Raw genomic sequence first — 54,757 nt, forward strand, 5'->3', positions numbered from 1 at the left:
GCGCCGATGGTACTGCACCCGGGAGGGTGTGGGAGAGTAGGTCACCGCCGGAACATCATTAAACGGTCGAGGACCCCCAACACAGTTGGGGGTCCTCCCGCATTTAACCCCCAAACCACCACCCACCACACCGGACCCTCCCTCACCTCCGGCCGGAAGATGCGCAACCCTCCCGCACAACCGGCGGCCCAGCCGTCAACCCTCCCTCAGATCGTGACGGAGCATAAGCCGCGGGTAGAGTTGGTGCCCATGGATAACCTCTTCAGCCACGCTGCCTCTGACACCGCGGGGACGCCAGAGCCGGCCGCAGCGGACGGGCTCGACCCCGTCGTCTACACCGTCGCTGTTCCGGGCGCAGTCGCCCGGGCCTTTGTGGGCTTCACAGAACACACGCACCTCTGGTGGCCGCTCGAGGAGCACGGTGTCTTCGGTGCCGGGTCCTACGTGGAATTCGAAGAGAACCTCATCCTGGAGACCTCCGACGACGGCAGGACGGCCATCTGGGGCTCCATCGATGACTGGCAGCCTCCGCTGTCCTTCCACGCCAGCTGGCACCCCGGTTCCTCCGCCGTCTGGTCCACCGAACTTCGGGTCGCGTTCCGGGCAGTGGAGGCCGGCACGGAACTTCGCCTCGTGCACAGCGGGTGGGAGGGTGCCGAGGATCCCGCCGCAACACGCGCGGACTATGCCGCCGGATGGCCGGGAGTGCTGGACCGGTTCGTGCGTTTCATGGGTGGGGCCGACGCCTGAGGTTCCTGGACTACGGCGGGAAGCGCTCCCGCCCAGTTATTGTGCTCACAAGCACCTGCCACCCCGCGGCTTCCCCGGATTAGAGGACTTGCCCGCCGTAATCGCGAGGTGCCGGATCGATCAACTGGGCAGGAACGCGGCAACGAAGGGACAGCCACGGAGCCAGGGCGCCCTGGTCAATCGTCGTGAGGCCAAAAACCTCACCCAGTTCGTGGCCGTCAATGCCGGTCACTGACAAGTCGTAGGGCACGCGGAGTCCGAAGTCTCGGGCGGCAAGAATCGTGCCGATCGCCATCTCATCGGACGCTGCGAACACTGCTGTCGGCCGTTCCACGGAGCCGCCGCTTAGACTGAAGGCCGGAATCGACGAATCGGAGACCGCATGAGCATCATCGATGAGCTCACCTCTGCCCTGGGCCCGGCGAAAGTCGCCCTGGACGGCCCCACGCTGGCTGCCTATGCCGTGGATCAGGCGCCGGTGCTGGACTACCAGCTTCCGCAGGCCGTGGTCCGGGCCGAGTCGATCGACGACGTCCAGGCCACCGTCCGCGCCTGCGCCGCCCACGGGGTCCCGCTGGTGGCCCGCGGCGCCGGGACCGGCGTCTCAGGCGGTGCGCACGCGAGCAAGGGCTGCATCGTGCTGAGCCTGGAACGGATGAACCGCATCCTGGACCTCAGCCCCGATGACGAAACGGCCGTCGTCGAGCCCGGGGTCATCAACGCGGACCTCAACACCGCCGCCGCAGTCCACGGACTCATGTATGCACCCGACCCGGCCAGCTTCAAGCTGTCCACGATCGGCGGCAACGTGGCCACAAACGCCGGCGGCCTGCGCTGCGCCAAGTACGGGGTGACCCGCGACTCGGTGCTGGCGCTCGACGTCGTGCTGGCGGACGGCTCGCTCATCCACACCGGCCACCAGACGTTCAAGGGCGTCGCCGGCTACGACCTCACCGGGCTGTTCGTCGGCTCCGAGGGGACGCTGGGCATCGTGGTCGGAATCACCGTCCGGCTCAAGTACCTCCCGCAGGACGTGCACACGATCGCTGCCTTCTACCCGGACTTCCGCAGCGCCGCGGCAGGTGTCCTCGCCGTGGGAACGGCGCGCGTACAGCCGGCCATCATGGAGCTGCTCGACAGCGGAACCCTGGCCCAGCTCGATGAGGTCCACGGGTCGGACCTCGCCTCCAGGGGACAGTCCCTGCTGCTGATCCAGACCGACGGCTTCGGCGCAGCGGCGGAGGCGGCCGCGATCCGGCCCGTCCTTGTGGCGGGTGGCGCGGTCGTCACGATGGAAGCCAGCGCGGAAGCGGAGCAGCTGGTGGAACTGCGGCGCAACAGCCGCGGTGTGGAGGTCGACGACGAATACCGCGTGGGCGAGGACGTCGCCGTCCCGCGCTCCCGGCTGGTCGATTATGTGGAAGCCCTCGAGACCATGGCGGCCTCGCACCAGGTCAAGCTCAAGGTGGTGGCGCACGCCGGCGACGGCAACCTGCACCCCACCTTTTGGGTAGACCGGGTGGACAAGACCGTGGCCGCGGATGCCATGACGCGGCTCGGGGCCGCTTTGGACGAATCCATCACCGTGGCCCTGGCCATCGGCGGCACCATCACCGGGGAGCACGGGATCGGCCAGTACAAACTGCGCTGGCTCGGGCTGGAACAGAAGGAACCCGTGCGTGAACTGCAGCGCCGGATCAAGGAACTGTTCGACCCGTCCGGCATCCTGAACCCCGGCAAAGCCATCTAGCGCGCGCCGCTTCCGTCTCACCCAACTAGCCCGCAGTTAATGGCGTTCTGAGCGCTGAAAACGGCCTTAACTGCGAGCCAGTTGGGTCGGGGCGCGGTCTAGTCGTCGGAGTCCGGGTATTCGTCGTCGGACGCATCGGCGCCGTAGCGGGATTCCTCCGTTTCGACCTCCAGGATCTTGAGCAGTTCCGTGTCCGGGTTCAGCATGATGGCCGCCTCGTCCCGGCGGTGGCGGAGCTCGGAGTCAATGTAGGACTGCACGGCCTCGGCCAGCGGGATGTGCCGGTTCTCCTTCTCGGACATGTACCAGCGGTGCTCCAGGATCTCGTGCACAGCCTCGGCCGGCTCGAGCTTCCCGGACAGGTCGCGGGGGATGGAACGGACAATCGGTTCGAAGATCTGGCTGACCCACAGGTGGGCGCTATACTCCTCATCCATCCCCGGATTGTTGTCCGCGCGGAAGGTGTCCATGTCGTTGAGTAGCCGGCGGGCCTGGTTTTCCTGGGCGTCCAGACCGGTCAGGCGCAGCAGCCGGCGCTGGTGGTGGCCGGCGTCGACCACCTTGGGCTGGAGCTGGATGGTGGAACCGTTCTGCGTCGTTTTGATCGCGTATTCCTCGACGTCGAACCCCAGCTCGTTGAGCTTGCGGATGCGTGCCGCCACCCGCCAACGTTCGCCGATCTCGAACGATTCCTTCTCGGTCAGCTCGGTCCAGAGACGCCGGTAGCTGTCCATGATGAGTTCGCTCGTGGCCACGGGGTCCACTTTTTCCTCAATGAGGCCGCCGTCGAGCAGGTCCATGAGTTCACCGGCGATGTTGACCCGGGCGATCTCCAGATCGTATTCGCGCTGGCCCGTGGAGAGGTCCGGATACAGCTCGCCGGTCTCGGCGTCCACGAGGTAAGCGGCGAACGCGCCGGCGTCGCGGCGGAACAGCGTGTTCGAGAGCGAGACGTCGCCCCAGTAGAACCCGATCAGGTGCAGCCGCACCAGGAGCAGGGCCTGGGCATCGATCAGGCGCGTGAGGGTGTCCTTGCGCAGCATCTGCGAGAAGAGGGCACGGTACGGCATGGAGAACTTCAGGTGCCGGGTGACCAGCACGGGGTTCAGCGGCCGGCCCTCGGGGGTGGTGCGGCCGGTGATGACGGCGACCGGTTCCACACAGGGGACGTCCAGCCGGGCGAGCTTGCGGAGCATGTGGTACTCGTGGCGGGCCACGTGTTCCGAGGTTTCCTTGATGGCAATGACGGAGCCGCCGAGGTGTGCGAAGCGCACAATGTGGCGGGAAATGCCGCGGGGGAGTGCGGCCAGGAATTCCGCCGGCCAGTCCTCCAGTGCGATGTGCCAGGGAAGGTCCAGGAGCTCCGGCTCGGTGGCTGCGGCGGTGATGCTCAGCGAGCTCGACGCCACGGCCTTGCTGTCATTGGCGCTGGCGGCCTCGAACCTGGGCAGCTTGCCGATCTGACCGTAGTCGGTTGGTTCGTCGTGCCACTGGGCGCTGTTTTCCTCGGTCATGAGCCAATTCTTCCGTACTGAGGGCGGCTGCCCTAACGAACGGGTGCTGCCAGGGATGTTAAAGCCCGACGGCGGCCCTCCAGTAGGGAGGACCGCCGTCGGTCGCGCGGTGGTGCGGTTGGTGGGGCTAGTCGCCCAGGCGCAGGCCCGTCTTGGTGTCGAACAGGTGCACGTGGCCCGACTGCGGGCGGACCCAGATGGACTCACCCTTCATCGGGGGGCGGCGGCCGTCGACGCGGGCAACGATGTCGTGGCTCGTGCCGTCCAGCGTGGTGTGGCCGTAGACGTAGGCGTCGGCGCCGAGTTCCTCGACGACGTCGACCTCGACGTGGAGGCCTTCACCCTGGGCAACCTGCTCAAGGTCCTCCGGCCGGGAGCCGAGGGTAACGGTCTTGCCGCTGGCCTCTTCGAGGACGGTGTGCGGAACCGGGTAGACGGTGCCGCCGAACTGCACGCCGCCGTCGACGACCGGCAGTTCGAGCAGGTTCATCGCAGGGGAGCCGATGAAGCCGGCGACGAAGACGTTCTTCGGCTTGTCGTACAGGTTGCGCGGGGTGTCGACCTGCATCAGCAGCCCGTCCTTCAGCACGGCGACGCGGTCGCCCATGGTCATGGCCTCGACCTGGTCGTGGGTCACGTAAACCGTGGTGACGCCCAGGCGGCGGGTGAGGGACGCGATCTGCGTGCGGGTCTGCACGCGGAGCTTGGCATCAAGGTTGGACAGCGGCTCATCCATGAGGAAGACCTGCGGGTTACGCACGATTGCGCGGCCCATGGCAACACGCTGGCGCTGGCCGCCCGAAAGGGCCTTCGGCTTGCGGTCCAGGTACGGCTCGAGGTCCAGGAGCTTGGCTGCTTCGCGGACACGCTCCGCGCGCTCTTCCTTGCTGACGCCGGCGATCTTCAAGGCGAAGCCCATGTTGTCGGCAACGGTCATGTGCGGGTACAGGGCGTAGTTCTGGAACACCATGGCGATGTCGCGGTCCTTGGGCGGCATGTCGGTGACATCGCGGTCGCCAATGAGGATACGGCCGGAGTTGACGTCCTCAAGACCTGCGAGCATGCGCAGGGAGGTCGACTTTCCACAGCCGGAGGGTCCAACGAGGACCAGAAATTCGCCATCGGCGATTTCGATGTTGAGCTTGTCAACCGCAGGCTTATCCGTGCCCGGGTACAGACGTGTTGCGTTGTCAAATGTAACTGTAGCCACAGTTATCAATCCCTTCACCGGCAGGTACGTGCCGGACGATCCGTAGTGAATGGTCTTATTGTTCAGTTGTTAATTCAGTTGTCAGCACCTGATCGTGCGCATACTCCCCGGCCGAAGCCGAGGAGTATCCAATGATGCCGCACGGTACTTGTGCGCCACATCACAACCAGAGTATGTCAGATATTTGATGAATGGGCCAAAAAGTTACGGATGTCACACGTGATTCGGCTTACAGGGGTCCCGGGATGAGCTAGGGCTCACAGGCCGAGGGTGCGTTTCCGTTCCCGCAGCAGGGCCTCCAGCAGCTCGGCAACGTGCGCCGGGGCTTCGACCCGGAACTGCGCCTGGGTGAAGTCCAGGCCCACCTTCACCCCGAGATCTCCTGGGAGCAGGCTGGCGAGGGCGTCCTCGTCGGTGGTGTCGTCGCCGGCGAAGACGGTCGCCGTGGCACCGGTCGCCTGGCGCAGGAAGGCAATGCCTTCACCCTTCGAGGCGTGGACCACTGAGCTTTCCAGTACACGGTTGCCGCTCTTGAGGAAGACACCGGGTTTGTCCTGCAGAACGGCACGGGCCGCGGCCACGGCGTCCTCTGCGACGTCGTCCGCGGCGAGGCGGGTGTGCAGGACGACGCCGGCAGGCTTGTCCTCCAGCAGGGTACCCGGTGCCACCTCGACGATGCCCTCCAGCTCATGCCGGACCTCGGCGAGCAGCTGCCGGCGGGCGTCGTCGAGTTCCAGCTTCGCGGACCCGGTTCCCATCCAGACTTCGGCGCCGTGGCTTCCGATCAGCAGGGTCTTCTCCGGGGGGAAGGCGACCGCCCGCAGGCTGTCCAGGGCGCGCCCGGAGATGAGGGCCGTCGTCGTTCGCGGAAGTTCGGTGAGCGCGGCGAACGCCGCAGCCGAGCGGGGGAGGGCCCGGGCATCCCCGGCGTGGTCCACGAGGGGCGCCATGGTGCCGTCGAAGTCCATCGCGACCAGCAGGTTCTCGGTCGCGGCGATGCGGCGCAGGGCCTCGAGCAGGTCCGGGGAAAGCGAGAGCGGGGTCTGCCCGGGCGAGAGGTCAGGAGTCATCGCGGATTACCTTTTCTTCGAGCGCGTTCAGGAAGTCGGAGGACCAGCGATCGACGTCGTGGTCCAGGATCTGCTTGCGCATCGAGCGCATCCGGCGCGCGGCCTCTGCCGGCTGCATGTTAACGGCTTTCATGATGGTGTCCTTGAGGCCGTCGATGTCGTGCGGGTTCATCAGTAGGGCCTGCTTGAGCTGGTCTGCGGCACCGGCGAACTCGCTGAGCACCAGGGCGCCGTCGTTGTTGGTCCGGGCCGTGACATACTCCTTGGCCACGAGGTTCATGCCGTCCCGCAGTGCGGTGACGAGCATAACGTCCGCGGCCAGGTACAGCGCCACCATCTCGTCCATCGGGTAGTTGTGGTTCAGGTAGCGGACCGCGGTGTTTTGCAGCGTGTCATAGGTGCCGTTGATGTGGCCGACGGTGCCCTCGACTTCTTCGCGCAGCAGGCGGTAGTGCTCCACCCGTTCCCGGCTGGGGCTGGCGACCTGGATCAGTGCGGCATCCTCCACGGTCACTTTGCCGTCCGCCAGGAGTTCCTCGTAGGCCTTGAGCCGGTGCGGGATGCCTTTGGTGTAATCGAGGCGGTCGACGCCGAGCAGGATCGTCTTAGGGTTGCCGAGGTCCTGGCGGATTTGCCGGGCGCGCTCGATGATTGCAGGATCCCGGGCAAGTTTGCTGATCTGCTGGACGTCAATCGAGATGGGGAACGCCTGGGCGCGGGCGATGTGGGTGGTTTCGCCGTCGTTGCCTTTCACGTGGACTTGCTGCTGCTTGACGCTGGCGCCGAGGAAGCGGCGGGCGGAGCGCATGAAGTTGCCGGCGTCGCTGCTGCGCTGGAATCCGACCAGGTCGGCGCCGAGCAGCCCGTCGATGATGGCGCGGCGCCAGGGCAGCTGCGCGAAGATCTCCGGCGGCGGGAAGGGGATGTGGTTGAAGAACCCGATCTTCAGGTCAGGACGGGCCTCGCGCAGCATCTTGGGGACGAGTTGGAGCTGGTAGTCCTGGACCCAGACAGTGGCGCCGGGGTTGGCGTGGTGGATGACGGCGTCGGCGAACCGGCGGTTGACCTTGCGGTAGGAGTCCCACCAGGTCCGGTGGAACTCCGGCGGGGCAATCACGTCGTGGTAGAGCGGCCAGAGCGTGGCGTTGGAGAAGCCCTCGTAGAAGAATTCGATGTCATGCGTGCTCAGCTGGACCGGGACGAGGTCGATGCCGCCGTGGCTGAAGGGCTGGAGATGCTCATCGGGGGCGCCGTGCCAGCCGACCCACGCGCCGTCGGTCTTGGTCATCATGGGGGCCAGTGCCGTGACGAGGCCGCCGGGGGAGCGGCGCCAGCCGTCCTCGCACCCGGGCTCGTCCGGGGCGCACCGGTCAACTGGCAGGCGGTTGGAGACCACCATGAAGTCATACTGCGCGTCCGGATCGGTGTCGCTGGCGCCGTGCGCGGCTTTGCTGTCGGAATCTCGGTCCGATTCGGCGTGTTCGGTTGCCTGCATTGGTGCCCCCTGGGGTTCGCTCGTGGCTCCCATCCACCCTAGCCCGGCGGAATCTTCTGTGCTATTCGTCCGTTGGGAGGCGGGAGGGAAAGTTGAAAGCGCAACTTCCCAGTTTTCTCCCCTAAAATAATGAATTGCCACGCAGTGGAGACCACCGGCCGATCGACCCGAGGAACCAATGAGCCCCGCCAACGAACCCCGTCAGTCCAAATCAGAGCGAACTGCCGCGGCCCGCGAGAAAGCCCGTGAAATCCGTGAGGCGCAGCTGAAGAAGGAAAAGCGCAACAAGCTGCTGATCGGCTGGGGCATCGTTGCCGCCGTCGTGGCCATCATTGTGGTGGTGGCGCTAGTAGTCACCTCGAACATCCAGAAAAACGCCCCGGTTGCCGACGAGGGCCCCACCCCCGCCAACGGCAACGTCTACGGCGGCGTCACCCTGCTGGCCAACTCCGAGGTGGCGAAGACCGAGCCTGCGACCGTCAGGATCGCTGATCTGCCCTCCGCGCCGGCCACCCCGCCGGCACAGATTACGGCGCCCGGCGCCGACGCTGAGGCGGGCAAGCCGGTCAAGGTGGTCCTCTACATCGACTTCATTTGCCCCGTCTGCAAGAACTTCGAGACGCAGTACAACGAGACCCTCACCAACCTTCGCAACGAAGGCAAGATCAGCGTGGAATACCGTCCGCTGGGCTTCCTCGACACCCGCTCCACCACCAACTACTCCTCCCGCGCGGCCAACGCGGCAGCGTGTGTTGTGAACGAATCGCCGGAGAAGTACGCAGACTTCGTCAATATGCTTTTCGAGAAGCAGCCCGCTGAAGGCAGCGCCGGCATCTCCGATGCGGATCTGAAGAAGATGGCGACCGACCTCGGGGCCAAGAGCATCGACACCTGCGTGGACGGGAAGACCTACCGCCCGTGGGTCAAATACATGACGCAGCAGGCGGCGGCCATCGGTGTGACCGGAACGCCGACCGTCCTGGTTGAGGGCAAGCAGTGGGGCAAGGGCGACAGCGCCCAGACCCCGTTCGAGCAATTCCTTCAGGCCGCCATCGACGCCAAGCAGTAAGCGGCAGCGCCCAACAGTAAAACTGCGGGCCCGGTTCCGGATTCTTCCGGAGCCGGGCCTGTTTTTATCCCCGGGCATCCGTGGGCTAACCTTATCTAGCGCCATGGCGCCTGGCCGCCTGTGGCGGTCCGGCTCCGGCCGGCGCACAGGAATGCCTCCTTAGCTCAGTTGGCCAGAGCACCGCTCTTGTAAAGCGGGGGTCGTCGGTTCGAATCCGACAGGGGGCCCGGGTAAGAAACCGCGCAGTCACTGGAAATTGTCCTGGTGGCGGCGCGGTTTTTTGTTTGCCTTGAAGGTGCTGCCGGACTCGGGCGCCCCCACCTTCGCCCGTCGGATGCGGTCCGGGGGCCCTTTGACACGGACACGCCGCTGACAGTGGGCCCAGGGGCAGGAATCATGTTCAAAAGCGCCCCGGAAGGTAACGGCGCCGTCGGAGCTGCTCCACCCAGACCAGCCTTCTCCAAGGACCGGTCACGCGGCCTGTGGGACGTTAGGCCCTAGTCCACGGAATCCGCACGGCGGAGTCTGGGCGTATGACTGAAACGAATCCGGAAAGGACTCCGGACATCAAATCCACGCAGCTCCAGGAGCAGCCGACGGCGGTGTTGCGGGAGACCGTTCCCATGAAGGAGTTGCGCGAGTTCTTCAGCCGCGCCTACCGCCTGGTGATGAGCGCGGCCGAACAGCAGCACGTCCAGCTGGCGGGGCCGCCCTTCGCCATGTACTGGGGAATGCCGACCGACGTCGTCGACGTCGAGGCGGGCTTTCCCGTGGCGGCGCCCTTCCCCGGCGGCGGGGACAGCGGGGTGACCGCGGGGACGCTCCCGGCTGGCCGGGCGTTTGAGGCGATGCACGTGGGACCGTACGAGACTCTGCCCGAAACGTACGGGGCGATTATGGGGAAGATGCAGGCCGACGGCCTGACGCCTGGGAACGCGATGTGGGAGTACTACCTCAGCGACCCGGCGGCGGAGCCGGACCCTGCCAAGTGGAAGACGCTCATCGTCTGGCCGGTAACCTGAGCGGGCTGCGGGGGGACTGTCCGACGCAAAGTGTCGGATTGGCCACACTATTCTTCAACTGCGTGCATAATGTCCTAAACTGCTTCACTGAGGTGCCTGAAATGGCGCTGCGCAGCAACGAAAGTGAACCCCCAAATGGCTACCGATTACGACGCACCACGCAAGACAGAAGAAGAGTCTCCCGCTGAGTCGCTGGAGGCCCTTCAGGCGTCCCGCGGCGGCGGCGCGCAGACTGCTGTCATCGACGTCGATGAGAACGACACGGCTGAAGGCATCGACCTTCCCGGCGCCGATCTTTCCGGCGAGGAACTGACCGTCATTGTTGTTCCCGAGCAGTCCGACGAATTTACCTGCTCCTCCTGCTTCCTGGTCCGCCACCGGTCCCAGGTGGCCAAGGAAAAGAACGGCATGAAGTACTGCCGCGACTGCGAAGGCTAAGGGGACCTTCCACCGCGCACCACCACTTCATAGCAAGACAGCAAGGCACTGCGAAACGCCGGCTCCCGCAAGGGAACCGGCGTTTCGCCGTTTCGCCGGGACTTCTCCAACCGGCGGGATCCTAAACAGGCGGAAAACGCCGGCGCAACGGTCCTGTGACCGGGCGCGGCGCAGCCTAACGGTTGGGCGCCGATCCGGCAGGCCCCTCGATTCAGCCCCGAAATGCTCCTATTCTGAAGCTATCTCATCTCTTTAGGGGGCCCACATGAAGAAGTTCGGGGTGTGGTTGATAGCTATCCTGATGGCGGTTGGATCCGGGCTTGTGGCGCCCGGTCCCGCATCAGCGGCTCCCTATTGCGGGCTGGGGTGGGGGTCGCTGGTCAAAGCGGAACCGGCGCTGAGCCAAGCCAAGCTGACAAACGTCCGCACCGGCCAGCACTACTGCTTCGACCGCCTGGTCATTGACCTTAACGGGCCCGTCGGCGGCTACACCGTCCGCTACGTGCCGCAGGTGAGCCAGGACGGCTCGGGATTGCCAATCCCGCTACGGGGCCAGGCGTTCCTCCAGGTCACGGTCAACGCCCCGGCCTACGACGACAACGGCAATGCCACCTATAACCCGGCAAACCCGATTGAACTGACCGACGTCAGCGGCTACCAGACGTTCCGGCAGGTGGCGTGGGCCGGCAGCTTCGAGGGGTATTCCAGCCTTGGCCTGGGGGTAAGGGCCCGGTTGCCGTTCCGCGTGTTCACCCTGGAAGGGCCGGACACAGGCTCACGGCTCGTGATCGACGTCGCGCATTTCTGGTGAGGCACGGCGTCCAGGCGCATCGCTAAAGCGAATTAAGGTCCGCCCGGAGCGGGTATTCCCGGCCGTCCAGGACCAGCTGGGCGCAACGGCGGGCTGCCGGATTCAGCACAATCGGGGCCATAAGGTTCACAGTGGTTGCTTGGGGGGAGTGGTTGAGCACCACGAGAACATGAAGGTCCTGGTGCTGTTCCAGTTCCAGGGCCTGCAGTGTGGCCTCGGGAACCGGCGGGGCGTAGCCCGGGACGAACACGGCGGCGTCCGCGAGGAAGAGCCGGACCGGACTGGGCGATCCGGCCTCCAGTGCGTAGAGACCTGCGGCGCCTTCGACGCTGCGCAGCGTGAAGTCCTGGACGTTCTCGAGGCCCGGCATGGGGGCGGTGAACGTCACCGGGGTGTTGGTGACGGGAGCGTCAGCCACAGGCGTGTTCATCGCAGGAAGTCCATCAGCGTGGGCTGCAGGACCCGGGCCGTGGCGGCCAGGGCCACCTGGTAGTTGGTCTCCTGAAGCTTCAGATCCATGATGACGCTGCCGAGATCTGCCTTTTCAATGCCGGTCCGCTGGGCGTCCAAGGCGGCCTCCAATTCTGTGTTGACCTTGCCTGCGCGTTCCAGCTGCGCCTGGCGTGTTCCTACTTCAGCACGTCCGTCGACGATGCTGATAAATCTAGTCTCCACGTCGCTTAGTTGCGACGATGTGGGGGCCGTTCCACCCCTTAGCGAATCGGCAACTGACTTGATGGAGTTGAAGACGGAGTCTGGCCCGCTGCCAAAGATCTTCTGGCCGTCGGCGTCGACACGAACAGTCTGGGTCGCACTAAAGCGACGTTCGACCGGGCTGAGGCCTGCGTCGTTGAAGACGGGGGGCATGGAGTCGCTGAAGGCTTCGGGCTTGTCGGAGTTCCCGGCGAAGATGTTCCGGCCAAGGTGCTTGGTGTTGGCGATCGAGACGAGCTCTGTGTTCAGGGCATCAAGCTCGTTGGCGATGGCGTTTTTGCCGGATTGCGGCAGGGTGCCGTTACCTGCCAGGACAGTGAGGTCCTTGATCTTGTGCATCACGTTGGTGGCCCGTTCCAGCGCGGAATCCGCCGCGGTAAGCCAGGTGTTTCCGTCGTCGATATTACGGCCGTACTGCGCGTTGGCGGCGAGCAGGGAGCGGGTCTCCAGCGCCTTTGCAGTGGCGGCGGGATCGTCCGAGGGGCGGGAGATCTTGTTGAGTGTGGTGGCTTTTTCCTGCAGCTCGGCCAGCCGGGACTGCTGGGTCTGCAGCGTCCGCTGGGCGTTCGCGCTCATGGTCAGGTTTGTTACGCGGTTCAGCATGGGTTTACCTTCCTACCAATCCGGTGCGGTTGATCAGGACGTCAAGGGCTTCGTCGACGGCGGTCATCACGCGGGCAGCGGCCTGGTAGGCGTGCTGGTTGGTGAGCAGGCTGACGTTTTCCTCGTCCAGACTTACCGAGGCCTGGGAGGCACGCCCGGTGAGGGCGGAGGCCTGGGCCGCCGTGGTGAGGGCCTCGTGCTGCTGGGCCCCACGGGACTGCACCCCGATGTTGGTCACGATGCCCGCCCAAAACTTGTCCGGCGAACCGGTTCCGGTGCCGAGCTGCGAGATCTTGTCCGCGATGCTGGTGTCCAGGGCGCCGCCCGCAGAGGCTTTGAGCGCGACGTTGTCGATGTTGGTGGGGCCCGAAATGCTCAGCGCCGCGGGGCCCGTGCCGGTAGTGGTGAAGAAGTCGACGTTTGTGGCGCCGGTACCGGTGACGCCGGACTGGTGGACAGTGTTCACCGCCGTAGCGAGGGCGGTCGCGAAAGCGTTGTAGGACTCGGCTGCCTGGGCAATTGCGCCGCCTTTGTCCGCCGGTGCAAGCACGGAGAGGGAGCCGGCGAGTTCGCCGCCGTCCAGGGCTGCGATGCCGCCGGGGTTGGTCCATTCGACGCGCGGCGCGTCGGTGGCGGCGCTAGCCATGGCCGTTGCGCCTGCCAGCTGCAGGCTCCGCACGGATCCGCCCGTGACGAGGGCGTTGCCGCCGACCAGGACGTCCACGGTGCCGTCGGCCTGTTCGCGGACGGTGCCGCCGGCGAGGCCGGCGATCTGGTCCGTGAGCTTGGCCCGGGCGTCGATCAGTTCGTTTGCCGATCCGCCGGAGGCAAGGGTGGAGCGGATGGTTGTGTTGTAGGAGGCAACCTGGGTGGCTGCCGCGTTGACGGCAGTCACCGCGTCCTGGGCCTGGCCACGGACACTGCTCCATTGCGAGTCGAGGGCCTTGTATCCGGAGGAGATCTTGTCCGTCACGGAGTTGGCGGCGTTCAGCAGCAGTCCCTTGGGCCCGGACTTGTCCGGCTGATTCGCGGCACCCTGCCACGCGGACCAGAAACCCTGCAATGCGGTGGAGATGCCGTTGTCGCCTGGTTCCTGAAGGATGCCTTCGATGCCGTGCAGGGCGGAGGAACGGACACTGGCGTAGCCGGCCTGGGCAGCTGTCGAGCGGACGCCGCCGTCGAGGAAGCTGTTGCCGAGCCGGGAGATCGCGTTCACTGACACGCCCTGGCCGGCTTGCAACAGTCCGCCGCTGAAGAGGCCCCGCGCGGGGGCCGCGAGCGACGACTGTTCGACGCGCTGCCGGGTGTACCCCTCGGTAGCGGCGTTGGCGATGTTCTGCCCGGCCACGTTCATGCCCTGCTGGGCTGCGGTCAGTCCACGGTAGGCGGTGTTCAGGGCGCCGAAGGTGCTCAAGGTCGCTTCCTTAGAATTGCTTGTCGAAGATGCGGGAACCGGCGGATTCCCCGGTCTTGCCGTGCGCGTCGTAGGTGCCGGCTGCCGGCCGCAGGTCGGCCAGCGACTCCTGGGTGGAGCGGACGGCGGTGCGCAGGTACTGCTCGTTGGAGTCGCGCAGTTCCTTGATGAGGGTGGTCTGCCGGGTTAGCGCGGTCAGGTGTGCCGTCAGAATCTCGGCCCAGGCGCCTTCCGGGGCTGCGGCGGCCAACTCTGCCAGGGACGCGTCTGTGGGGAGCCCCCAGGTCTCGGCGACGACGGCCGCTTCAATGGTGCGGGCCAGGCTCGCCTGGGAGAGGTGCCCCAGAACCTGTTCGACTTCCCGGGTACCGTGCGGCAGCCAGCGGGACTTGCCGGCGGTGAGTAGCAGTTGCTCTTCCTCAAGCTTGAAAGTGAGAACGTCCAGGAGTTCACGCTCCCGCCACAGCAGGGCTGAAAGTTCGTGGATGGCCATGTTCCGGACGGCTCCCTCAAAGGTGACTAAAGCGGTGATGCCGGGCGTGCAGTGCATAAGGAGTCGGCTGCAGCCATCAGCAGGGTTCGTAGAAACTATCGGCAGGGGAGCGGGATCCGTTAGAAGGAATACAGCTGACAACAAGCGGAAGTCGTGTGAAAGCGAAGTTGAAAAACTATTTTGCAATTCTCCTTACCTGTGGTTCTCAAAGTGCGATAACTACTCCTGAAGGCCCACGGATGGGCCCTCGCTTACAGTCCCACTCACGGAGGAAACATCATGGGCTTCGTTATTAACAACAACCTCGCGGCAAACAACTCTTACCGCAACCTCAACTCCACCCAGAACGACCTCTCCAAGTCCCTGGAGAAGCTGTCCACCGGCCTGCGCATCAACCGCGCCGGCGATGACGCAGCCGGCCTGTCCATCTCCGAGGGCCTGAAGTCGCAGGTCACCGGCTCGGCCCAGGCGGCCCGCAACGCCCAGGACGGCATCAGCGTAATCCAGACCGCTGAAGGCGCCCTGACCGAGGTTCACTCCATCCTGCAGCGTATGCGTGACCTCGCGGTCCAGGGTGCCAACGACACCAACAACACTGATGCTCGTACCGCCATCAAGACTGAAGCTGACCAGCTCGGGGCGGAACTGTCCCGCATTTCCGAGTCGACCAACTTCGGCGGTATCAACCTCTTCCAGGCTGGAACAACTGCCGGGCCCGCCACGCTGAAGATTCAGGTCGGCGCTGAGGGCGATGCTACTTCGCAGATCACCGTCAAGAACGCGGACCTTAAGACCGCTCTCACCGACGTAGTAACCCTTGTTGGTGGAACAGTGGGCACGGCCGCAGCCGGGTTCACGGTGACAGATGCCACCACGTCACAGACGACCATCGAGAACATCGATAAGGCGATCAAGAACATCTCGACTTCCCGTGCGGACCTGGGTGCTTCCCAGAACCGACTCGAGCACACGATCAAGTCGCTGAACGTTGCCGGCGAAAACCTGCAGGCCGCTCAGTCCCGCATCGCTGACGTCGACATGGCTCAGGAAATGGTCAAGTTCACCAAGGCCAACATCCTGTCCCAGGCCGGCACCGCAATGCTGGCCCAGGCAAACCAGTCCAGCCAGGGCGTTCTTTCGCTCCTGCGCTAAACCGGTTACGGCAGTTCGGTAGTCCGGTAACGAGACTGCCACCCTGATCGGACGAAGACTTAATCCCGATCAAGACACTGCGGAAGGGCCGGACGATGCGAGATATCCATCGTCCGGCCCTTACGCGCAACATCTGAATTTCCGAACACAGGCACCAGCAGTCATTTGCAGCAATGAGAGGCAGCGATGGGAATCTCACTCGACGGACTGGCCAGCGGGCTCGACACCACCGCGCTCATTAGCTCCGTGATGCAGGTTGAGGCCATCCCGCAGACGCTGCTCAAGTACAAGTCACAGGACCTCCAGTCCATGGTGTCGGCCTTGCAGGGGCTCAACAGCAAGGTTGCTGCGCTCGCCACCCAGGCCACCGCTGCGGCCAAGCCCGGCGCCCTGGACCTCAACACCGCAACCACCAGCAGCGACAAGGTCACCGCCACCACCACGGCTGCCGCCAAGGCCGGTTCCATCGACTTCCAGGTCACCAAGCTCGCCCAGACCCAAGTCGCGGTCACGCCCAAGGTGAACGCCGTGACGGGCTGGCCCTACACCACGATGACCATCAACAGCGGCGGCAAGGATTACACGATCCAGCCGCTCCCCAGCAACCTTGACGACGTCGTGACCAAGGTGAATGCGGCGGGTGCAGGTGTCGTGGCAACTAAGGTGGACGTCGGCGGCGGCGACTTCCGGATCCAATTCACCGCGACGAAGTCCGGCGCTGCCGGTGCGTTCACCATCAGCGATCCCGGAACCACCTTCACGGATGTCAAGACCGCCCAGGACGCTGAGCTCGTCCTCTGGCCGACGAGTCCCACCGCACAGACCACGATCAAATCCTCGACAAACGTATTTGCCGATGTGCTGCCCGGCGTGACGCTCACTGCCAAAGAAGTCACCGCCGCCCCCGTCACGCTGACCGTGGCCCGGGACGACGCCGCTATCACCAAGCTCGCCTCCGACCTCGTGTCGGGCGCCAACGGCATCTTCTCCCTCGTAGCCAGCAAGACCGCCGTCACCAGCACCACCAACACGAGCGGGACATCGACGACGGCCGGCATCTTCGCCAGCGACAGCGCGGTGCGCTCCGTGAACCAGAGCATCCTCTCCGCCGCATCCCTGCCGGTGGGCACCCCGCCGCGGTCGCCGTCGGAAATCGGCATCAGCATCACCAAGACCGGCGCCATGGAGTTCGACGCGACGAAGTTTGGAGCCGCACTGGCCGCTGATCCGGCCGGCACCGCGGCCAAGGTCCAGGAAATCGCCGGCCGCATCGCCACCGCCGCCACTGCCGCCTCGGACAAATACGACGGCACCCTGACCCAGAAGATCACCGGACAGCAGTCAGAGGTCCGCGACCTGGCCACCCGGATCAGCGACTGGGATACCCGGCTCGCGTCCCGTAAGGCCACGCTGCAGCGCACCTACTCCGGCCTGGAAGTGGCTCTCAGCAACATGAAGGCCCAGCAGTCCTGGCTCACCGCCCAGCTCGGCGGCCTTTCTTCAGGAAGTACCTCAGCATGAGCACCATGTCTTTCGGTAACGGCTACGGCAGTGCCGCCCAGCGGAACCAGTACCTGGCAGATTCCGTCCTCTCGGCTCCGCCTGCCCGGCTGCTCACCATGCTTTACGACCGTCTTCTCCTGGACCTCGGCCGGGCGGAATCCGCGCAACAGTCGGCCAATTGGCCCGTCGCGTCGGAGAACCTCCTGCACGGCCAGGCCATCATCGCCGAACTCATCTCCTCGCTCAAGACGGACGCCTGGGACGGCGCCGACGGCCTCCTTGGCCTGTACAACTACGCTTTCACCGCACTGGTCAACGCGAACATCCAGCGCGATCCGGCGCTGACCCGTGAGGCAATCGAACTCCTGGAACCCCTGCGCCAGGCCTGGCACGACGCCGCTGCTGCCGTTCCCGCCCCGTCCCCAGCCGCGTCTCCCGCTTTCGGGGCCGCCGCCCCCACAGGTCCTGCCGCAGCGGGCGCCTGGAACACCCAGCCCGGAACAGGTGGCGGGAGCCTCGGCTTTGGGTAACCAGACGGATGTGGAGACCGGCTTAGGGGGAGCCGGCATCCAGCACTCCGAATCAACCCTGACGTCGCCTGCGGACACCGCACTGGCAGCCTGGACCGCAATCCTGGATGTACTGGAGATGGCCGTGGGCGCCGCCGAGCGCACTCTGAAGGACCCGCTTGGCCCGCTGTCCGCCGCACCCCAGGCCGGCGTGGAGCCCCACGCCGAGAAACGCTGGCAGCCGCCGGTGCTTCCTGGACCGCTGCCGGCCGTTGCCCGCCGCCGCGCCCTCGCGTTGTCCGCCGCCCAGGAGCGCGTCGCCAAGAGGTTGGAAGAAGCCCGGACGGGCGTCGCCAAGCAACTGCAGGCCGTCTCCTCCGTTCCCGGCGTCGGGGATCCCTCCGGCGCTGTCTACCTCGACGTGAACGGCTGAACTGTCCCTTAGGAAGAGCCGTCAGAGTCCGCAGGCCACCCGGCAGAAAAACATGCCAAATAGTTTCATATTTTCTGCTAACGCGCGGCTGACCAGTGCCGATAACCACTGATAGAGCACGGATCGCTCGTTTAAAGGCCACGGATCGGCCACCCCCACCTTTCCCAGGCAGGACCCTGTGCTCGAATCCGTGACTTCCGCCGCCCTGGCCAGCGCCATGGACGGCCTCGCGCTGCGCCAGCGCGCCATCGCGAACAACATCGCGAACGTCAACACGCCGAACTACCACGCGAAGCGTGTCAGTTTCGAGGCAGCCCTGGCCGACTCCGTGAAGTCCGGTGAAGGCACGGTTGGCGCCACGACGGGCACGTCGCTCGAGCCCACCCAGTTGAACGGCAACAACGTCAACCTGGATACCGAAACCCTCTCCAACATCGACACCGTGCTGCGTTTCCAGTTCGCCGCCCGTGCCATCGGCGGGGAATTCAACGCTGTGCGCGCCGCGATGAGGACCAACTAATGACCTTTGACGCAATCGGCATCGCCGGCTCAGCCCTGACGGTGCACCGCAAATGGCTCGACGCTGTCTCGGACAACCTTGCCAACATGAACAACGCCTCCAGCACCAACGGACCCGCCTTCCAGGCCAGGTACGTGGAGGCCGCCGAAGGTTCCGAGGGCACCGGCGTTTACGTCAAGAGCACCCAGCTGGGCAGCGGCGAAGGCCGGATCGTCTACCAGCCGGACCACCCCCTCGCGGATGCCGACGGCAACGTGAAGTACCCGGACATCGACATGGCCGAACAGATGGGCGCCCTCATCATCGCCCAGCGCGGCTACCAGGCCAACGCACAGGTTGTGGACCGCGCCCGTGAGACCTACCTGGCTGCCCTTGAGATTGGACGATCCTGATGCCTGTTTCCCCCATCGCCCCCGTCCAGGGCGTTATGCCCACGGACTACCTTTCCGGCGCCGGCGCGGCCAGCGGCACTGACGGCTCCGCCTTCGGCGCCTCGCTCACCGGTGCGGTGGACAACCTCCAGCAGCTGCAGTCGACGTCGAAAGAGCTCGCCGTCTCTGCCGTCACCGGCAACCTGGACGACATCCACAACGCCACCATCGCGGCCAGCCGCGCCCAGATCACCCTCGAGCTTGTGGCCACCGTTCGCAACAAGGGCGTTGACGCGTTCAACGAGATCATGAGGATGCAGGCCTGATGCCACCGCAGATCACCGGCTTCTTCCAGCGCTTTGGATCAGGCCTCAAAGGATTCACCACCGGCCAGCGCACTGTCGCCGTGATCGGTGCGGCCCTGCTGGTGGTCGGCATCATCGCCCTGTCCGCCTGGCTCTCCAAGCCCACCATGACTCCGTTGTTCTCCGGCCTCAAGGACACCGACGCCAACGGCATCGTGGAGCAGCTGCGCAAGGACAACGTCCCCTACGAACTCAGCGACGGCGGCTCCACCATCCTGGTGCCGGAGGCCAAGGTTTACGACGAGCGACTCAAGGCCGCCGCCGCGGGGCTCCCGACGGCCGCCGCCACCGGCTACTCGCTGCTGGACAAGATGGGTGTCACGTCCTCTGAATTCCAGCAGTCCGTCACCTACAAGCGGGCCCTCGAAGGCGAGCTGGCGAGCACCATTTCCGCCATGGACGGTGTGAAGACCGCCGCCGTCCGTCTCGCGATTCCGGAAAAGACCGTCTTCGTCTCCAAGACCCCGGACACCACGGCCTCCGTCTTCGTGGAAACCGCCCCCGGCTCCACACTCTCCGGTGACAAGGTGCAGGCGATCGTCCACCTCACCTCCGCCGCCATCGAAAACCTCAAGCCGGCCAACGTCTCCGTCGTCGACTCCCAGGGCAACGTTCTCTCCGCCGTCGGCGCCGGTGCGGCGGGATCGGCGTCCAAGCAGGCAACCGACTACCAGCAGCGCACCTCCGACGCCGTCAGGGCCGTCATGGACCGCGTGGTGGGCCCCGGAAACTCCACCGTGGCCGTGGCCGCGGACGTCACGGGCGAATCCGCCCAGCAGAAAAGCGAAACTTTTTCCAACGCCCAGGGCGCCCTGCCGCTCAGCGAGTCCTCCAAGACCGAGAAGTACACCGGAACCGGGGGAGGCGCCGCGGGCGTCCTCGGACCGGACAACATCGCCGTTCCCGGCGGCACCAGCGGAAACGGCAGCTTCGACTCCTCCACGGCCACCAAGAACAACGCCGTCAACAAGGTCACCGAGGATCGTGTGATTCCGCCCGGCGCCGTCAAACGCCAGACCATCTCCGTGGCTGTCAACCAGTCCGCGGCCGGCGGGCTGAACCTGGGCTCGCTGACCTCGCTGGTCACCGCCGCCGCCGGGATCGACACTGCGCGGGGCGACGTCGTGACCGTGGAAGTGGTGCCGTTCAGCACCGCCGCCGCGGATCAGGCCGCCGCCTCCCTCGATGCCGCCAAAGCCGAGGCGGAAGCGCAGAAGCAGTCCGCGTTCTTCGGAACGCTCATCACGGCTGGCAGCATCCTGTTGGGCCTGCTGATTCTGGCCCTCGTCATCGCGATGGTGCTGCGCCGCCGGCAGAAACGCGAACCGGTAGATCTCGGCGAACGCCTCGACCTGGAGATGATGCCGGTCATGCCGACCGTCACGGCGCTGCCCCCGGCGCCTGAGACGTCGGCCATCCCGATCACGGCCCTGCCGCCGCTGCCTCCGCCGCCCGCCCAGGTGGAGGCTGAGCGCCGCCGCTTCGAGATCGAGAACATGGTTGCCGCCAACCCGGAGAAAGCGGCCGACTACCTGCGCGGCCTCATGGATGACAGGCAGCCGGTATGAAACTCGCGGATTCGACCCTGACCGGCACCCAGCGGGTCGCCGTCGTCCTCATGCAGATGAGCCCGGCCAACGCCGCGAAGGTGATGGCCCAGTTCAACGACGCCGAGGCCGAGGACATCGCCGCTGAGATCGTCCGGCTCCGGAGAGTGGATCCCGAGGTCGCCGAGCAGATCATGAAGGACTTCCACGAAGCCGCGATGTCCAGTCCCCGGCAGGCCCGGGGCGGCCGTGAACTGGCCGAGGGCCTCCTGGAAGCGTCCTTCGGGTCGGAGAAGGCCGCCGGCCTGCTCAACCGGCTCACGGTCAACATGGCCGGCAAGTCCTTTGAATTCCTGGAAGACATCGAACCGGTCCAGATCCTCGCCCTGATCGACGGCGAACTGCCGCAGACCATCGCCCTGGTCCTGGCGCACCTCAGCCCGCGCAAGGCCTCCGCCGTGATGTCCGGCCTGCCCGGTTCGTTGCGGGCCGACGTCGCCCTCAGCATCGCGACGATGGGTTCCGGCGCGCCGGAGGCCATCGGCATTGTGGCCGACACCCTCAAACTTCGCGGCGGCGCGGCCGTCTCGCAGCAGGCCTCCAAGGTGGTGGGCGGCATCCAGCCGCTGCTGGAAATCATCAACCGGACCGACGCCGGCACCGAACGCTCCGTGCTGGACGGACTGGACCTGTTGGATCCTGACCTCGCCGTGGAGATCCGCGCCCAGATGGTGACGTTCGAGGACGTCGTGAAGCTGGAACGCCGCGATGTGCAGCTGGTCCTGCGCGGGCTCGATGCCTCCGTGCTGGCTGTGGCCATGAAGGGCGCGTCGGAGCCCGTCCTGGAGACCATCACCACCAACGTGTCCGGCCGCAACCTGGAAATCCTCGAATCCGAGATCGCCGCCCTCGGTCCGCTGCGCGCCTCCCAGATCGAGGAAGCCCGTGCCGCCGTGGTCCGCTCCATCCGCGAACTTGAGGCCGACGGCCAGATCACGATCCAGCGCGGGGACGAAGAAGACTATGTCTACTGACGGGACCGCCACCGACAGCGGCCCGGCCCGGATCATCTTCCCCTCGCTGCGCGCGAGCGGACCTGCCAGCGAACAGGCAGGCTACACCGAAGGGCACGCTGCCGGCTACGCCGCCGGCGTCCGTGCCGCGGCCAAGGAACAGCGCCGCTGGCGGGACCGCATGGCAGCCGAGCAGGCCGCCACGCTCGCCTCCGGGCAGCAGGACCTCGACCGTGCGGTCCGGGCCCTCGCCGTGGCCCGCACGGACTTCGCGCACCGGAACGTCCAGGCCCTGCACGACGCCGAGGAGGTCCTCGCCCGGACCGCCCTGGAACTCGCCGAGGCCATCCTGGGCTACGAACTGGCGCACGGCACCAGGACGGCCCGCGCCGCGCTGGACCGGGCCCTGTCCGGAAACGACGCCGCCACAGTGCTGGCCATCCGGCTGAACCCGGCCGACATCGAGGTTCTCGCCAAGGAAGGCCAGGACCTGCCGGCTGGCCTGCCGCTGCACGCGGACGCGTCGCTCAACCGCGGCGACGCCAGGGTCGAATACCAGCAGGGCTGGCTCGACGCGAGCCTCGGCAGCGCCCTGGCGCGGGCCCGCGAAGCGCTTCTGGGCGACCAGGGCCGGGGAGCGAATGCGCCGGGGGACCAGCGGTGATCGCCGAGTGGCGTCCCATGGGCGCGGACTACGCCGCGGCACTGCGTGCCGCCGCCCCGCAGCGGGTCGGCGTCGTGACCTCGGTCATGGGGCTGGGCCTTGAAGTGTCCGGACTCGACTGCGCCCTGGGCGACCTGGTGACCGTGGGCTCGAACCCTGGACTGGACGCCGAGGTGGTCGCCGCACTGGACAGCTCGGTGCGCTGTATGCCGCTGGGCCGGCTGGCCGGCGTGGCGGCCGGCGATCCCGTCCGGGCCAAGGGCGGCGCAGTCATGGTCCCCACAGGGGCCGGACTCTTCGGCCGGGTCATTGACGGCCTGGGCCGGCCGATCGACGGCAAGGGTCCTCTCAACAGCGGCCCCCGCGTGCCCATCGACAACGAAGCCCCGAATGCCATGAAACGCGCCCGTATCGACACCGCCCTGCAGACCGGCGTCCGGGTGCTGGACACGATGACCACGTTCGGCAAGGGCCAGCGCATGGGACTCTTCGCCGGTTCCGGCGTCGGAAAGTCGTCCCTGCTCTCCATGATCGCCCGCGGCACGGACGCGGAGGTCTCGGTGATCGCCCTCGTGGGGGAGCGCGGCCGTGAAGTCCGTGAGTTCCTCGAGGACGACCTCGGCCCTGTCGGGCTGGCGCGTTCCGTCGTTGTGGTCGCCACCTCCGACGAACCGGCCCTGATGCGCATGCGTGCAGCGTTCACCGCGACCCGGATCGCCGAATCCTTCCGGGACAAGGGCCAGGACGTGGTCCTGATGATGGATTCCCTGACCCGGGTGGCGATGGCCCAGCGCGAGATCGGCCTCTCCGCCGGCGAGCCGCCCGCCACCCGCGGCTACCCGCCGTCGACCTTTTCCATCCTGGCCCGGCTGCTGGAGCGTGCCGGCACGGCCGAGACCGGCTCAGTCACCGGCATCTACACGGTGCTGGTCGACGGCGACGACCACAACGAACCGATTGCCGACGCAGCCCGTTCGATCCTCGACGGCCACGTCGTCCTGGACCGGAAACTGGCCGTCACCGGGCATTTCCCCTCGGTGGACGTGCTCGGCTCGGTGTCCCGAGTTGCCACCAAGGTCAATTCCCGCCCGCACCTCGAAGCGGCGGCCACGTTGCGGCGCGTTCTGGCAGCCCGCAAGGCCGCACAGGACCTGATCGACGTCGGCGCCTACCAGGCAGGCACCAACCCGCTGGTCGATGCGGCCCTGAACCACGAACAGGACGTCAGCACCTTCCTGCAGCAGCCGATGGACGAATCAACGGCCCACCCCGAGTCCTGGCAACGGCTCAACCACCTCACCTCGATCCTGGGAGCAGCAGCATGAACCGCCAATTCTCACTGGCAGGGCTCCTGCGCCTGCGCCAGATCCAGCAGGACCAGGCAGCCACCGGACTGGCCAGCGCCCGCTCCCGTTCCAGCTCCGTGCGGGCCCGGGAAGCCGCTGCACGCCGCGACCTGGCCTCTGGCGATGCGCCGATCTCCAGCTCCGCCTCCCTGCGGGCCGTCGCCGCAGCGCGGTCCTCATCCCACAGCATGCTCGCGGACCTGCAGACCCTTTCGAGGATCGCGGAGACCGACGAAGCCACCGCACGCGAGGAGTTCATCGCCGCCCGCACCCGTTCCGTCGGCCTGGAGAAGCTGCAGGCCCGCCACGACGAAGAGGTCCACACCGCGGACCTGCGTGCCGAACAATCGACCCTGGACGAGATCGCCTCCACCGTCTGGCACCGCGAAGAGCAGGAGGTGAGGTCATGAGCATGACCGAGGCAATCGGCCGGATGCAGGGCATCCAGTCGATGATCACCGAGCTCACCCGCCCCACGACAGCCGAGACCAATATCGCCGCCATGAAATCGGCGGCGGCAACATCCCTGGCCACGGGCACCGGGAGCGGCGACGCGGCATCCTTCACCGAGGCGTTGACCGCCGCACTGGGCGGGACCGCGGGAACCGACATCTCCTCGCTCGCCAACAGCCTGGGGCTGGGAAGCACGACGGCGGTCAGCGCGCTCAAGGGCCTCACCGCGCCCGGCACCGTACCCGCGGCCGGCGCCGCAACAGGGACCGACGTCGTCGCCATGGCGAAGAAGTACATCGGCGTGCCCTACGTCTGGGGCGGAACCAACCCCGCCACCGGGATGGACTGCTCCGGCTTCACCCAGCGGGTGTTCAAGGACCTCGGCATTGAGATTCCCCGCGTCGTGAGCGACCAGATGCGCCAGGGCACGCCGGTGGCGTCCCTGGCCGAGGCGAAGCCAGGCGACCTGCTGGTGAGCTTCGGCGGCGACCACATCTCCATCTACCTGGGCAACGGCAAGGCCATTGACGCGCCGGTCCCCGGCAAGACCATCCAGATCCGCGACGCCTGGGAGCAGTATTCCAACCTGACGTCCATCCGGCGGATGGTGCCGGCAGGAGGGGCCTCATGAAAGGCATGGATCTTTCAGCCGCGCTGACCTCGCCCGTCCAGGCCAGGGGTCCCCAGCAGGGCGTACGGCCGCGGTCCGAGCCAGCGAATCCGGACGCGGGCTCCTTCGACGCCGTCCTCAACGACGTCCACAGCGTCCTTCCGGGCAAGACGCCCGACGCCGACCCCGCACGTGACGCCTCTACGACCGCCGACGCCGATTCTGCACAGCCGGACGAGGGCGCTGCGCAGTCTGCCGACAGCCGTTCCGGCGCCGCGCAGGTGACCGCCAGCATCCAGGGCACTGAGCAGAACGTTTTGGCAGCGGCACTTACCCTTCCAGTCACCGGCGCCCACGAGCTTTCAGCGACCGCCGCAGCCGCTTCGGCCGGTGTGGCCGGTGTGGCAGAAACGCCCGGACCAGATCCCCGCCTCGCAATCCCCGGAGCACTCCGGACCGGAACCACCCCGGCTGCGGTGGCTCCGCAACCGACGAACGCGGCGGCAGCCGCGGCCGAACAGGTCCCTGGCATGCAGCCCGGAAGTGCGGCCACTGCCCACGCCGCCGCGGCACAGCAGTCCGCCGCACAGCCGTCCGGCGCTCAGCGGCCGGCACCAGGTACCGCCGCTCCGCTCGGGACGCCCGCGAACGGTCTCCAGAGCGCAGCTTCCACTGCTATCCCTGGCGACGCGCCTTCACAGGGCGTTGCTGCTGCAACGGCAGCGGCACCGTCGTCGCCAGTAGCTCCGGCAGCGCCGGCTCCCGCCGTGGCCGCCGTGGCGGCCGTCGGCGCCGCTACCGGGTTCGCCGCCGTCGCGACGGCCGAGGGGAAGGCTTCCGGCCCCGCCCGTACCGAGAACACACCCGCCGCTGCACCCGCGGACGCCCTGGCAGCGGCCGGCGTGGCAGCGGCCGCCACGCCGCCGGCAAACCAGCCGACGACGGCGGCGGCGGGCGCGCCTGCCCCGCAGCCGGCCACCCAGGCAACGACCCAGCCTGCCGCCACGCTCCAGCCGCAGCTTGCTAAGCCCCTCTTCACGTTGGCGGGGGCTCCGCACGGGCAACACATCATGACCCTGCAGGTGAACCCCGAGGACTTGGGCCCCATGACGGTCCGGGCGCACATCGACGCCGCGGGAGTCCGGATCGAGCTCTTCGCCCCAGGAGACGCCGGACGCGAGGCGATCCGCGGGATCCTGCCGGAACTCCGTAAGGAACTCGCCGATGCCGGCTTCGGGGCCAGCCTCGACGTCTCCGAGCACAACGGCCCGGGAAACACGGCCCGGGAAGGAACCGGCCCGGACCCGGACGGGCAAGGCGCCGGGCGGGACTCCGGCTCCGGTCCGGGCAACCGCCACGGCCCGGGTGATCCGCGCCCCGGCCACCGCTGGGACGCCCTGGCCGACAGTGACGCCCTGCGCACCGCCCGGATCCTGAACGGCCCCCAAACCACCCTCGACATTCTTGTCTGACACGAAGGAACGCGACACATGACGATCCAGCCCATCGCTTCATCGCCGGTCACGGCTGCGGGGGAGACCCCGCAGGCTGCTGCCGTGCGGGCGCCCGTGCAGGCCATGGACTCGGAGGTCTTTATGTCCCTCCTGGTGGCCCAGCTCAAGAACCAGAACCCGAGCGCCCCCATGGACACCAACCAGATGATGAGCCAGACCATCCAGCTCTCCATGATGGAGAAGATGCAGGAACTGACCACCAACAGCAAGGAAGGGTTCTCCCTGCAGATGCGGCAGGCCGCGGCCCAGCTGATCGGCCATTCCGTCGGCTACACGCTCGGTGACGGCACCACCGGCACGGGCATCGCCAGTTCCGTGTCATATTCCGGAGCTGTTCCGACCGTCAAGGTCGGCGAGCTCTCCATCCCCCTCGACTCCATCACCGGGCTCACCGCTCCGGCCGCTTCCTGACCAGTTTTCCACCCGCAGAAAGGCAGTTCCCATGCTCCGCTCGCTGTACTCCGGAATCTCCGGCCTTCGCGCCCACCAGACCATGCTGGACGTCACCGGTAACAACATCGCCAACGTCAACACGGCGGGCTTCAAGGCTTCCTCCACCCAGTTCCAGGACACGCTGTCCCAGATGACCCAGGGGGCCTCCGCGCCGCAGGGCGAGACCGGCGGCAGCAACCCGGCCCAGATCGGCCTTGGCGTCCGGGTTGCCGGCGTCAGCACCAACTTCGCCCAGGGCTCCTCGCAGAGCACCGGACGCGCCACGGACATGATGATCTCCGGCGACGGCTTCTTCGTCACGAGCAAGGGCGGCCAGCAGCTCTTCACCCGCGCGGGTGCCTTCAACCCCGACGCCGCCGGCCAGCTGGTCAGCCCCGACGGCGGCATCCTGCAGGGCTGGACCGCCGTCGGCGGCGTGGTCAACACCGGCGGTCCGGTCGGCGGCATTACCCTGAACTCGAACACCCTGGTTCCCGCAAACAAAACCTCTACGGTGGCGGTGGACGGCAACCTGCCCAGCGACGCCGTGAACGGCACAAAGCTTGAGCGCGTCGTCAAGACCTACGACGCCCAGGGCGCAGAGAAGAATTTGGCTCTCACCTTCAGCAAGACACTTGCCGGGTGGGATGTGTCGACTAATGGCGGGGCGACAATCGACGGTTCTCTGGTATTCGACGGCAGCGGAATGCTGACCTCGGGGAACCCGGTCACGGTTAGCGGCGGAACCATCACCGTCAACCTCTCAACTGTCACGTCCTACGCGGGGCTGACCTCACTCGCCATCAGCGGCCAGAACGGTTCCGCTGCCGGGAAGCTGGAGTCCTACACCCTCGGAAACGACGGCTCCGTGATCGGTTCCTTCAGCAACGGCGTCAAGCAGGTCCTCGCGAAGATCGCGCTGGCAAAGTTCACCAACCCCTCCGGTCTGGAGAAGGCGGGCGGTTCGTCCTACGTTGCCACCGCCAACTCCGGCGGCGTGCAGCTCGGCGGAGCGGGCGACGCCGGCATCGGCACCCTTTCCGGTGGCTCGCTGGAGATGTCCAACGTGGACCTGTCCCAGGAATTCACCAACCTGATCGTCGCCCAGCGCGGCTTCCAGGCCAACGCACGAATCATCACCACCTCGGACGAGGTGCTCCAGGAGCTCGGCAACCTCAAGCGCTAAGGTTCCGGAATAAGTGATTGTGTCCCGGTTGAACCCCGGGGGAGGCTATGGTCACTGTCGTGGAGCGGGTTGGCGCGTGCTCGCTCCAAGAGGGCCTTCCTGAAGCTGGTAGCGATGCCGTGACCTTCCCCGTGGCCCAAACGCGAAATGTCCACGGTCCTTCCCTCCACTGAGATTGTGAGAGTCTCGCCGGAAACTCGCTTGCCGAGAGAGAGCGCCACAGCTGAGGAACAGGGTATGTCCATGACCAGTTCCGACCGGGCAATGTGATTCGTCACGAAAAGGAATCGCTCGTCCGTGAGTACGACGAAGCCTGGTTGATCGTTGAGGTGCCCTTGCCCGGCGGCCCGGACCAGTTCGTTTCGGTGCAGGTGGCGTACAACATCTCGCGTGGATCTTGTTCCGGAGAACGGGAGGCCGGCCCTGTCGGCGGCATTGGATAGGCCGTGGTGGTACATGAATCCAGCTGGGAGATTCTCCTCAATGCCGAGCAAATGTTCATAGAAGTCCGAGCGGGGATCTGCCGATGTCCAGACGATTTCGGTCCGACGTCCTGCAGGGGACGCCGAGCCCGTCAGCCGTGAAGCCCGCCGCCGACGTCGCAGGGAACGAGGTATGTCGACGAACACTTCATTCGCGTTATGGGATTCGGTCGGGAATCCGGCTTCCCCGGCGGCACCACGGACAAGGCGGAATGCTGTGGCAGCATCCGTCAGCATTGTCCAAAGGACGGTGCTGGAAGCAGTCACAATGTTCCCTCCTTCAGTGGTCTATTCCTTCCCCGTGGCTGAACGGCGCGACGTCGGCCGCGGCCGCCTTGTGGCGCCCCAATAGTCCGGATTCAACGTAGATTGCATAAAACCTTCAGATGCGAAGTGGGGTGGGCCTCGCTTAGCAAGGCAGCATGATCCAACGGGCGTCCGGGAGGACGCCACGACCCGCTGCGGTCAGGACTGTGGGAGTCTGGGAAAGTGACTTCCAGCTGCTCTCGAAGCGACATATCGGGCATGGAGCAGGGCTGGGTGAATCGGGAGCATACCGGCGACCTTTGCTGTTCGGCAGCCCGGCTGACCGCATGGGCCCCGTGGCTTTGCGTCCCCGGCTCGCACCGGGTTTGCCTTTGTCGACGAGCGGATGCTCAGCCGAGCGCCACTATAGCAAAGGACTTGACAAATGGGTCAGCTGATCGCAGTGGTAGCGCCCACGGTCCCGGTCCCTGCAGCATTACCGCTCTCCGGGTCCGTCACCGTCCGGCGTAGGGCTTGCCAGAAGGCCGTTGCCTCCGTGGGGCGGGGCACGCTGATGATTCCCTGCCGCGTCAGCGAGTCGGTCCACTGCTGGACCAACTCGTGGTGGAAGACGAACTCCTGGAGGGCGGTCCGCTCCGGCAGGAGCATCCCGACCGGATCCGCCGCGGCGGGCAACTGATCGATTGCTGCCAGCAAGGATTCCAGGGTCCGTCGTGCCGTCTCCGGCCCGCGGGTCTGCTGTGGCAAGCTGCCCTGGCGCTTGGCCGACGCGATCGCGTCCCGCAGGGTTCGTGTGTAGGCAGCCCAGGACCGCGCCTGGCCCGGACGGACGGGCAGGGTCCACTCAGCGTCGGAAGACGGCAGCCCGTCATACATCACGTACCGGCCCCTTCCGGCGCGTTTGGCCGCGTACATCGCTTGGTCGGCCCACTCCAGCAGGTCTTCGATTTTCTCCGCCCTGGAACCTGACCCGGAGCCGAGCGCAATCCCCACACTCGCCGTCATGCGCAGTTCTTTCCCCGCGACCTGGACCGGTTCCGCCACGGCGTCCATGATGCGCCTGGCCATGCCCGCTGCCACCCCGGCTCCCGAGCCTGGAAGCAGGAGGGTGAATTCGTCGCCACCGGTCCGCGCGGCGGTGTCCCCGGACCGGGTGCAGGCCTGAATCCGGCGGGCCAGTTCGAGCAGCAGGGCATCGCCGGCGGCATGACCGTAGGAATCGTTCACCGGTTTGAATCCGTCGATGTCTACCGAGAGCACCAGCAGCGGTTCACCCCGCTGCACGCTGGCGTCCCGTGCCGCGCGGAGCCGCTCGTGCAGCAGGGTCCGGTTGGCCAGCCCGGTCAACGGGTCGTGGCGGGCCTGGCTTGCAAGCCGGTCCAGCAGTACGGTCTCCTCGGCCCGGGCCCGTTCGTGGATGGTCCAGTGCAGAATGCTGGTGACGCAGATGGCGAGGAAGAGGGCACCGTGGATGAGCCCCCACGTCAGGGGATCCTGCAGCGCAGCGGGATGGTTGTACAGGTGCCGGGGTGCCACGATGCCCAGAATGCCGTGGTGGGCGAATACCACCGCCGCACTCGCCGCTAACGGGGTCCAGTCCTCATAAAGGGCCACAACCGGCACCATGATGAAGAACAGGAAGTGCGCTTCGATGGTGCCGGACGTGTGGACGGCCATGGCCGCAGCCGCCATCAGGGCCACCGAGGTCAGGGATGCCCGGAGCCGGCGGCCGGCAGGGGCTTTCCAGCCAGCCGCCGCTAAAACAGCCGGCGCGGCCCCCTGCAGGAGCGCGTGGCCCGGTTCGATGCCCTGGCACAGCGCGAAGACCGTAACCGCCAGGGATGAGGCCAGCGCGAACGCGACGATCATCCGGTGACGAAAGGCCCATGCGCGCTCCGGAAGATTAGCGCCCTGGGGAATGAAACTGCCGATCGCACGAAGCCACTGCAGTACCACGGAGACGCCCCCAAGAATCATTAAGTCTAATGTCGGCTTGAACATCCGCGCCGCGATGGTACCGACAGCCTACTGTAGCCATCAGGCCGGGCTGTGATGCGAATTACGGGCCTGCGTCGCGCTTCGAAGCGGCGCAAAGGGCGTGCGCCTAACGGATGTGGCGGGAATGCCGACAGTAGGTAAAAGAACACCGCCCCCAATAACAAAGCAGAATCGGCCCATGATCGTTGTCACTCGCCTCAACGGAACGCGTTTCGCGGTTAATCCGGATCTGATCGAGCGTATCCACGAGAGCCCGGACACCCATCTGGTGACCCTCGACGGTGCCGCGTACGTGGTGCTGGAAAGCCTCGCCGAAGTGGTTGAACTCATTGCCGACTACCGGGCCTACGTCCTGAGTAAAGCGCGGGACTTTCCCGCGGTGACCGGATACCCCCTGAGCCTCGTCCCGCCGTCGGACACCGTGGGCGACGGCCGCCGCCCAGCACCTGAACCACCAAGAAAGTAATCCATGGATCCCGCAACAGTCATCGGACTGCTTCTCGCCTTTGGCTCCCTCATCGTTATGGTCCTTCTCGAGGGTGGCAGCCTCAGCTCGCTCGTGCTGCCGGCACCCATGATCCTCGTTTTCGGGGCCACCCTGGCCATCGGACTGGCCGGAAACACCCTCAAGGACGTCCTCCAGGCATTCAAATCCGTGCCGGGAATGTTCCTCGGTAAAACGGCAAAACCGCAGGACAGCATCGACCAGATGGTGCGCTTCGCCGAAAAGGCCCGCAGCGAGGGGCTGCTCTCCCTGGAGGAAGAGGCCGCCGGCGTCAACGATCCTTTCCTGGCCCGGGCGCTGCAGAACATTGCCGACGGGACCGACGCCGAGGACCTCCGGATGCAGATGGAGGACGAGATCGATACGAAATCCCGCAGCGATCACGCCTCGTCGAAGTTCTTCGCGTCCCTCGGCGGCTACGCCCCCACCGTCGGCATCGTCGGAACCGTGGTGTCCCTGACCCACGTGCTGGAAAACCTGTCCCAGCCGGATGAGCTGGGGCACATGATTGCGGCGGCCTTCGTTGCCACTCTCTGGGGCCTGCTGTCCGCCAACTTCATCTGGCTCCCGTTCAGTTCGCGCCTGGCCCGGCTGTCCGAACTGGACATCGAACGCCGGACGCTGCTGATGGAGGGCATGCTCGCCGTGCAGTCCGGCGCGCAGCCGCTGTTGCTCGCCGAGAGGCTCCGCTCCATGGTTCCCGAGCACCAGCTCAAGAGTTCCGGAAGCGGCCGGAAGGCCGCCAACGGCGACGCCGGAACGATGGACACCGCGGCGTGAGCGGCCGCCGTCGCCCCCGCAAGAAACCCGAAGAACACCACGTCGACGAACGCTGGATGGCGTCCTATATGGACATGGTCACGGTGCTCATGTGCCTGTTCATCGTCCTCTACGCCATGTCCACAGTCGACGCGAACAAGTTCGAGAAGCTGCGCAATTCCCTCGCCACCGGCTTTGGGGCGGTTGCGAGCGAGACAGTGGACACGGCAGAGGGCACAGTGGTCCCGCCCGAACTTGCGGACAAAAACCTGGAGGCGTTCGCCGCGCTCCAATCCGCGGGTTCGCCGGCAGCACCCGACGCCCTCGAAGCGGCCCTGAAGGAAGTTGACCGGCTGCGTGCCCTCGAAGCGCAGATGAAGGCAGGCCTGGCGGCCGCCGGGCTCAGCGAGAACGTTGAATTCCAGATCGACCAGCGCGGACTTACGGTCAAACTGATCGGTTCCCAGACCTTCTTCGCGCCTGACCGGCCGGAACTGACCGATCGGGCGGCCCAGGTCCTGACAATCATCTCTCCGATCCTCGGCCCGGCGTCCCTGGAGATCATGGTCGAAGGCCACGCTGCCAACGGCATCACCGCCTACCCGTCCACCTGGGAGTTGTCCTCGGCCCGGGCCGTCAACGTCCTGCGCTACATGGTGGACCGCGGCGGGATCGCGCCGGCAACCATCGGCGCCGTCGCCTTCGGCTCCGCGCGGCAGGTCAACGACGACTCCACCCCCGAGCTCATGGAGCGAAACCGCCGGGTGGACATCGTGATCATCTCGGACCAGCCCGACGTCGTCCGGGCACTGATTCCGGAAGTGCTGAAACACAGCGGGAAATAGCTGTTTAAGCCCCGGCGGATTCCATGCGGCGGACTGCTTACCGCTGCGGATCCCCTGCCGATAGTGGCAACCGTGAGTGTTTTGGATGAGCGGGAAGTGGCACGGGAACGGGCGGTCAGCGTCTACGACTTCCGGCGTCCCGCGACGCTCGCCCGGGAACACAGCCGCGTCCTGGAACTCGCCTTTGAAACCTTCGCCCGCCAGTGGGGAACCCAGCTGACCGCGAAGGTCCGCGTCAAGTCCGTGGTGCGGCTCGAAGACGTCAGCATGCTCAGCTACGACGAGTACGCAGCCTCCCTGCCCGCGGTCACCGCCATGGTGCTCTGCACCGTCGAGGGACACGATTCCAAGCTCGTGGTGCAGTTCCCCGCCCCCGCCGCCCTCGGCTGGGTGAACCGCATGCTCGGCGCCTCCAACGATGCGCCCATGCCGGACCGCAAGTTCACCCAGATTGAACAGGCCCTGGTCAAGGGGCTCATGGATGAGGCGCTCGAAGACCTCGGCTATTCCCTGGGGCCGCTGCTGAGCGAAACCGTCCGGGTGGACACCATCCAGTACAACTCCCAGTTCGCCCAGGCCGCAGCCCCCAGCGAACTGATGATCGTCGCGGCGTTCACCATCAACGTCGGCGACATGAGCGCCCCCGCCACCCTGGGCGTCCCCGCAGCACTCCTGCTGGGACGGCTCAAGAAGGTCAACCCCACCGACAACCGGGGGGACGCCGCCGCGCGTGTCAGCGCCCAGCTGGAACGGGTTCCGGTGGAACTCTCGGTGCGGCTCTCGACGTCGTTTGTCACCCCCAGCCAGGTCCTGGGCCTCGCAGTGGGAGACGTCCTGACCCTGCCGCACCTGGAGAACCGGCCGTTTGACCTCACCCTGGACGGCACCCGGCTCGCCACGGCCGCCCCGGCCCGCAACGGGTCCCGCGCGGCCGCAGTCATTGTCACAATCGAGGAGAATCACCGATGAGCATCACCCTGACCAGGCACGAATCGTCGGCGGAACGGCTCGTTGAAGAACTGCCGAGCCCGGTGGCGCTCAAAGTGCTGGCCCTCGTGCCGGCCCGCGCCGCCGCGGCCTACGCCCGCCAGGCCGTCACCGCCACGTTCGTCGGCTCCGTCACCGCAGACCTCGCGCTGATGCTGAGCGACCGCACCTTCCTCGACGAAGCCGCCGGCGGCATGGCGGGAGCCCAGCCCGGCGTCGTCTCGGTGACGGACGTGCTGCGCCCTGCGATGGAAAGCGCCAGCTCGGTGTTCGGCGCCGGAGTCCTGAGCGACCTGCGCGAGTCCGACGCCTCCGGCCTGCTCTCGGACCCCGACACCGCGGTCTTCGAACTCTCCGACGGCGTCAACGCCGCCGCCTGGTTCGCCGTCCGCCTCCGCGAACACAACACCAGCCAGGACCGCGACGGCGACGTGTTCGCCGGCGGCGGGGCCGTAGCCGGCCGGCTCGGCCGGATCAACAACATCGAAATGGCCCTCACCGTGGAGATCGGCCGCACCCGCATGTCGGTGCGCGACGTGCTCTCGCTCGAACCGGGCAAGATCATCGAACTCGACCGCTCCGCCGGCGCCCCGGCGGACGTCCTGCTGAACGGGCGGCTGATCGCCCACGGCGAAGTGGTGGTCCTGGACCAGGACTACGCCGTCCGGATTACCCGCATCCTCGATGTTGCCGAGGGACTTAGCTGAATGGACGCACTGATCCTCGGGCTGCGGGTATTCGTGGCCCTGGGCGCGGTGCTGGGCCTCATGTGGCTCCTGCAACGACGGCTCGGCAAGGGCACCGGACGGCGCCGGGCCGACCGCGCACTGACCATTGTCAGCCGGCAGAGCGTCGGCCAGAAAGCTTCCGTCGTGGTTGTCGACGCCTCGGGGCAGCGATTCCTCCTTGGCGTCACAGAACACGCCGTCAACGTCCTGCACACCGGTGACATCCCGGCCGAAGCCGAGGAAGCCGCCGTCCCCGAAACCCGCCGCGGAGCCGGCGAATTTGCCCGGATCCTGTCCGGCTTCGGCCCGCTGCCCGGCCGGCAGGCCGGCTTCGAGGAACTCTCCGAGGACAGCGTGGACGCTGCCGACTCCAGCCCCGCGAACGCCCCGCTGCCCCGCCGCAGCACCCTGCACCGGGACTCCCACGCGCGGGGGCCCGCGCTGCGTGGCAACAACTCCGGCGCGGCCGGCCATCCGCCCCTGCACGGGTCAATCCTGGCCGGCTCCACGTGGAAGCAGGCCGCTGCCGCTCTCAGGAGCGGGCGCCGCAATTGATCCGCTCGCTGACTTTCCGTTCCGCCTCCGCACTCCCGGCCGCCCCCGGCGCTGAGCTGATCCGGCCTGGCGCAAACCGCGCGGCAACTGTCCCCGCGGGCGCTGCCCTGACCGCCAGGGCAATGGTGCTGGGCCTCGCCGCCGTCCTGTTCGCGGTGCTGCTGCTCTGGCTGACCGCCTCGGCCGGCCAGGCAGCCCCCATCGACCCCACCCCGCCGGTCGCCCCGACAGATCCGGCAAACCCCGGTGGCGGCAGCGTTAACATCGAGATCAACGGACTCGACGGCAAACCGTCGACGGCGGTCCTGACCCTGATCGGCATCACCCTGCTGTCGGTGGCGCCGGCGCTGCTGCTGATGATGACGTCCTTCACCAAGATCTTCGTGGTCCTCGCGATGACCCGCAACGCCCTGTCGCTGCCGTCCATCCCGCCGAACCAGGTGCTCGCCGGGCTGGCCCTGTTCCTCTCGATCTTCGTCATGTGGCCGGTCATCAACGAGATGAACACCATCGGCATCCAGCCCTACCTCAACGGCACCCTGGACTTTAACGGCGCCGTCGGCGCTGCCGGCGGCCCGCTGCAGCACTTCATGCTGGCCCACACCAGGGAAGAGGACATCGCCCTGATGTCCCGGGCCGCCGCTGCGGAAAACCCGGCCACGCCCGAGGCCGTGCCCCTGCAGACCCTCATTCCCGCGTTCATGATTTCGGAACTCCGCGCCGCGTTCATCATCGGCTTCGTGATCTTCATCCCGTTCCTCGTGATCGACCTCGTGGTCTCCGCCGCCCTCATGTCCATGGGCATGATGATGCTCCCGCCGGTGATGATCTCGCTGCCCTTCAAGATCCTGCTGTTCGTCCTGGTGGACGGCTGGGGCCTGATCATCACCTCACTCATTCAAAGCTATGCGGCCACCGGATGAACGCCAACGCCGTCCTGGACATCTGCCTCCAGGCCATGATCGTCGCGGCCAAGCTCTCCGCCCCCGTCCTGGTGACAGCCCTCGTGGTCGGGCTGGCCATCGCCCTGCTGCAATCCATTACCCAGCTGCAGGAAGCCACCCTGTCGTTCGTGCCCAAAGCCGCGGCCGTGGCAGTCGCCCTGCTGATCTGCGGCCACTGGATGATCTCGGAGATGGTTGCCTTCACCAACGACCTCTTCGCCAAGATCCCGTCGCTGCTCGGAGGCTTGTGAGGTGGGCATCCCGATCGACCCGACGTGGCTGGAAGCGCTCCTGCTGGCCACCGTCAGGATGACGGCATTCCTGATCGTGGCACCGCCTTTCGCCCACCAGGCGTTCCCTGGCCGCGTCAAAGCCATGCTCGGGCTCGGGCTCGGCCTTGCCGTGTCCCAGCGGGTCTCCGCCGGGTACACGGCTCGCGACACGGCCGGCTTCCTCACCGGGGTCGTGCTGGAGCTCGTGACCGGGCTGGCCCTGGGCTTCCTGGTCCTCGTGATCTTCTCCGCCGTCCAGTCCGCAGGCAGCCTGATAGACCTCTTCAGCGGCTTTCAGATGGCCCAGGCTTTTGACCCCCAGATGAATGTCAACGGCGCACAATTCACGAGGCTGTTGCAGATGGCGGCGCTGGCGCTGCTGTTCTCCTCCGACGGCTATCAACTCGTCATCACCGGACTCACCGGCAGCTTTGGTGCCCTGCCGCTGGCCGGCGGCATCGATCTGGCCCAGCCGGTCCAGGCCATGACATCGGCGGTCACCGGCATGTTCCTCGCCGCCGTCCAGATTGCCGGACCGCTCGTGGTGGTCCTGTTCCTCGCCGACGTCGGACTCGGCCTGCTGACCCGCGTAGCCCCGGCGCTCAACGCCTTCTCCCTGGGCTTCCCGCTCAAGATCCTGCTCACCCTCATGCTTGCCGGGTTCATCTTCCTGGCGCTGCCCAGGATCGTCTCCAGCCTCGCCGGGCAGGCCGCCAAAACGGTACTGGGGATGGGCTGATGTCGGATTCACAGGAAAAGACCGAGCAAGCCACCGACAAACGCATGAAGGAGGTCCGCTCCAAGGGCCAGCTCTCCCGCTCCCAGGACCTCACCGCCTGGGTCGGCGTCGGCGCCGCCGCCATCATGATTCCGGCCACCGTGGAACGCGCCTCCAACGCCGCCACGGACCAGCTCTTCAGCGTCCGCGGCATCGTTGCAGCCCCGGACCCGGGCAAGGCCGTCAAGGCCCTGGAGGACGGCCTCGCCGCCATCGCCGGGATCGTCGGACCCATGCTGCTGGTGGTTTTCACCGTGGTTCTCGCCGGGGCCGCGCTCCAGGGCGGCGTGCACTTGAAGAAGTTCAAGCTGGACTTCGAGCACTTCAAGCTTCTCGACGGACTGAAGCGGATGTTCGGCATGCAGGCGGTGTGGGGCGGCGTCAAGGCGCTACTGAAGGCCAGCGTCGTGGGGCTGGTCCTCTACAGCGTTGTGCAAGGGCTGGTACCGGTGCTGCTGACAGCCGGAGGAATGCCCGTTTCCGGGGTCGTGCAGGCCGCAGGCGGCGGTATCGCCTCGCTGGTCCAGTTCGCCGTGGCAGCCGGTATCGTCCTGGCGGCGGCTGACTTCTTTGTCGTGATGCGCCGCAACCGCAAAAAGACCCGGATGTCCAAGAAGGAAGTCCAGGACGAAAACAAGAGCAGCGAAGGCGACCCGCTGATCCGCTCCCAGCGGCGGGCCCGGCAGATGGCGATGAGCCGGAACCGGATGATCGCGGCGATCGGGGACGCCGACGTCGTGCTGGTCAACCCGACGCACTTCGCGGTGGCGCTCAAATACGAACCCGGAAAGTCCGCGCCCCGCGTGGTGGCCAAGGGCTCGGGCCATATCGCGGCCAGGATCAGGGAAGAGGCTGAGGCCAAGGACGTCCCGATGGTCCAGGACATCCCGCTGACCCGGGCCCTGCACAGCGCCTGCGAGCTGGGCCAGGAGATCCCGGTTGACTTCTACCGTGCGGTGGCCGGCGTCCTTGCGTTCGTGATGTCACTCAAGGCGCGGGGAGCCGCCCGTGGCATGCACCGGATGGCGGCCGCCGTATGAACACTGCCCGAACCAGCGTCTGTGAAAGGACCGCACCATGAAGAAGCTCGCCCCGCTGACTGTGCCGATCGGCATCGTCGGCATTGTGCTGCTGCTGGTTGTTCCGGTGCCCGCGCCGCTGCTGGACGTCCTCATCGTCTGCAATATCCTGCTGGCGCTCCTGGTGCTGCTGACCAGTATGTTCGTGAAGAAGCCGCTGGACTTCTCCGTTTTCCCGTCGCTCCTGCTCGTGGCCACGCTGTTCCGGCTGGGCCTGAACGTGGCCTCCACCCGGCTGGTGCTGGGGGAGGGGTACGCCGGCCAGGTCATTGAAGCCTTCGGCAAGGTGACCGTGGGCGGATCCATGATCATCGGCGCTGTCGTGTTCCTCATCCTCGTGGTCATCCAGTTCGTGGTGGTCACCAAGGGCGCGGAGCGGGTGGCCGAAGTGGGCGCCCGCTTCACCCTCGACGCGATGCCGGGCAAGCAGATGGCGATCGACGCAGACCTCAACGCCGGGCTGATCACGGACACCCAGGCCCGCGAACGCCGCGCCGAGGTCTCGGCCGAGGCCGACTTCTACGGCGCCATGGACGGCGCGTCGAAGTTCGTCAAGGGCGACGCGATCGCCGGCCTGATCATCATCATCATCAACTTCATCGGCGGCATCGCGATCGGCATGCTGCAGCGCGGCATGGAAATCGGCGACGCCGTCGGCACCTACGGCATCCTGACCATGGGCGACGGCCTCGTCACCCAGATCCCCGCCCTGCTGATGGCCGTCTCCACCGGCATGATCGTGACCCGTTCGAACTCGGAATCCGACATGGGCCGCACGGCGTCCACCCAGCTGATGCAGTCGCCCAACGCACTCATGATCGCCGGCGTCGCCGCGATCGCGATGGCAGTGATCCCCGGCATGCCCCCGCTGCCGTTCATTCTGGTCGGGGCGGGCCTGCTGTTCGCGTCGCGCCGGGTCGCCGCCCTGCAGGCGAAGGAGGAAAAGACCCGCGATGCCGAGGCCAGCGCCCTGAACTTCCCGGAAATGGACCCCAACGAGAAGCTCCTCGAGGACATGCGCGTCCACCCGGTGGAGATCCTGCTGGCCCCGGACCTCGTGGATATGGTCTCCGGCGCCTCGGATGACCTGCTGGCCCGGGTGAGGTCCCTGCGGCATAAAATCGCCATGGAGCTCGGCCTCGTCATCCCGCCGGTCCGCACCCGGGACAGCGTGGATCTTCCGCCGGCGAGCTACTCGATCCGGATCGCCGGCGTCGAGGCAGGCGCCGGGACTGCCCCCAGCGGCCAGATGCTGGCGCTGGGAGACAGCCTCGACTCGCTCCCCGGTGTCGCGATGATCGAGCCCGTGTTCGGTCTGGCCGGCAAGTGGATCCCGGCGGAAATGCGCCACAACGCGGAGATGACCGGCGCCACCGTGATTGACCGCGTCTCGGTCCTCGTCACCCACCTGTCCTCGATCGTCACGGCCAACGCCGCCAGGCTCTTGTCCCGCGAAGACGTGCGGGTCCTCACCGAGGGCGTGCGGAAGCAGAGCCCCTCCGCCGTCGACGAACTCACGCCCGCGCTGCTCTCCCTGGCCGAGCTGCAGCGCGTGCTCCAGGGCTTGCTGGACGAGCAGGTTCCAATCAACGACCTCGCCCGGATCTACGAGGCGCTCACGCTCCGCGCCAAGGTCTCCACCGACCCGGAATCACTGGTCGAATCCGCGAGGCAGGCCCTGGGCCCGGCGCTGACGGCCAAATTCATGGACGGCCCGGTGCTGAACGTGATCATGATCGACCCGCTCCTGGAGCAACACATGCTCGAGGATATGCGCCCTGCCGAGGGCGGCAGCCAGATCGTGATGGGCCAGGACCGGCTGGACGCCGTGCTCCGCTCGGTCCGTGCCGCTGTCGACTCCGCGGCCGCAGCCAACCGCCCGGCCGTGCTGGTCTGCGCACCGGCGCTCCGCCCCGCCATCCACCGGCTCGTGGGGGCGCAGCCCGGCTCGGTGCCGGTGCTCTCCTACCGCGAAGTCACGTCGGCCAACGTCCGGATCGAAACAGTAGGAGTCGTTCGCCATGCAGAACCGCTTTCGGCTTAAGGGCGCCTCGCTGGAGGAGATCCGCCGCAAGGCGGAACTGCAGCACGGCCCCGCCGCCCGCATCGTCTCCGCGGAGCGCGTCATCAGCCCCGGAATCGCCGGGCTTTTCGCCGGCGACCGCTACGAGGCGATCGTCGAGGTGGTGACGGGTCTTGAGGTCGTCACCGGCGAGGTCGTTCCGGAACCGGACGTGCTTGCCGAAGCAGTCGCTCCGGCAGTCGCGCTCGCAGGGGCGGCGCCCGCCCACGAGTTGCAGGGCGCTGCGATCGCGGCCCTGCTCGAAGAAGCCGATGCGGCCGAACTGAGCCTGCACCGGCCCGGCAACGCGGGACTCTCCACGGAATCCCCGGACTTCGCCGAACTGCTCGAACAGCTCGGCGCCGGGCTGCGCGGCCCTGGGGTCGGCGCCACTGCCGTTCCCAACAACCGCAACCGGCAGGAACCCGGAGCCGCCCCGGCCCCGGCGGCTGCGTCGGAGCCGACGGCGGGCGTGTACCTGGCGGCGGCAGAGGCGCCAGTGTCCGAGCCCGCCGCGCCGCGCGCGTCCCTCCCGGTTCCGCTCAGTGGAGTCGGTGACCTCGTGGTCCTCGTCGGGCTTGGCGACGACGCACTGGACACCGCGCTGGCCATGTCCACGGCGGCCGGCGGCGCCGATGTGCGCACGGCGGGGAAGCTGTCCGCTTACGGCCATCTGCACGTGGAAGGGCGCCAGGGCGCGACGGCGGCCCGCGCCCACGCTGTCCTGACAGACCAGACCGTGATGGTGGCTTTCGGCCTGGGGAGGGCCCGCGACGCCCTCGCCCGACTCCAGTCGGTCGCTGCGCTGTCCGCAGACCAGGTCTGGGTAGTGGTCGACGCTGGGCGCAAGCCGGAGGACTCCGCGCGCTGGGTAGGCGTGCTCGCCGCGCAACTGGACATCACCGCGGTGGCGGTCGTCGGTGCGGCGGAAACCGCCACGCCGGAAACCGTCAACTCGCTGGGACTGCCGGTGGGCTGGATCGACTCAGGCCCCGCCCGCCCGGCAAGGGCCTGAGATGGCGGGCATTGTCCGCGCACCGGCGGCCGGGTTCGTCGGCAGCGCCGCGCCGCGAAGGGTAGATTGAGAGAATGCTGGTACTAACACGCAAGCCGGGCGAACAGATCATGATCGGCGACGGGATCGTCATCACGGTTCTGGAAGGCCGTGGTGACGGTGTTCGGATAGGCATTGAGGCCCCCCGGGGTGTTCCGATCCAGCGCCGGGAAGTCATCGAGGCCATTGCAGCGGCGAACCTGGCGGCCGCTGAAGCCGGCGCGGGAGCAGGCCCGGACACCGAAGACGCGCTGCGGGGTCTCCTGCTGCCGGCACCGGCCACGAAGCCAGCCTCTTTTACGGACTGAACCCCGATCCGGACTGAACCCCGCGCGGGAGACCGGTCAGTCGCGTTTACCGTCGAGGTATCGGGTCAGGAGCGGCTGCGGTGTCCGCCGCGTGACCGCGAGGGCATGCTCAATGTTCCCCGCCGTCGTCAGCTGATCAAGGACCTGTTTGGTGTCCGCGGGCACGGACACGGTGCCATTCGCGTCGCCGCCTGGCGCTGTGGACGCCCCGGACGGTACCGGAAAGTCCAGGTGGCGCAGTGCGTCCTCATTGGCGCGGGCTGCGTCGCTGAGCTGCGCGAGCAAAGCGCGCAGACCGTCCAGATGGTCTTGCAGCATCTCCGGCCACGCACCGGCGGGAGCCCCGGCGACGAGTTCGGCCAGCGTGGCCTGCGCCGGCAGCCCCCATTCGGCCGCCACCGCCGCCGATTCGACACTCCGGGCCAGGGCTTCGAAGCGGAGGCGTTCGAGGACGCCCTCCACTTCGGCGGCCGTAAACCTGAGCCACTGGAGGTTTCCAGCCAGGACATGGAGCCGCTGTGTTTCCAGTCTGAATATCAGCAGTTCCAGCTGGCGGCGTTCCTGCCAGAGAGCCGCCGAAAGATCACCTGCACCCATGGGCCCCATTCCCCTTGCTGTCCCGGCCTTGAAGCGTTAGCGCATTTTCAGCCAAGCTTTTTCCTGAGGTTACACGCAGGTTGTGGCTCAGGTGATATGTTTCGTCTTGGGTGCTGCGCCCGGGTTTTGAACACCGACTTCCATGGGGGGAGCACGGGGCCCATTCAGGGGCGCGGCTCTCGGCTTTTTAAGGCTTCCGGAACCTGTCTCATGGGGGGACACTCTATTGAATCGCGTGGAACGCAACGAGATGGTCACACAGCATCTTCCGCTGGTGGGCTACCTCGTCTCAGACTTGTGCTCGAAAGCGTCACACCTTTCCCGCGATGACTTGGCGTCTGCCGGCGCCATTGCCCTGATCACGTCGGCCGACTCCTTCGACGCGGACCTCGGTGTGCCGTTCGGCGCTTTCGCGCGCCGGCGCATCCTTGGCGCCTTCGCGGACGAGATGCGCGCGAGCGATTGGGCCACCCGCTCGGCGCGCCGCCGGATCAAAGAAACCATGTCGGTCCAGGAGACCCTCGCCGCAGCCCTCGGACGCACCCCCAGCGTTGATGAGATCGCCTCGGCACTGGGTGTCCAGCAGAGCGTCGTCGAGGCAGCACTCGCCGACGCCTCCCGCACCCTAACGCCGCTGGATGAAGCTGTTGTTGACACGCTGGCCGCAGAAACCCTGACGCCGGAGCACTCCGTGCTCGCGGACGAGCGGCTCCAGTACCTCCGCGCGGCGGTGAAGTCCCTCCCCGAGCGGATGCGCTACGTCGTCGAGGAGATCTACTTTGGCGACAGGACGGTCAAAGACCTGGCCGCCGAACTCGGATCCACCCACGCAGCGGTGTCCCAGCAGCGGGCCGAAGCCATCCGGCTCATGCGGGACGGCCTGACCGCGCACTACACGGACGATCCCGGGCAGGGCTTCGAGCCCCAGTCCCGGATCGCGCCGAAACGCCGGAATGACTACCTTTCCCAGTTGGCGGAGGCCACCACGGGCGGCATCACGCGGGCCGTCTTCCCGCAGGGGCCGGTGCTCAACGAGGCGGTCTGAGCCGCCCCGGAACCTCCCCGACGTCCTTAGTAAGCCGACTTAGTAAGCTGACCGAGAAATTCTCCCGGGACCGTCGCCGTCCTGGAGTGCCCTGCGGTAGCGTCGGAGGCATCGGACCCAGCGGTATCGGACGCAGCAGTCCCGTGCGCCACGGTATCGGACTATAAGGAGGACGCATGAAAGCTTCACCGACCCTCACGACAAACCTGCAGGCAGTGCTCGTGGACCTGATCGAACTCCACGTTCAAGGCAAGCAGGCGCACTGGAACATTGTCGGAACGAACTTCCGGGACCTCCACCTGCAGCTGGACGAAATAATCGATGCTGCCCGCGCCTTCGCGGACGACCTGGCGGAGCGCATGCGCGCCCTCCATGCCCTCCCGGATGGCCGCAGCTCCACGGTGTCCAAGTCCACCTCGCTCGCCGAGTTCCCGAGTGGCCTGATTAACACCAAGGACGCCATTGAGCGCATCGTCGCGGCCCTCGAAGCCGCTGTGGGCACCATGCGCAAAGTCCACGACGCGGTGGACGAAGAGGATCCCACGACGGCGGACCTGCTGCACGCGTTCATTGCCAAGTTTGAGCAGTACGCCTGGATGGTCAACGCGGAAACCATGCGGGCCAACGCCAGTGTCACGACTGCGGACAGCAAGTAGCGTTCCGGCATCACCAAGCGCCCGGCACAGGTTTCCACCGGTGGCCGGGCGCTTGGCATTTAAGCGGACTTCGGCGCGCGCCGGGTCCCTGCTCGACCGCTTCCCGGCTATTTGGCGGTCGGCACCTTCCGGAGCACGACGGCGGCGAGAACCGACGCCCCTGCCATGAGCACCAGGGCGATCGTGGCCGTGATGTGCACGCCGGAATCGAAAGCGGTCCGGGCGGCCGTCATCACGGCCTCCGCCAGCGGTCCCGGCAGGGCCTGCGCCAGCTCCACGGCCCCGGCGAGCGTCTCGCCGGCCTGCGCCGATACCTCCGCCGGGGCCGAGTCGGCGACGCCGGCGGGGAGCCGGAGATTGCCCTGGTAGGAGGCTGTCAGGATGGAGCCCAGGATGGCGGTGCCAAGAAGGGAACCGACTTCGTAGCCGGTCTCGGAAATCGCGGCCGCCGCCCCGGACTTCTCCGCCGGTGCTGCCCCGAGGATCAGGTCGTTGGAGATGGTCTCCGCGGCGCCGACGCCAAGGCACAGCACCAGCAGGGCCGCCAGCAGCAGCGCCGGACCGTTGCCATGGTTGCCAAAGGCCACCAGGAAGTAGCCGGCGGCGCTCAGGAGCAACCCGCCGGCGACCACGAAACCAGGGCGGACCTTTTTCACCAGCGGCACCACCAGCAGGCCGGCCAGGACGGTGGCGATGAGGGCGGGGACCATGGCGACCCCGGATTCCGAGGGCGACTGCCCTTCGATCAGCTGCAGGTGCTGGGCGAGGAACAGGATGAAGCCATTGAAGGAGAACAGCGCCAGCACGTTCGCGACGATGGCGGTGCTGAAGACCCGGTTACCGAAGAGGCTGAGGTCCAGCAGGGGAGCGGTACGGTTGCGCACCCCGGCCGTACCCTGTGACAGGCTGGCCGCCAGAAGGTGCCGCTGGCGCCGGACGAAGACATACCCCATGAGCAGGCCAAAGGTGATGGCCGCCAGCGGTTCCGCAGCCAGGCCGTGCGTGGCCAGGACCTTGATGCCGTAAACCACCGGCACCATCACCAGCAGGGACAGGATGATGCTGGGCATGTCCACCCGTCCCGGGTTCGGGTCGCGGGATTCCGGGATCAGGGCCGGACCGAGGGCCAGCAACGGCATGATGATCGGCACGGCAACCAGCAGGACAGCGCCCCACCAGAAGTGCTCCACCAGCCAGCCTCCGAAGATCGGGCCCAGCGCTGCGCCTCCGGAGAAGCCGGCGGCCCAGATGGCCACGGCCAGCCGCCGCCGGTTCGGCTCGGGAAAGATGTTGCGGATCAGGGACAGGGTGGACGGCATCAGCATCGCGCCGAAGAACCCCAGCCCCGCGCGGCCGGCAATCAGCCACTCGGCGCTGGGGGCGAAGGCCGTGACGGCCGAGACGGCAGCGAATCCGGTGCTGCCGATGAAGAGCAGCCGGCGGCGGCCGATCCTGTCACCGAGGCTGCCCATCGCCACGAGGAGGCCGGCCAGGACCAGGGGGTAGGCGTCGACAATCCAAAGCAGCTCCACCCCGGAGGCGTCCAGGCCCCGTGCGATGGCCGGCAGTGCGAAGGTCAGGGCCGTGTTGTCGACGGCCACGAGCAGCACCGGGAACATCAGCAGCGCCAGCGCCAGCCAGTCGCGCCACGGTGCCCGCGGTGCCTGGATTGACGGTGTGCCGACGGCGTGATTGCTGAGGGTGCCGGGGCTGCTGCGGGTGAGGGGCGTGTTGCTCATGACAATAACTGTACCGTCTGGACGGTATAGTGAGGAAATGGATAGTGTGAGTAACGGCCCCCTCCGCGGGGCATGATAGGAACCATGGCCAGAAAACCCGTCGCCCGCGAAGCCGTCCTCGATGCGTTCGAATCCCTCCTGATTGAAGAGGGCGAGCGTGCCGCGACGCTCGATGCCGTCGCCCGGCTGGCCGGCGTGTCCAAGGGCGGGCTGCTGTACCACTTCCCCAACAAGGAAGCGATGATCTCCGTCCTGCTGGAACGGCTGGACCGGCTGCTTGCCGAGGACCTCGCCGCCATGGCCGCCGCGCCGGAGGGCGCCGCTGCGTTCTTCATCAAGTCCTCTGTCTGGGCGGACACGCCGCTGGACCGTGTCTTCGTCGCCGCCACCCGGCTGGCGGAAGTGGCCCATGAGGAGACCCTGCGCCGCATGGCCTCTGTCCAGGCAAGCTGGCTGGAACTGCTGGCCGCCGACGTCGGCCCCGCCATGGCCAAGCCCGTCCTGTACATGGGGGACGGGCTGTACTTCAACGCCATGTTGGCGCGCGGCCCGGGCGGGCCGCTCCCGGAGGTCGGCCCCGACGTCGAAAGCCTGCTCACCGCCCTCGAGCGGCTCCGCGGCTGAGCTGGTTCGGCAATCTTCCCCGGAGGTGCGGGAGTGTTTGGAATCTTTCGCCAGAGGTGCGGAGCGTCTTTCGCGGGCCGCCGGCGGTCCCTTCGCGTAACTATCGCGGACGCCCGGTCGCTGGTTTGCGGACGCTGGCCCGGCGTAGGACAATGGGAGCTGTGACTGCGGTCACGAGCAATTGAATATGCCTTTGATCTGCGGCGGGAGAGTTCTGCAAGTAGGTACAAGCAGGCGCCGTAGGAGCAAACCCTCCCCAGGAATCTCTCAGGCCCATGTACCGCCGCGGCAAGGCAACTCTGGAAAGTAGCAGGCTGTCTAATCGACATGCTGTGCTCACCGACGGTGCAAGCGGAGCCATGCGAGAGCACGGCTGCGCGGAAACTCTCAGGTCCAATACAGAGCGGGGAGGAACCCGAATCAATGCGGCGTACCCTGCGCCGCCTTAGTTATGGAGTTCCTTGTGACTGTTACCTCAGCCTCCACGTCCTTCGTTGACCGGCATATCGGCGCCCGCCGCCAGGCCGACGTCGACGCCATGTTGAAGGCTGTCGGCTACGACACCGTCGATGCGCTCGTGGACACCGCCGTCCCGAAGGACATCCGGCAGGACGCCCCGCTGGGGCTCACCGAAGCCCTCAGCGAGGTCGAAGTCCTCGCCGAACTGCGCAAGCTCGCTGCGAAGAACAAGACGGCCGTCCAGATGATCGGCCAGGGCTACTACGACACCCTCACCCCTCCGGTGATCCGCCGCAACATCCTCGAGGCCCCGGCATGGTACACGGCATACACGCCGTACCAGCCGGAAATCTCCCAGGGCCGGCTCGAGGCGCTGCTGAACTTCCAGACCATGGTCCAGGACCTCGTCGGGCTCCCGATCGCGAACGCCTCGCTGCTGGACGAAGCCACCGCCGTGGCCGAGGCCGTGCTGATGATGCGCCGCGCCAACAAGAACAAAACGGCCCACGACGGCAAGACTGTCCTCGACGCCGACTGCCTCCCGCAGACCATCGCGATCGTCAAGGGCCGCGCCGAGGCCCTCGGCTTCGAGGTAGAGGTCGCCGACCTCTCCAAGGGACTGCCCGAGGGCATCATCAACGGTGTCGTCCTGCAGCAGCCCGGTGTCTCCGGCCGCGTGTTCGACCACACTGCCGTGATCGCCGAGGCCAAGGAACGCGGCGCCCTCGTCACGGTCGCCGCGGACCTGCTCTCCCTGACCCTCATCACGTCCCCGGGCGAGCAGGGCGCCGACATCGCCGTCGGCTCCGCCCAGCGCTTCGGCGTCCCGCTGTTCTTCGGCGGCCCGCACGCCGCGTACATGGCCGTCCAGAAGGGCCTCGAGCGGTCCATGCCCGGCCGGCTCGTCGGCGTCTCCAAGGACAACGCCGGCGTCCCGGCCTACCGGCTGGCCCTGCAGACCCGCGAGCAGCACATCCGCCGCGAGAAGGCCACGTCCAACATCTGCACCGCGCAGGCCCTGCTGGCGATCGTGTCCTCCTTCTTCGCCGTCTACCACGGCCCCGACGGCCTGAAGGCCATCGCAGAGACCACCCACGACCACGCCCGGACCATCGCCGCCTCGCTCAAGGCCGCCGGCCTGGACGTGCTGCATACCAGCTTCTTCGACACCGTCACCGTCTCGGTGCCGGGCAAGTCCGCCCAGATCATCGCCGCCGCCGAGGCCAAGGGCATCAACCTGCGCGCCATCGATGCCGACACGGTCGGCATCTCCACCGATGAAGCGACGACGGCGGCCATCGTCGCCGACGTCGTCGACGCCTTCGGTGCCAGCGTCGCAGACGCAGAATCAGCCGGTGATTCCGGGTTCGGCCTGGACTCCGCCGTCGAGCGCACCTCCGACTACCTCCAGCACCCGGTCTTCAACACCCACCGCTCCGAGACGCAGCTGCTGCGCTATATCCGCCGCCTCTCGGACCGCGACCTCGCCCTGGACCGCACCATGATCCCGCTGGGTTCCTGCACCATGAAGCTGAACGCCACAGCCGAAATGGAGGCCATCTCCTGGCCGGAGTTTGCCTCCATCCACCCCTTCGCCCCCGAATCCCAGACCGCCGGCTGGCGCGAACTGATCGAGGACCTCGAAGCCCAGCTGACCGAGATCACCGGTTACGACCAGGTCTCCATCCAGCCGAACGCAGGCTCCCAGGGCGAACTGGCCGGCCTGCTGGCCATCCGCGGCTACCACCACTCCCGCGGCCAGGCCCAGCGCAACATCTGCCTCATCCCCGCCTCCGCCCACGGCACCAACGCCGCCTCGGCCGTGCTCGCCGGCATGAAGGTCGTCGTCGTGGCCACCGCCACCGACGGCACGATCGACCACGCCGACCTGCAGGCCAAGATCGAACTGCACAAGGACGCGCTGTCCGCGATCATGATCACCTACCCGTCCACCCACGGGGTGTTCGACGCCGACGTCCGTGAGGTCTGCGACGCGGTCCACGCCGCCGGGGGCCAGGTCTACATCGACGGCGCCAACCTCAACGCCCTCGTCGGGCTGGCCCAGCCCGGCATGTTCGGCGGCGACGTCTCGCACCTGAACCTGCACAAGACCTTCTGCATCCCGCACGGCGGCGGCGGGCCCGGCGTCGGCCCGGTCGCTGCCAAGGCCCACCTGGCACCCTTTATGCCCGGCAACGCCGCCAATCCTGCCGACGGTGCCGACGGCACTCCGATCTCCGCCTCCCGCTACGGCTCGGCCGGCGTGCTGCCGATCTCCTGGGCGTACGTGAAGCTCATGGGCGGCCAGGGACTCACCGAGGCCACCAAGTCGGCCTTGCTCGCAGCGAACTACATCGCGGCCCGACTGAACGACTTCTTCCCGGTGCTTTACACCGGCGAAGGCGGACTCGTGGCCCACGAGTGCATCCTGGACCTGCGCGAACTCACGGCCAAGACCGGCGTGACCGCGGAGGACGTCGCCAAGCGCCTCATCGACTACGGCTTCCACGCCCCCACCCTCGCATTCCCGGTGGCCGGCACCCTGATGGTCGAGCCCACCGAATCCGAGGACCTCGGCGAAATCGACCGGTTCATCACGGCCATGATCTCGATCCGCGCCGAGATCGACCAGGTGGCGCACGGCGACTTCACCGTGGAGCACAGCCCGCTGCGCAACGCCCCGCACACCGCCGCCGCTGTCATCAGCACCGGCTGGGAGCGCGGCTACCCGCGTGAACAGGCCGTCTTCCCGGTCCACACGCTCAAGCAGGACAAGTACTTCCCGCCGGTCGGCCGGATCGACGGCGCCGCCGGGGACCGGAACCTGATCTGCTCGTGCCCTCCCCTCGAGGCCTTCGAAGAAGACACCGCAGTCCACTCCGCCGACTCCGCCAACTCCGACTCAAAAAACTAGGGACAGCCAACGATGACTGAGAACTACACGGCCCTGTACGAAGAGCACAAGAAGCTCGGCGCCTCCTTCACGGACTTCGGCGGCTGGCAGATGCCGCTGAAGTACAGCTCCGAACTTGCCGAGCACCACGCCGTCCGCACCTCCGCGGGCCTCTACGACCTCTCCCACATGGGTGAAGTCTGGGTCACCGGCGCCGATGCCGCAGCCTTCCTGGACTTCGCCCTGGTCGGCAAGATCTCCGCGATGGCGGTCGGCAAGGCCAAATACTCGCTGATCTGCAACGAGGACGGCGGCATCATCGACGACCTCATCACCTACCGGCGCGGCGAGCAGAAGTTCCTTGTGGTCCCCAACGCGGGCAACGCCAAGGTCGTAGCCGCGGCCCTGGCGGACCGGGCGGCAGGATTTAATGTCACTGTCCAGGATGCCTCCGCCGAGACCTCGCTGATCGCGGTCCAGGGCCCCAAAGCGGAGGCCATCCTGCTCCGCCTGATCCCCGCCGCCCAGCACGAGCTCGTCACCGGCCTGAAGTACTACGCCGCCGTCGACGTGCCGTTCATGGTCGGCGGCACCAGCAAGGAACTCCTCCTGGCCCGCACCGGCTACACCGGCGAGGACGGCTTCGAGATCTTCGTGTCCAACAACGACGCCGCCGCCCTCTGGCAGGCGCTCATCGCCATCGCCGAGGAAGGCGAGCTGACGCCCGCCGGTCTCGCGTCCCGCGACTCGCTCCGGCTCGAGGCCGGCATGCCGCTCTACGGCAACGAACTCTCCCTCGACGGCGACCCGTTCGCCGCCGGACTGGGCCCGGTCGTGGCGCTCTCCAAGGAAGGCGACTTCGTCGGCAAGGCAGCCCTGGCCGCCAAGAAGGAAGCCGGCGCCGGCGCCACCGCGGGCCGCAAGCTGGTCGGGCTCAAAGGCCTCGGCCGCCGGGCCGGCCGCGGCCACTACCCGGTCCTGAAGGACGGCACCACGGTCGGCGAAGTCACTTCCGGCCAGCCCAGCCCCACCCTGGGCTACCCGGTCGCCATGGCCTACGTCGACGTCGAGTTCACCGAACCCGGCACGGCCCTGGACATCGACCTGCGCGGCAAAACGGAACCCTTCGAAGTGGTCGCACTGCCTTTCTACAAACGCCAAAAGTAGCCCGGCTGTTCGCGGTTCCCGGGCGCCTCAGCGGTACCCGGCTCCGGGTTGCTTTGGCCCGTCGGACCCGACATCCTCTGCATGCTCGGTCGCGTCCGCTCAGCGGGCGCCTTCGCGACCGAGCACGCGGAGGAATTCGGTTTCCGGCCGCGTAACCCGGCCACAACCCACCACGTAACCAAGCCACAATAGATTTAGCACCAACGACCACTCCAAGACTTAGGAAGAACACATGGCAAGAGTTGCCCCTGAACTGCAGTACTCCGACGAGCACGAGTGGGTCGCCCGCGAGGCCGGGAACGTCGTGTCGATCGGCATCTCCGCCGTCGCCACCGATGCCCTCGGCGACATCGTCTACGTGGACCTGCCCGAGGTCGGCTCCGCGGTGACCGCGGGGGAGACCTGCGGCGAGGTCGAGTCGACCAAGTCCGTCTCGGACCTGTACGCCCCGGTCACCGGCGAGGTCACCGAAATCAACCCCGCCGTCGTCGACGACCCCGCGCTGATCAACAGCGACCCCTATGGCGCCGGCTGGCTTTTCAAGGTCGCCGCCGAATCCGACGGCCCGCTCCTCTCCGCCCAGGACTATGCGTCCAAGAATGGCGGCGAACTGTGAGCGGCGCAGCGACCGGCACCGAGACCGTGTTTGAGCAGGTCGTCTCTGCGAGCCTGGACGCGGACCTGTCCGCGCTGGACCCGGAGATCGCTGCCCGGATCGACGCCGAGCTGACCCGCCAGCGCGACGGCCTGGAAATGATCGCCTCGGAGAACCACACCGCCAGGGCCGTTATGCAGGCCCAGGGGTCCGTGCTGACCAACAAATACGCCGAAGGCTACCCGGGCAAGCGCTACTACGGCGGCTGCGAGCACGTGGACGTCATCGAGCAGCTCGCGATCGACCGGGTCAAGGCACTGTTCGGCGCCGAGTACGCCAACGTCCAGCCGCACTCCGGCGCGCAGGCCAACGCCTCCGTCATGCACGCGCTGATCCGCCCGGGCGACACCATCATGGGCCTGAACCTGGCGCACGGCGGGCACCTCACGCACGGCATGAAGATCAACTTCTCCGGCCGCCTGTACAACGTCATCCCGTACCAGGTCCGCGAGGACGACCACCGGATCGACATGGCCGAGGTCGAACGCCTGGCCCAGGAGCACAAGCCGCAGCTCATCGTCGCCGGCTGGTCCGCGTACGCCCGGCAGCTCGACTTTGCCGAGTTCCGCCGGATCGCCGACTCCGTGGGCGCCTACCTCATGGTGGACATGGCCCACTTCGCCGGGCTCGTGGCCGCCGGGCTGCACCCGTCGCCGGTGCCGCACGCGCACGTCACCACGTCCACCACGCACAAGACCCTGGCGGGTCCGCGCGGCGGCATCATCCTCTCCAACGACGCCGACATCGCCAAGAAGATCAACTCGGCCGTGTTCCCGGGCCAGCAGGGCGGCCCGCTCGAGCACGTCATCGCGGGCAAGGCCGTGGCCTTCAAGATCGCCGCGTCCCCGGAGTTCAAGGAACGCCAGGAGCGTGTGCTGGCCGGTGCCCGGATCCTGGCCGAGCGCCTGGTCCAGCCCGACGTCACCGCCAAGGGCATCAACGTGATCTCCGGCGGCACCGACGTGCACCTGGTCCTGGTGGACCTGCGCGAGTGCGAGCTCAACGGGCAGGAAGCCGAGGACCGCCTCGCGGACATCGACATCACCGTCAACCGCAACGCCGTCCCGTTCGACCCGCGCCCGCCGATGGTCACCTCGGGGCTGCGGATCGGCACCCCGGCGCTGGCCACCCGCGGCTTCGGCGAGGCTGCCTTTACCGAGGTTGCCGATATCATCGCGGAGGCGCTGATCGCCGACGCCGGCGCCGACCTGTCCGGTCTGCGCCACCGCGTGCAGGCACTCGCCGCCGCCCACCCGCTCTACCCCTCGGTTGCTAACCTCGCGTAGAGCCCGTATTACAGGTAGTAGAAGCAGTACAGATCACGACGCCGGGCCGCCGCCACAAGTTGCTGCCCGGCGTCGTGCATCCGGCGGAACAGCAGCCAACCGGCGGCCGCACCGCCATCCGGCAGGACCATCTGCCGGGACACAGTTTGAGCCAGTTAGGAACCGACCATGGCTGTTGGAGTCTTTGACCTTTTTTCCATCGGAATAGGGCCCTCGAGTTCACACACCGTGGGCCCGATGCGGGCTGCGGCGGTGTTTGCCGAGGAACTCAAGGCCTCCGGTGTGCTGGACCGGGTGGTGTCGCTGCGGGTGGATCTTTACGGTTCGCTGGCCGCGACCGGGCATGGGCATGGCACGATGACGGCGATCCTGCTGGGCCTGGAGGGGTTCCACCCGGAGCTGATCCTTCCCGAGGAGGTGGAGGAACGCCTCGCGGCGATCGCCGGGACCGGTATCCTGCAGCTCGCCGGTGAGGGAACAGGCGTGGCGCTGCCGTACGGGGTGCAGGATATGGTGTTGCGGCCGCTGACGATCCTGCCGCGGCACACCAACGGGATGACGTTCACGGTCGCGGGCGCCGATGGGGAGGTCCTGCACACGGCGACGTTCTTCTCCGTGGGCGGTGGTTTCATCGTCCGGGAGGGTGAGGAGGATGCGGCGTTGAAGGAACTCGATGAGTCCAAAAAGGAACTGCCGTTGCCGTTCCGGACCGCTGCGGAGTTGCTGGGCCGCTGCCAGTCCAAGGGTCTCTCGATCGGCGAGATCATGTTCGTCAACGAGCGCGCGTCCCGGACCGAGGCGGAAATCCTTGCGGGTCTGCTGCATATTTACTCGGTGATGGAGGAATGCGTTGAGGTCAGCCTCAAGCGTGAGGGGCTGTTGCCGGGCGGGTTGAAGGTCCGCCGCCGGGCACCTGACTGGCACGAACGCCTGCTCAAGGAAACCCGTGGCCAGGACCCCGGGTACCGGGACCCGAAGTACTGGCAGGAATGGGTGAACCTGATCGCGCTGGCCGTGAACGAGGAGAACGCTTCCGGTGGCCGGGTGGTCACGGCACCCACGAACGGTGCGGCCGGCATCATCCCGGCCGTGCTGTACTACGCGCTGCACTTCGCGCCCGGTATGGACAAGGCCACCCAGGCTGACCGGGACGAGACGATCGTGAAGTTCCTGCTGACCGCCGCCGCGATCGGGGTGCTGTACAAGGAACAGGCCTCGATCTCCGGTGCCGAGGTCGGCTGCCAGGGCGAGGTGGGCTCGGCGTCGTCGATGGCGGCCGCCGGGCTGGCCGAGGTTATGGGCGGGACACCGGCCCAGGTCGAAAACGCCGCGGAAATCGCGATGGAGCACAACCTCGGCCTGACCTGCGACCCGATCGGCGGGCTGGTCCAGATCCCGTGCATCGAGCGCAACGCGATCGCCGCGGCCAAGGCCATCAACGCCGCCAAGATGGCGCTCTGGGGCGACGGCACGCACCGGGTGTCCCTGGATGAAGTCATCGTGACCATGCGCGAAACCGGCAAGGACATGAGCTCCAAATACAAGGAAACCGCCATGGGCGGCCTCGCCGTCAACGTCGTGGAATGCTAAGTCAGTTGTTCAGCGCGGCCCAGAGGTTCAATGACGAGGCGAAGACGATCCAGGTGAGGTAGGGCAGCATCAGCAGCCCGGCCGTCCGGCTGATCGGTCCGAAGCATAGCACCGTGACGGCCACGGCCACCGCCAGTGCCACGATGACTCCGAAGGCCATCCACAGGGCCGGCGTGCCCAGGGCGGGGTACAGGCCAAAGAAGGCCGGGGTCCAGACCAGGTTGAGCGCAAGCTGCACGGCGTACGCGGTGAGCGCCGGCCTGGTCCGGTCGGACCGGCGGCGCCAGACCAGCCAGGCGGCCACAGCCATCGCGATGTACAGGGTGGTCCAGACCGGCCCGAACACCCAGTTCGGTGGCGACCATGGTGCCTTGTCCGCGGCGGCATACCAGCCGTTGACGTTGTTGGCCGTGGCCAGCCCGCCGAGCCCTGCAACCAGTGCGGAGGCGGCG

At 67.0% G+C, this 54,757-nt stretch carries 56 protein-coding genes, 1 tRNA gene, 1 pseudogene and 3 riboswitches (1 of these 61 cut by a window edge); of the genes and pseudogenes, 44 read left to right on the top strand and 14 right to left on the bottom strand.

From position 1 onward, the window contains the following. Positions 1-249: 249 nt before the first annotated feature. Positions 250-750 carry an SRPBCC domain-containing protein gene (locus ACZY0Y_RS06770; protein WP_463881042.1) on the top strand — a complete coding sequence of 167 codons (501 nt, stop codon included), beginning with the start codon at positions 250-252 and terminating at the stop codon, positions 748-750. Between the two features lie 79 nt (positions 751-829). On the opposite strand, the pseudogene ACZY0Y_RS06775 reads toward ACZY0Y_RS06770, so the two are convergent. Then, positions 830-1,099: pseudogene (locus ACZY0Y_RS06775) on the bottom strand (substrate-binding domain-containing protein); the annotation flags it as partial. A 33-nt stretch (positions 1,100-1,132) separates the two neighbouring features. Between ACZY0Y_RS06775 and ACZY0Y_RS06780 the strand changes: the two are divergent. Next, positions 1,133-2,500, top strand: coding sequence for an FAD-binding oxidoreductase (locus ACZY0Y_RS06780; RefSeq protein WP_463957182.1), 1,368 nt, complete (start codon positions 1,133-1,135; stop codon positions 2,498-2,500). Between the two features lie 98 nt (positions 2,501-2,598). On the opposite strand, the gene ACZY0Y_RS06785 is transcribed toward ACZY0Y_RS06780, so the two are convergent. The 4 genes from ACZY0Y_RS06785 to ACZY0Y_RS06800 all read right to left on the bottom strand — a co-directional run bounded on the left by ACZY0Y_RS06785 (position 2,599) and on the right by ACZY0Y_RS06800 (position 7,693). Then, positions 2,599-4,014, bottom strand: coding sequence for a DUF4032 domain-containing protein (locus ACZY0Y_RS06785; RefSeq protein ID WP_463881037.1), 1,416 nt, complete (start codon positions 4,012-4,014; stop codon positions 2,599-2,601). A gap of 127 nt (positions 4,015-4,141) precedes the next feature. Then, positions 4,142-5,224: an ABC transporter ATP-binding protein gene (locus ACZY0Y_RS06790; RefSeq protein ID WP_463957183.1), complete on the bottom strand. Its 1,083-nt coding sequence runs from the start codon at positions 5,222-5,224 to the stop codon at positions 4,142-4,144. A 257-nt stretch (positions 5,225-5,481) separates the two neighbouring features. After that, positions 5,482-6,294 carry a trehalose-phosphatase gene (gene otsB / locus ACZY0Y_RS06795; protein WP_463957184.1) on the bottom strand — a complete coding sequence of 271 codons (813 nt, stop codon included), beginning with the start codon at positions 6,292-6,294 and terminating at the stop codon, positions 5,482-5,484. Continuing rightward, positions 6,284-7,693 (bottom strand): alpha,alpha-trehalose-phosphate synthase (UDP-forming), encoded by a 1,410-nt coding sequence (locus tag ACZY0Y_RS06800; RefSeq protein WP_463957239.1) that lies wholly within the window; start codon positions 7,691-7,693, stop codon positions 6,284-6,286. The genes otsB and ACZY0Y_RS06800 overlap by 11 nt, the downstream gene beginning before the upstream one ends. Positions 7,694-7,967: 274 nt before the next feature. On the opposite strand from ACZY0Y_RS06800, the gene ACZY0Y_RS06805 reads away from it, so the two are divergent. From ACZY0Y_RS06805 to ACZY0Y_RS06825, 5 genes are all read left to right on the top strand, one after another. After that, complete coding sequence (locus ACZY0Y_RS06805) at positions 7,968-8,858, top strand: DsbA family protein (RefSeq protein WP_463881030.1); 891 nt, start codon at positions 7,968-7,970, stop codon at positions 8,856-8,858. A 153-nt stretch (positions 8,859-9,011) separates the two neighbouring features. Then, positions 9,012-9,085: transfer RNA gene (locus tag ACZY0Y_RS06810), tRNA-Thr, on the top strand. A 306-nt stretch (positions 9,086-9,391) separates the two neighbouring features. Further along, entirely contained in the window at positions 9,392-9,880 is a 489-nt protein-coding gene (locus ACZY0Y_RS06815) for a GyrI-like domain-containing protein (RefSeq protein ID WP_463957185.1), read from the top strand. Positions 9,881-10,015: 135 nt separating this feature from the next. Next, positions 10,016-10,318, top strand: a complete 303-nt coding sequence (locus tag ACZY0Y_RS06820; RefSeq protein WP_056424304.1) for a DUF4193 domain-containing protein — start codon at positions 10,016-10,018, stop codon at positions 10,316-10,318. Between the two features lie 265 nt (positions 10,319-10,583). After that, positions 10,584-11,129, top strand: a complete 546-nt coding sequence (locus ACZY0Y_RS06825; protein WP_463957186.1) for an AMIN-like domain-containing (lipo)protein — start codon at positions 10,584-10,586, stop codon at positions 11,127-11,129. Between the two features lie 22 nt (positions 11,130-11,151). Here the strand turns inward: ACZY0Y_RS06825 and ACZY0Y_RS06830 are convergent, their stop codons facing one another. From ACZY0Y_RS06830 to ACZY0Y_RS06845, 4 genes are read right to left on the bottom strand one after another with little or no spacing between them, the layout of a single operon-like run. Then, entirely contained in the window at positions 11,152-11,559 is a 408-nt protein-coding gene (locus ACZY0Y_RS06830) for a flagellar assembly protein FliW (protein WP_463957187.1), read from the bottom strand. Next, positions 11,556-12,446 carry a flagellar hook-associated protein FlgL gene (gene flgL, locus ACZY0Y_RS06835; protein WP_463957188.1) on the bottom strand — a complete coding sequence of 297 codons (891 nt, stop codon included), beginning with the start codon at positions 12,444-12,446 and terminating at the stop codon, positions 11,556-11,558. The genes ACZY0Y_RS06830 and flgL overlap by 4 nt, the downstream gene beginning before the upstream one ends. A gap of 4 nt (positions 12,447-12,450) precedes the next feature. Then, positions 12,451-13,860 (bottom strand): flagellar hook-associated protein FlgK, encoded by a 1,410-nt coding sequence (gene flgK / locus ACZY0Y_RS06840; RefSeq protein ID WP_463957189.1) that lies wholly within the window; start codon positions 13,858-13,860, stop codon positions 12,451-12,453. Positions 13,861-13,870: 10 nt separating this feature from the next. After that, complete coding sequence (locus ACZY0Y_RS06845; RefSeq protein WP_463881014.1) at positions 13,871-14,353, bottom strand: flagellar protein FlgN; 483 nt, start codon at positions 14,351-14,353, stop codon at positions 13,871-13,873. A gap of 279 nt (positions 14,354-14,632) precedes the next feature. Here ACZY0Y_RS06845 and ACZY0Y_RS06850 point away from each other — a divergent pair, with 279 nt between their 5' ends. The 16 genes from ACZY0Y_RS06850 (at position 14,633) to ACZY0Y_RS06925 (ending at position 27,971) form a co-directional block, all read left to right on the top strand. After that, positions 14,633-15,505, top strand: coding sequence for a flagellin N-terminal helical domain-containing protein (locus ACZY0Y_RS06850; RefSeq protein ID WP_463957190.1), 873 nt, complete (start codon positions 14,633-14,635; stop codon positions 15,503-15,505). 186 nt (positions 15,506-15,691) lie between these two features. After that, positions 15,692-17,026 carry a flagellar filament capping protein FliD gene (fliD, locus tag ACZY0Y_RS06855; protein ID WP_463957191.1) on the top strand — a complete coding sequence of 445 codons (1,335 nt, stop codon included), beginning with the start codon at positions 15,692-15,694 and terminating at the stop codon, positions 17,024-17,026. Further along, positions 17,023-17,538 carry a flagellar export chaperone FliS gene (locus ACZY0Y_RS06860; RefSeq protein WP_463957192.1) on the top strand — a complete coding sequence of 172 codons (516 nt, stop codon included), beginning with the start codon at positions 17,023-17,025 and terminating at the stop codon, positions 17,536-17,538. Before fliD ends, ACZY0Y_RS06860 begins: the two co-directional genes overlap by 4 nt. Continuing rightward, positions 17,531-17,950, top strand: a complete 420-nt coding sequence (locus ACZY0Y_RS06865) for a hypothetical protein (protein ID WP_463957193.1) — start codon at positions 17,531-17,533, stop codon at positions 17,948-17,950. Before ACZY0Y_RS06860 ends, ACZY0Y_RS06865 begins: the two co-directional genes overlap by 8 nt. 178 nt (positions 17,951-18,128) lie before the next feature. Then, on the top strand, positions 18,129-18,470 hold the full coding sequence (locus ACZY0Y_RS06870; protein ID WP_160667731.1) for a flagellar basal body rod protein FlgB: 342 nt from the start codon (positions 18,129-18,131) through the stop codon (positions 18,468-18,470). Beyond that, positions 18,470-18,862, top strand: coding sequence for a flagellar basal body rod protein FlgC (locus tag ACZY0Y_RS06875; RefSeq protein WP_024366495.1), 393 nt, complete (start codon positions 18,470-18,472; stop codon positions 18,860-18,862). Before ACZY0Y_RS06870 ends, ACZY0Y_RS06875 begins: the two co-directional genes overlap by 1 nt. Then, positions 18,862-19,167, top strand: a complete 306-nt coding sequence (gene fliE / locus ACZY0Y_RS06880) for a flagellar hook-basal body complex protein FliE (protein WP_463881003.1) — start codon at positions 18,862-18,864, stop codon at positions 19,165-19,167. Before ACZY0Y_RS06875 ends, fliE begins: the two co-directional genes overlap by 1 nt. Further along, positions 19,167-20,774, top strand: coding sequence for a flagellar basal-body MS-ring/collar protein FliF (fliF, locus tag ACZY0Y_RS06885; RefSeq protein WP_463881000.1), 1,608 nt, complete (start codon positions 19,167-19,169; stop codon positions 20,772-20,774). The genes fliE and fliF overlap by 1 nt, the downstream gene beginning before the upstream one ends. Next, positions 20,771-21,787 (top strand): flagellar motor switch protein FliG, encoded by a 1,017-nt coding sequence (fliG, locus tag ACZY0Y_RS06890; RefSeq protein ID WP_463957194.1) that lies wholly within the window; start codon positions 20,771-20,773, stop codon positions 21,785-21,787. Before fliF ends, fliG begins: the two co-directional genes overlap by 4 nt. Continuing rightward, on the top strand, positions 21,777-22,430 hold the full coding sequence (locus ACZY0Y_RS06895) for a FliH/SctL family protein (protein ID WP_463957195.1): 654 nt from the start codon (positions 21,777-21,779) through the stop codon (positions 22,428-22,430). The genes fliG and ACZY0Y_RS06895 overlap by 11 nt, the downstream gene beginning before the upstream one ends. Continuing rightward, positions 22,427-23,755 (top strand): FliI/YscN family ATPase, encoded by a 1,329-nt coding sequence (locus tag ACZY0Y_RS06900; protein ID WP_463880990.1) that lies wholly within the window; start codon positions 22,427-22,429, stop codon positions 23,753-23,755. The genes ACZY0Y_RS06895 and ACZY0Y_RS06900 overlap by 4 nt, the downstream gene beginning before the upstream one ends. Next, positions 23,752-24,186: a flagellar FliJ family protein gene (locus ACZY0Y_RS06905; protein WP_463880987.1), complete on the top strand. Its 435-nt coding sequence runs from the start codon at positions 23,752-23,754 to the stop codon at positions 24,184-24,186. The genes ACZY0Y_RS06900 and ACZY0Y_RS06905 overlap by 4 nt, the downstream gene beginning before the upstream one ends. Beyond that, the gene (locus ACZY0Y_RS06910; protein ID WP_463957196.1) at positions 24,183-24,860 is read left to right on the top strand and encodes a C40 family peptidase; all 678 of its coding nucleotides are present in this window, start codon (positions 24,183-24,185) and stop codon (positions 24,858-24,860) included. The genes ACZY0Y_RS06905 and ACZY0Y_RS06910 overlap by 4 nt, the downstream gene beginning before the upstream one ends. Continuing rightward, positions 24,857-26,311, top strand: a complete 1,455-nt coding sequence (locus ACZY0Y_RS06915) for a flagellar hook-length control protein FliK (protein WP_463957197.1) — start codon at positions 24,857-24,859, stop codon at positions 26,309-26,311. The genes ACZY0Y_RS06910 and ACZY0Y_RS06915 overlap by 4 nt, the downstream gene beginning before the upstream one ends. Positions 26,312-26,329: 18 nt before the next feature. Next, on the top strand, positions 26,330-26,764 hold the full coding sequence (locus ACZY0Y_RS06920; protein ID WP_463957198.1) for a flagellar hook assembly protein FlgD: 435 nt from the start codon (positions 26,330-26,332) through the stop codon (positions 26,762-26,764). A 31-nt stretch (positions 26,765-26,795) separates the two neighbouring features. Beyond that, the gene (locus ACZY0Y_RS06925) at positions 26,796-27,971 is read left to right on the top strand and encodes a flagellar hook protein FlgE (RefSeq protein ID WP_463957199.1); all 1,176 of its coding nucleotides are present in this window, start codon (positions 26,796-26,798) and stop codon (positions 27,969-27,971) included. A gap of 1,054 nt (positions 27,972-29,025) precedes the next feature. Then, positions 29,026-29,100: riboswitch (cyclic di-GMP riboswitch) on the bottom strand. A 49-nt stretch (positions 29,101-29,149) separates the two neighbouring features. Here the strand turns inward: ACZY0Y_RS06925 and ACZY0Y_RS06930 are convergent. After that, complete coding sequence (locus tag ACZY0Y_RS06930) at positions 29,150-30,589, bottom strand: diguanylate cyclase domain-containing protein (protein WP_463957200.1); 1,440 nt, start codon at positions 30,587-30,589, stop codon at positions 29,150-29,152. A 307-nt stretch (positions 30,590-30,896) separates the two neighbouring features. On the opposite strand from ACZY0Y_RS06930, the gene ACZY0Y_RS06935 reads away from it, so the two are divergent. From ACZY0Y_RS06935 to ACZY0Y_RS06995, 13 genes are all read left to right on the top strand, one after another. After that, positions 30,897-31,184, top strand: a complete 288-nt coding sequence (locus ACZY0Y_RS06935) for a flagellar FlbD family protein (protein ID WP_463880975.1) — start codon at positions 30,897-30,899, stop codon at positions 31,182-31,184. A 3-nt stretch (positions 31,185-31,187) separates the two neighbouring features. Then, a complete protein-coding gene (locus ACZY0Y_RS06940) occupies positions 31,188-32,003 on the top strand; it encodes a motility protein A (RefSeq protein WP_463880972.1) in 816 nt (271 codons plus the stop codon). Further along, positions 32,000-32,827: an OmpA/MotB family protein gene (locus ACZY0Y_RS06945; protein WP_160667707.1), complete on the top strand. Its 828-nt coding sequence runs from the start codon at positions 32,000-32,002 to the stop codon at positions 32,825-32,827. The genes ACZY0Y_RS06940 and ACZY0Y_RS06945 overlap by 4 nt, the downstream gene beginning before the upstream one ends. 72 nt (positions 32,828-32,899) lie before the next feature. After that, positions 32,900-33,796 carry a flagellar motor switch protein FliM gene (locus ACZY0Y_RS06950; protein WP_463880969.1) on the top strand — a complete coding sequence of 299 codons (897 nt, stop codon included), beginning with the start codon at positions 32,900-32,902 and terminating at the stop codon, positions 33,794-33,796. After that, the gene (gene fliN, locus ACZY0Y_RS06955) at positions 33,793-34,521 is read left to right on the top strand and encodes a flagellar motor switch protein FliN (protein WP_463957201.1); all 729 of its coding nucleotides are present in this window, start codon (positions 33,793-33,795) and stop codon (positions 34,519-34,521) included. Before ACZY0Y_RS06950 ends, fliN begins: the two co-directional genes overlap by 4 nt. After that, positions 34,522-35,097, top strand: a complete 576-nt coding sequence (fliO, locus tag ACZY0Y_RS06960) for a flagellar biosynthetic protein FliO (RefSeq protein WP_463880964.1) — start codon at positions 34,522-34,524, stop codon at positions 35,095-35,097. A gap of 122 nt (positions 35,098-35,219) precedes the next feature. Further along, positions 35,220-36,020 carry a flagellar type III secretion system pore protein FliP gene (fliP, locus tag ACZY0Y_RS06965; protein WP_463957240.1) on the top strand — a complete coding sequence of 267 codons (801 nt, stop codon included), beginning with the start codon at positions 35,220-35,222 and terminating at the stop codon, positions 36,018-36,020. Beyond that, complete coding sequence (gene fliQ, locus ACZY0Y_RS06970) at positions 36,017-36,292, top strand: flagellar biosynthesis protein FliQ (protein WP_463880962.1); 276 nt, start codon at positions 36,017-36,019, stop codon at positions 36,290-36,292. The genes fliP and fliQ overlap by 4 nt, the downstream gene beginning before the upstream one ends. Position 36,293: 1 nt before the next feature. Next, positions 36,294-37,052 (top strand): flagellar biosynthetic protein FliR, encoded by a 759-nt coding sequence (locus tag ACZY0Y_RS06975; RefSeq protein WP_463957202.1) that lies wholly within the window; start codon positions 36,294-36,296, stop codon positions 37,050-37,052. After that, complete coding sequence (locus tag ACZY0Y_RS06980; RefSeq protein ID WP_463957203.1) at positions 37,052-38,131, top strand: EscU/YscU/HrcU family type III secretion system export apparatus switch protein; 1,080 nt, start codon at positions 37,052-37,054, stop codon at positions 38,129-38,131. The genes ACZY0Y_RS06975 and ACZY0Y_RS06980 overlap by 1 nt, the downstream gene beginning before the upstream one ends. Before the next feature lie 37 nt (positions 38,132-38,168). Further along, positions 38,169-40,214 carry a flagellar biosynthesis protein FlhA gene (locus ACZY0Y_RS06985; protein ID WP_463957204.1) on the top strand — a complete coding sequence of 682 codons (2,046 nt, stop codon included), beginning with the start codon at positions 38,169-38,171 and terminating at the stop codon, positions 40,212-40,214. Next, on the top strand, positions 40,192-41,247 hold the full coding sequence (locus ACZY0Y_RS06990) for a hypothetical protein (protein ID WP_463957205.1): 1,056 nt from the start codon (positions 40,192-40,194) through the stop codon (positions 41,245-41,247). The genes ACZY0Y_RS06985 and ACZY0Y_RS06990 overlap by 23 nt, the downstream gene beginning before the upstream one ends. Before the next feature lie 74 nt (positions 41,248-41,321). Next, the gene (locus ACZY0Y_RS06995; RefSeq protein ID WP_463957206.1) at positions 41,322-41,594 is read left to right on the top strand and encodes a carbon storage regulator; all 273 of its coding nucleotides are present in this window, start codon (positions 41,322-41,324) and stop codon (positions 41,592-41,594) included. 36 nt (positions 41,595-41,630) lie between these two features. Here ACZY0Y_RS06995 and ACZY0Y_RS07000 read toward each other — a convergent pair whose 3' ends face one another. Continuing rightward, positions 41,631-42,191, bottom strand: a complete 561-nt coding sequence (locus ACZY0Y_RS07000; protein ID WP_463957207.1) for a flagellar protein FlgN — start codon at positions 42,189-42,191, stop codon at positions 41,631-41,633. A 226-nt stretch (positions 42,192-42,417) separates the two neighbouring features. On the opposite strand from ACZY0Y_RS07000, the gene ACZY0Y_RS07005 reads away from it, so the two are divergent. Together ACZY0Y_RS07005 and ACZY0Y_RS07010 are read left to right on the top strand one after the other, a co-directional pair. Then, a complete protein-coding gene (locus ACZY0Y_RS07005; RefSeq protein ID WP_463880945.1) occupies positions 42,418-43,236 on the top strand; it encodes a sigma-70 family RNA polymerase sigma factor in 819 nt (272 codons plus the stop codon). A gap of 176 nt (positions 43,237-43,412) precedes the next feature. Continuing rightward, complete coding sequence (locus ACZY0Y_RS07010) at positions 43,413-43,892, top strand: Dps family protein (protein WP_160667686.1); 480 nt, start codon at positions 43,413-43,415, stop codon at positions 43,890-43,892. Positions 43,893-43,999: 107 nt separating this feature from the next. Here the strand turns inward: ACZY0Y_RS07010 and ACZY0Y_RS07015 are convergent, their stop codons facing one another. Further along, on the bottom strand, positions 44,000-45,631 hold the full coding sequence (locus tag ACZY0Y_RS07015; protein ID WP_463957208.1) for an MFS transporter: 1,632 nt from the start codon (positions 45,629-45,631) through the stop codon (positions 44,000-44,002). An 84-nt stretch (positions 45,632-45,715) separates the two neighbouring features. Between ACZY0Y_RS07015 and ACZY0Y_RS07020 the strand changes: the two genes are divergently transcribed. The 5 genes from ACZY0Y_RS07020 to glyA all read left to right on the top strand — a co-directional run bounded on the left by ACZY0Y_RS07020 (position 45,716) and on the right by glyA (position 52,715). After that, positions 45,716-46,255, top strand: coding sequence for a TetR/AcrR family transcriptional regulator (locus ACZY0Y_RS07020; RefSeq protein WP_463957209.1), 540 nt, complete (start codon positions 45,716-45,718; stop codon positions 46,253-46,255). 194 nt (positions 46,256-46,449) lie between these two features. Then, positions 46,450-46,548, top strand: a riboswitch (glycine riboswitch). 1 nt (position 46,549) lies between these two features. Then, positions 46,550-46,667, top strand: a riboswitch (glycine riboswitch). A 39-nt stretch (positions 46,668-46,706) separates the two neighbouring features. Further along, positions 46,707-49,628 carry an aminomethyl-transferring glycine dehydrogenase gene (gcvP, locus tag ACZY0Y_RS07025; RefSeq protein WP_463957210.1) on the top strand — a complete coding sequence of 974 codons (2,922 nt, stop codon included), beginning with the start codon at positions 46,707-46,709 and terminating at the stop codon, positions 49,626-49,628. A 12-nt stretch (positions 49,629-49,640) separates the two neighbouring features. Further along, the gene (gcvT, locus tag ACZY0Y_RS07030; protein WP_463957211.1) at positions 49,641-50,774 is read left to right on the top strand and encodes a glycine cleavage system aminomethyltransferase GcvT; all 1,134 of its coding nucleotides are present in this window, start codon (positions 49,641-49,643) and stop codon (positions 50,772-50,774) included. A 232-nt stretch (positions 50,775-51,006) separates the two neighbouring features. Then, entirely contained in the window at positions 51,007-51,390 is a 384-nt protein-coding gene (gene gcvH / locus ACZY0Y_RS07035; RefSeq protein ID WP_463880934.1) for a glycine cleavage system protein GcvH, read from the top strand. Next, positions 51,387-52,715, top strand: a complete 1,329-nt coding sequence (gene glyA / locus ACZY0Y_RS07040; RefSeq protein ID WP_463880932.1) for a serine hydroxymethyltransferase — start codon at positions 51,387-51,389, stop codon at positions 52,713-52,715. The genes gcvH and glyA overlap by 4 nt, the downstream gene beginning before the upstream one ends. Positions 52,716-52,723: 8 nt before the next feature. On the opposite strand, the gene ACZY0Y_RS07045 is transcribed toward glyA, so the two are convergent. Further along, positions 52,724-52,858 (bottom strand): hypothetical protein, encoded by a 135-nt coding sequence (locus ACZY0Y_RS07045; RefSeq protein WP_463957212.1) that lies wholly within the window; start codon positions 52,856-52,858, stop codon positions 52,724-52,726. A 25-nt stretch (positions 52,859-52,883) separates the two neighbouring features. On the opposite strand from ACZY0Y_RS07045, the gene ACZY0Y_RS07050 reads away from it, so the two are divergent. Beyond that, complete coding sequence (locus ACZY0Y_RS07050) at positions 52,884-54,305, top strand: L-serine ammonia-lyase (RefSeq protein ID WP_463957213.1); 1,422 nt, start codon at positions 52,884-52,886, stop codon at positions 54,303-54,305. Position 54,306: 1 nt separating this feature from the next. On the opposite strand, the gene ACZY0Y_RS07055 is transcribed toward ACZY0Y_RS07050, so the two are convergent. Then, a protein-coding gene (locus tag ACZY0Y_RS07055) for a TspO/MBR family protein (protein ID WP_463880926.1) crosses the window boundary here: on the bottom strand, positions 54,307-54,757 show its 3' portion. The gene runs 104 nt beyond the window's last position; the window shows 451 of its 555 coding nt (coding positions 105-555); the start codon falls outside the window, past its right edge; the stop codon is at positions 54,307-54,309.

The organism is Pseudarthrobacter kochi (assembly GCF_055412805.1).

What these genes read in the sequence shown, in the direction of transcription:
- ACZY0Y_RS06770 (WP_463881042.1), top strand. Translation starts at nt 250, where the DNA reads ATGGATAACCTCTTCAGCCACGCTGCCTCTGACACCGCGGGGACGCCA.
- ACZY0Y_RS06780 (WP_463957182.1), top strand. Translation starts at nt 1,133, where the DNA reads ATGAGCATCATCGATGAGCTCACCTCTGCCCTGGGCCCGGCGAAAGTC.
- ACZY0Y_RS06785 (WP_463881037.1), bottom strand. Translation starts at nt 4,014, where the DNA reads ATGACCGAGGAAAACAGCGCCCAGTGGCACGACGAACCAACCGACTAC.
- otsB (WP_463957184.1), bottom strand. Translation starts at nt 6,294, where the DNA reads ATGACTCCTGACCTCTCGCCCGGGCAGACCCCGCTCTCGCTTTCCCCG.
- ACZY0Y_RS06800 (WP_463957239.1), bottom strand. Translation starts at nt 7,693, where the DNA reads ATGGTGGTCTCCAACCGCCTGCCAGTTGACCGGTGCGCCCCGGACGAG.
- ACZY0Y_RS06805 (WP_463881030.1), top strand. Translation starts at nt 7,968, where the DNA reads ATGAGCCCCGCCAACGAACCCCGTCAGTCCAAATCAGAGCGAACTGCC.
- ACZY0Y_RS06815 (WP_463957185.1), top strand. Translation starts at nt 9,392, where the DNA reads ATGACTGAAACGAATCCGGAAAGGACTCCGGACATCAAATCCACGCAG.
- ACZY0Y_RS06820 (WP_056424304.1), top strand. Translation starts at nt 10,016, where the DNA reads ATGGCTACCGATTACGACGCACCACGCAAGACAGAAGAAGAGTCTCCC.
- ACZY0Y_RS06825 (WP_463957186.1), top strand. Translation starts at nt 10,584, where the DNA reads ATGAAGAAGTTCGGGGTGTGGTTGATAGCTATCCTGATGGCGGTTGGA.
- ACZY0Y_RS06830 (WP_463957187.1), bottom strand. Translation starts at nt 11,559, where the DNA reads ATGAACACGCCTGTGGCTGACGCTCCCGTCACCAACACCCCGGTGACG.
- flgL (WP_463957188.1), bottom strand. Translation starts at nt 12,446, where the DNA reads ATGCTGAACCGCGTAACAAACCTGACCATGAGCGCGAACGCCCAGCGG.
- ACZY0Y_RS06845 (WP_463881014.1), bottom strand. Translation starts at nt 14,353, where the DNA reads ATGGCCATCCACGAACTTTCAGCCCTGCTGTGGCGGGAGCGTGAACTC.
- ACZY0Y_RS06850 (WP_463957190.1), top strand. Translation starts at nt 14,633, where the DNA reads ATGGGCTTCGTTATTAACAACAACCTCGCGGCAAACAACTCTTACCGC.
- fliD (WP_463957191.1), top strand. Translation starts at nt 15,692, where the DNA reads ATGGGAATCTCACTCGACGGACTGGCCAGCGGGCTCGACACCACCGCG.
- ACZY0Y_RS06860 (WP_463957192.1), top strand. Translation starts at nt 17,023, where the DNA reads ATGAGCACCATGTCTTTCGGTAACGGCTACGGCAGTGCCGCCCAGCGG.
- ACZY0Y_RS06875 (WP_024366495.1), top strand. Translation starts at nt 18,470, where the DNA reads ATGACCTTTGACGCAATCGGCATCGCCGGCTCAGCCCTGACGGTGCAC.
- fliE (WP_463881003.1), top strand. Translation starts at nt 18,862, where the DNA reads ATGCCTGTTTCCCCCATCGCCCCCGTCCAGGGCGTTATGCCCACGGAC.
- fliF (WP_463881000.1), top strand. Translation starts at nt 19,167, where the DNA reads ATGCCACCGCAGATCACCGGCTTCTTCCAGCGCTTTGGATCAGGCCTC.
- fliG (WP_463957194.1), top strand. Translation starts at nt 20,771, where the DNA reads ATGAAACTCGCGGATTCGACCCTGACCGGCACCCAGCGGGTCGCCGTC.
- ACZY0Y_RS06895 (WP_463957195.1), top strand. Translation starts at nt 21,777, where the DNA reads ATGTCTACTGACGGGACCGCCACCGACAGCGGCCCGGCCCGGATCATC.
- ACZY0Y_RS06905 (WP_463880987.1), top strand. Translation starts at nt 23,752, where the DNA reads ATGAACCGCCAATTCTCACTGGCAGGGCTCCTGCGCCTGCGCCAGATC.
- ACZY0Y_RS06910 (WP_463957196.1), top strand. Translation starts at nt 24,183, where the DNA reads ATGAGCATGACCGAGGCAATCGGCCGGATGCAGGGCATCCAGTCGATG.
- ACZY0Y_RS06915 (WP_463957197.1), top strand. Translation starts at nt 24,857, where the DNA reads ATGAAAGGCATGGATCTTTCAGCCGCGCTGACCTCGCCCGTCCAGGCC.
- ACZY0Y_RS06920 (WP_463957198.1), top strand. Translation starts at nt 26,330, where the DNA reads ATGACGATCCAGCCCATCGCTTCATCGCCGGTCACGGCTGCGGGGGAG.
- ACZY0Y_RS06925 (WP_463957199.1), top strand. Translation starts at nt 26,796, where the DNA reads ATGCTCCGCTCGCTGTACTCCGGAATCTCCGGCCTTCGCGCCCACCAG.
- ACZY0Y_RS06930 (WP_463957200.1), bottom strand. Translation starts at nt 30,589, where the DNA reads ATGATCGTCGCGTTCGCGCTGGCCTCATCCCTGGCGGTTACGGTCTTC.
- ACZY0Y_RS06935 (WP_463880975.1), top strand. Translation starts at nt 30,897, where the DNA reads ATGATCGTTGTCACTCGCCTCAACGGAACGCGTTTCGCGGTTAATCCG.
- ACZY0Y_RS06940 (WP_463880972.1), top strand. Translation starts at nt 31,188, where the DNA reads ATGGATCCCGCAACAGTCATCGGACTGCTTCTCGCCTTTGGCTCCCTC.
- fliN (WP_463957201.1), top strand. Translation starts at nt 33,793, where the DNA reads ATGAGCATCACCCTGACCAGGCACGAATCGTCGGCGGAACGGCTCGTT.
- fliO (WP_463880964.1), top strand. Translation starts at nt 34,522, where the DNA reads ATGGACGCACTGATCCTCGGGCTGCGGGTATTCGTGGCCCTGGGCGCG.
- fliP (WP_463957240.1), top strand. Translation starts at nt 35,220, where the DNA reads ATGGTGCTGGGCCTCGCCGCCGTCCTGTTCGCGGTGCTGCTGCTCTGG.
- fliQ (WP_463880962.1), top strand. Translation starts at nt 36,017, where the DNA reads ATGAACGCCAACGCCGTCCTGGACATCTGCCTCCAGGCCATGATCGTC.
- ACZY0Y_RS06980 (WP_463957203.1), top strand. Translation starts at nt 37,052, where the DNA reads ATGTCGGATTCACAGGAAAAGACCGAGCAAGCCACCGACAAACGCATG.
- ACZY0Y_RS06985 (WP_463957204.1), top strand. Translation starts at nt 38,169, where the DNA reads ATGAAGAAGCTCGCCCCGCTGACTGTGCCGATCGGCATCGTCGGCATT.
- ACZY0Y_RS06990 (WP_463957205.1), top strand. Translation starts at nt 40,192, where the DNA reads ATGCAGAACCGCTTTCGGCTTAAGGGCGCCTCGCTGGAGGAGATCCGC.
- ACZY0Y_RS06995 (WP_463957206.1), top strand. Translation starts at nt 41,322, where the DNA reads ATGCTGGTACTAACACGCAAGCCGGGCGAACAGATCATGATCGGCGAC.
- ACZY0Y_RS07000 (WP_463957207.1), bottom strand. Translation starts at nt 42,191, where the DNA reads ATGGGTGCAGGTGATCTTTCGGCGGCTCTCTGGCAGGAACGCCGCCAG.
- ACZY0Y_RS07010 (WP_160667686.1), top strand. Translation starts at nt 43,413, where the DNA reads ATGAAAGCTTCACCGACCCTCACGACAAACCTGCAGGCAGTGCTCGTG.
- ACZY0Y_RS07015 (WP_463957208.1), bottom strand. Translation starts at nt 45,631, where the DNA reads ATGAGCAACACGCCCCTCACCCGCAGCAGCCCCGGCACCCTCAGCAAT.
- ACZY0Y_RS07020 (WP_463957209.1), top strand. Translation starts at nt 45,716, where the DNA reads ATGGCCAGAAAACCCGTCGCCCGCGAAGCCGTCCTCGATGCGTTCGAA.
- gcvP (WP_463957210.1), top strand. Translation starts at nt 46,707, where the DNA reads ATGGAGTTCCTTGTGACTGTTACCTCAGCCTCCACGTCCTTCGTTGAC.
- gcvT (WP_463957211.1), top strand. Translation starts at nt 49,641, where the DNA reads ATGACTGAGAACTACACGGCCCTGTACGAAGAGCACAAGAAGCTCGGC.
- gcvH (WP_463880934.1), top strand. Translation starts at nt 51,007, where the DNA reads ATGGCAAGAGTTGCCCCTGAACTGCAGTACTCCGACGAGCACGAGTGG.
- ACZY0Y_RS07050 (WP_463957213.1), top strand. Translation starts at nt 52,884, where the DNA reads ATGGCTGTTGGAGTCTTTGACCTTTTTTCCATCGGAATAGGGCCCTCG.